General features: G+C 73.2%; 49 protein-coding genes and 1 pseudogene (2 of these 50 cut by a window edge). 29 read left to right on the forward strand and 21 right to left on the reverse strand.

Translation table 11 applies throughout. The features are described from left to right. From ACGF7U_RS07430 to ACGF7U_RS07450, 5 genes and pseudogenes are all read left to right on the forward strand, one after another. On the forward strand, positions 1–472 hold the 3' portion of the coding sequence (locus tag ACGF7U_RS07430; RefSeq protein ID WP_393103932.1) for a Tn3 family transposase. The gene continues 2,063 nt to the left of window position 1, outside the view; the window shows 472 of its 2,535 coding nt (coding positions 2,064–2,535); its start codon lies beyond the left edge, outside the window; it ends in the stop codon at positions 470–472. Positions 473–577: 105 nt separating this feature from the next. Then, positions 578–748, forward strand: a pseudogene (locus ACGF7U_RS07435) (integrase core domain-containing protein); the annotation flags it as partial. Between the two features lie 128 nt (positions 749–876). After that, the gene (argG, locus tag ACGF7U_RS07440) at positions 877–2,328 is read left to right on the forward strand and encodes an argininosuccinate synthase (protein ID WP_393103935.1); all 1,452 of its coding nucleotides are present in this window, start codon (positions 877–879) and stop codon (positions 2,326–2,328) included. A gap of 63 nt (positions 2,329–2,391) precedes the next feature. After that, a complete protein-coding gene (locus ACGF7U_RS07445; protein WP_393103938.1) occupies positions 2,392–3,594 on the forward strand; it encodes an epoxide hydrolase family protein in 1,203 nt (400 codons plus the stop codon). Then, positions 3,591–5,423 carry a PucR family transcriptional regulator gene (locus ACGF7U_RS07450; RefSeq protein ID WP_393104169.1) on the forward strand — a complete coding sequence of 611 codons (1,833 nt, stop codon included), beginning with the start codon at positions 3,591–3,593 and terminating at the stop codon, positions 5,421–5,423. Before ACGF7U_RS07445 ends, ACGF7U_RS07450 begins: the two co-directional genes overlap by 4 nt. Positions 5,424–5,508: 85 nt before the next feature. Here ACGF7U_RS07450 and ACGF7U_RS07455 read toward each other — a convergent pair whose 3' ends face one another. Next, complete coding sequence (locus ACGF7U_RS07455) at positions 5,509–6,858, reverse strand: hypothetical protein (RefSeq protein WP_393103940.1); 1,350 nt, start codon at positions 6,856–6,858, stop codon at positions 5,509–5,511. Positions 6,859–6,949: 91 nt separating this feature from the next. Here ACGF7U_RS07455 and murD point away from each other — a divergent pair, with 91 nt between their 5' ends. Next, entirely contained in the window at positions 6,950–8,299 is a 1,350-nt protein-coding gene (gene murD, locus ACGF7U_RS07460) for a UDP-N-acetylmuramoyl-L-alanine--D-glutamate ligase (RefSeq protein ID WP_393103942.1), read from the forward strand. A 25-nt stretch (positions 8,300–8,324) separates the two neighbouring features. On the opposite strand, the gene ACGF7U_RS07465 is transcribed toward murD, so the two are convergent. Both ACGF7U_RS07465 and ACGF7U_RS07470 read right to left on the reverse strand, forming a co-directional pair. Then, entirely contained in the window at positions 8,325–10,919 is a 2,595-nt protein-coding gene (locus ACGF7U_RS07465) for an MXAN_6230/SCO0854 family RING domain-containing protein (protein WP_393103944.1), read from the reverse strand. Positions 10,920–11,125: 206 nt separating this feature from the next. After that, positions 11,126–12,103 (reverse strand): hypothetical protein, encoded by a 978-nt coding sequence (locus tag ACGF7U_RS07470; RefSeq protein WP_393103946.1) that lies wholly within the window; start codon positions 12,101–12,103, stop codon positions 11,126–11,128. Between the two features lie 101 nt (positions 12,104–12,204). Here ACGF7U_RS07470 and ACGF7U_RS07475 point away from each other — a divergent pair, with 101 nt between their 5' ends. After that, a complete protein-coding gene (locus ACGF7U_RS07475) occupies positions 12,205–13,074 on the forward strand; it encodes a hypothetical protein (RefSeq protein ID WP_393103948.1) in 870 nt (289 codons plus the stop codon). A gap of 31 nt (positions 13,075–13,105) precedes the next feature. Then, on the forward strand, positions 13,106–14,164 hold the full coding sequence (locus ACGF7U_RS07480; RefSeq protein WP_393103950.1) for a hypothetical protein: 1,059 nt from the start codon (positions 13,106–13,108) through the stop codon (positions 14,162–14,164). Positions 14,165–14,167: 3 nt separating this feature from the next. Here the strand turns inward: ACGF7U_RS07480 and ACGF7U_RS07485 are convergent, their stop codons facing one another. Then, a complete protein-coding gene (locus ACGF7U_RS07485; protein ID WP_393103952.1) occupies positions 14,168–15,067 on the reverse strand; it encodes a glutamate cyclase domain-containing protein in 900 nt (299 codons plus the stop codon). Positions 15,068–15,336: 269 nt separating this feature from the next. Here ACGF7U_RS07485 and ACGF7U_RS07490 point away from each other — a divergent pair, with 269 nt between their 5' ends. Together ACGF7U_RS07490 and ACGF7U_RS07495 are read left to right on the forward strand one after the other, a co-directional pair. After that, positions 15,337–16,644, forward strand: a complete 1,308-nt coding sequence (locus ACGF7U_RS07490; RefSeq protein ID WP_393103954.1) for an aspartate aminotransferase family protein — start codon at positions 15,337–15,339, stop codon at positions 16,642–16,644. A gap of 56 nt (positions 16,645–16,700) precedes the next feature. Next, a complete protein-coding gene (locus ACGF7U_RS07495; RefSeq protein WP_393104171.1) occupies positions 16,701–18,182 on the forward strand; it encodes a CoA-acylating methylmalonate-semialdehyde dehydrogenase in 1,482 nt (493 codons plus the stop codon). On the opposite strand, the gene ACGF7U_RS07500 is transcribed toward ACGF7U_RS07495, so the two are convergent. Next, positions 18,154–19,611, reverse strand: coding sequence for an acyltransferase (locus tag ACGF7U_RS07500; protein WP_393103956.1), 1,458 nt, complete (start codon positions 19,609–19,611; stop codon positions 18,154–18,156). The genes ACGF7U_RS07495 and ACGF7U_RS07500 overlap by 29 nt on opposite strands. 195 nt (positions 19,612–19,806) lie before the next feature. Here ACGF7U_RS07500 and ngcE (ACGF7U_RS07505) point away from each other — a divergent pair, with 195 nt between their 5' ends. The 3 genes from ngcE (ACGF7U_RS07505) to ACGF7U_RS07515 all read left to right on the forward strand — a co-directional run bounded on the left by ngcE (ACGF7U_RS07505) (position 19,807) and on the right by ACGF7U_RS07515 (position 23,103). Continuing rightward, positions 19,807–21,225, forward strand: coding sequence for an N-acetylglucosamine/diacetylchitobiose ABC transporter substrate-binding protein (gene ngcE, locus ACGF7U_RS07505; protein ID WP_393103958.1), 1,419 nt, complete (start codon positions 19,807–19,809; stop codon positions 21,223–21,225). 64 nt (positions 21,226–21,289) lie between these two features. Next, positions 21,290–22,198, forward strand: coding sequence for a carbohydrate ABC transporter permease (locus ACGF7U_RS07510; protein ID WP_091105418.1), 909 nt, complete (start codon positions 21,290–21,292; stop codon positions 22,196–22,198). Then, on the forward strand, positions 22,195–23,103 hold the full coding sequence (locus tag ACGF7U_RS07515) for a carbohydrate ABC transporter permease (protein WP_393103961.1): 909 nt from the start codon (positions 22,195–22,197) through the stop codon (positions 23,101–23,103). The genes ACGF7U_RS07510 and ACGF7U_RS07515 overlap by 4 nt, the downstream gene beginning before the upstream one ends. A 255-nt stretch (positions 23,104–23,358) precedes the next feature. Here ACGF7U_RS07515 and ACGF7U_RS07520 read toward each other — a convergent pair whose 3' ends face one another. Beyond that, positions 23,359–24,345: an N-acetylglucosamine kinase gene (locus ACGF7U_RS07520; protein ID WP_393103963.1), complete on the reverse strand. Its 987-nt coding sequence runs from the start codon at positions 24,343–24,345 to the stop codon at positions 23,359–23,361. A gap of 191 nt (positions 24,346–24,536) precedes the next feature. Here ACGF7U_RS07520 and ACGF7U_RS07525 point away from each other — a divergent pair, with 191 nt between their 5' ends. The 7 genes from ACGF7U_RS07525 (at position 24,537) to ACGF7U_RS07555 (ending at position 32,357) form a co-directional block, all read left to right on the forward strand. Next, positions 24,537–25,499, forward strand: a complete 963-nt coding sequence (locus tag ACGF7U_RS07525) for a MurR/RpiR family transcriptional regulator (RefSeq protein ID WP_393103965.1) — start codon at positions 24,537–24,539, stop codon at positions 25,497–25,499. Continuing rightward, a complete protein-coding gene (locus ACGF7U_RS07530) occupies positions 25,496–26,245 on the forward strand; it encodes a sugar isomerase domain-containing protein (RefSeq protein WP_393103967.1) in 750 nt (249 codons plus the stop codon). The genes ACGF7U_RS07525 and ACGF7U_RS07530 overlap by 4 nt, the downstream gene beginning before the upstream one ends. A gap of 26 nt (positions 26,246–26,271) precedes the next feature. After that, positions 26,272–27,708, forward strand: a complete 1,437-nt coding sequence (gene ngcE, locus ACGF7U_RS07535) for an N-acetylglucosamine/diacetylchitobiose ABC transporter substrate-binding protein (RefSeq protein ID WP_393103969.1) — start codon at positions 26,272–26,274, stop codon at positions 27,706–27,708. Positions 27,709–27,728: 20 nt separating this feature from the next. Continuing rightward, a complete protein-coding gene (locus tag ACGF7U_RS07540) occupies positions 27,729–28,637 on the forward strand; it encodes a carbohydrate ABC transporter permease (protein ID WP_091108206.1) in 909 nt (302 codons plus the stop codon). Next, positions 28,637–29,560: a carbohydrate ABC transporter permease gene (locus ACGF7U_RS07545; RefSeq protein ID WP_393103972.1), complete on the forward strand. Its 924-nt coding sequence runs from the start codon at positions 28,637–28,639 to the stop codon at positions 29,558–29,560. The genes ACGF7U_RS07540 and ACGF7U_RS07545 overlap by 1 nt, the downstream gene beginning before the upstream one ends. 192 nt (positions 29,561–29,752) lie before the next feature. Continuing rightward, positions 29,753–31,477 (forward strand): bifunctional 3'-5' exonuclease/DNA polymerase, encoded by a 1,725-nt coding sequence (locus ACGF7U_RS07550; protein WP_393103974.1) that lies wholly within the window; start codon positions 29,753–29,755, stop codon positions 31,475–31,477. Positions 31,478–31,763: 286 nt separating this feature from the next. Then, on the forward strand, positions 31,764–32,357 hold the full coding sequence (locus ACGF7U_RS07555; RefSeq protein ID WP_393103976.1) for an NTP transferase domain-containing protein: 594 nt from the start codon (positions 31,764–31,766) through the stop codon (positions 32,355–32,357). A 145-nt stretch (positions 32,358–32,502) separates the two neighbouring features. Here ACGF7U_RS07555 and ACGF7U_RS07560 read toward each other — a convergent pair whose 3' ends face one another. The 5 genes from ACGF7U_RS07560 to ACGF7U_RS07580 all read right to left on the reverse strand — a co-directional run bounded on the left by ACGF7U_RS07560 (position 32,503) and on the right by ACGF7U_RS07580 (position 36,472). Further along, a complete protein-coding gene (locus tag ACGF7U_RS07560; RefSeq protein WP_393103978.1) occupies positions 32,503–33,300 on the reverse strand; it encodes a 2-keto-4-pentenoate hydratase in 798 nt (265 codons plus the stop codon). Continuing rightward, positions 33,301–34,305, reverse strand: a complete 1,005-nt coding sequence (gene dmpG, locus ACGF7U_RS07565; protein ID WP_393103980.1) for a 4-hydroxy-2-oxovalerate aldolase — start codon at positions 34,303–34,305, stop codon at positions 33,301–33,303. It abuts the gene before it with no gap. Then, positions 34,302–35,177, reverse strand: coding sequence for an acetaldehyde dehydrogenase (acetylating) (locus tag ACGF7U_RS07570; RefSeq protein ID WP_393103982.1), 876 nt, complete (start codon positions 35,175–35,177; stop codon positions 34,302–34,304). The genes dmpG and ACGF7U_RS07570 overlap by 4 nt, the downstream gene beginning before the upstream one ends. Positions 35,178–35,243: 66 nt before the next feature. Beyond that, positions 35,244–35,720 (reverse strand): RidA family protein, encoded by a 477-nt coding sequence (locus ACGF7U_RS07575; RefSeq protein WP_393104173.1) that lies wholly within the window; start codon positions 35,718–35,720, stop codon positions 35,244–35,246. A gap of 29 nt (positions 35,721–35,749) precedes the next feature. Next, positions 35,750–36,472 carry an aspartate/glutamate racemase family protein gene (locus ACGF7U_RS07580; protein WP_393103984.1) on the reverse strand — a complete coding sequence of 241 codons (723 nt, stop codon included), beginning with the start codon at positions 36,470–36,472 and terminating at the stop codon, positions 35,750–35,752. A gap of 110 nt (positions 36,473–36,582) precedes the next feature. On the opposite strand from ACGF7U_RS07580, the gene ACGF7U_RS07585 reads away from it, so the two are divergent. Beyond that, positions 36,583–37,503, forward strand: coding sequence for a LysR family transcriptional regulator (locus ACGF7U_RS07585; protein ID WP_393103986.1), 921 nt, complete (start codon positions 36,583–36,585; stop codon positions 37,501–37,503). A gap of 605 nt (positions 37,504–38,108) precedes the next feature. Here the strand turns inward: ACGF7U_RS07585 and ACGF7U_RS07590 are convergent. From ACGF7U_RS07590 to ACGF7U_RS07610, 5 genes are all read right to left on the reverse strand, one after another. Beyond that, the gene (locus tag ACGF7U_RS07590; RefSeq protein WP_393103988.1) at positions 38,109–38,516 is read right to left on the reverse strand and encodes a hypothetical protein; all 408 of its coding nucleotides are present in this window, start codon (positions 38,514–38,516) and stop codon (positions 38,109–38,111) included. A 75-nt stretch (positions 38,517–38,591) separates the two neighbouring features. Continuing rightward, a complete protein-coding gene (locus ACGF7U_RS07595; RefSeq protein WP_393103990.1) occupies positions 38,592–39,791 on the reverse strand; it encodes an MFS transporter in 1,200 nt (399 codons plus the stop codon). 292 nt (positions 39,792–40,083) lie between these two features. Next, positions 40,084–40,893 (reverse strand): metal-dependent hydrolase, encoded by an 810-nt coding sequence (locus tag ACGF7U_RS07600; protein ID WP_393103992.1) that lies wholly within the window; start codon positions 40,891–40,893, stop codon positions 40,084–40,086. 229 nt (positions 40,894–41,122) lie between these two features. Beyond that, positions 41,123–42,454, reverse strand: a complete 1,332-nt coding sequence (locus ACGF7U_RS07605) for a glycosyltransferase family 4 protein (RefSeq protein ID WP_393103994.1) — start codon at positions 42,452–42,454, stop codon at positions 41,123–41,125. Positions 42,455–42,596: 142 nt separating this feature from the next. Continuing rightward, on the reverse strand, positions 42,597–44,540 hold the full coding sequence (locus tag ACGF7U_RS07610) for an amylo-alpha-1,6-glucosidase (protein ID WP_393103996.1): 1,944 nt from the start codon (positions 44,538–44,540) through the stop codon (positions 42,597–42,599). A 42-nt stretch (positions 44,541–44,582) separates the two neighbouring features. Between ACGF7U_RS07610 and ACGF7U_RS07615 the strand changes: the two genes are divergently transcribed. From ACGF7U_RS07615 to ACGF7U_RS07635, 5 genes are all read left to right on the forward strand, one after another. Continuing rightward, complete coding sequence (locus ACGF7U_RS07615) at positions 44,583–47,288, forward strand: glucosidase (protein WP_393103998.1); 2,706 nt, start codon at positions 44,583–44,585, stop codon at positions 47,286–47,288. Between the two features lie 111 nt (positions 47,289–47,399). Next, the gene (locus tag ACGF7U_RS07620; protein WP_393104000.1) at positions 47,400–47,966 is read left to right on the forward strand and encodes a TetR/AcrR family transcriptional regulator; all 567 of its coding nucleotides are present in this window, start codon (positions 47,400–47,402) and stop codon (positions 47,964–47,966) included. A 154-nt stretch (positions 47,967–48,120) separates the two neighbouring features. Further along, positions 48,121–48,828 (forward strand): HAD family hydrolase, encoded by a 708-nt coding sequence (locus tag ACGF7U_RS07625; protein ID WP_393104002.1) that lies wholly within the window; start codon positions 48,121–48,123, stop codon positions 48,826–48,828. 652 nt (positions 48,829–49,480) lie between these two features. Next, a complete protein-coding gene (locus ACGF7U_RS07630; RefSeq protein WP_393104004.1) occupies positions 49,481–50,284 on the forward strand; it encodes a L,D-transpeptidase in 804 nt (267 codons plus the stop codon). A gap of 1 nt (position 50,285) precedes the next feature. After that, positions 50,286–50,762 carry a hypothetical protein gene (locus ACGF7U_RS07635; RefSeq protein ID WP_393104006.1) on the forward strand — a complete coding sequence of 159 codons (477 nt, stop codon included), beginning with the start codon at positions 50,286–50,288 and terminating at the stop codon, positions 50,760–50,762. 163 nt (positions 50,763–50,925) lie between these two features. Here the strand turns inward: ACGF7U_RS07635 and ACGF7U_RS07640 are convergent, their stop codons facing one another. Beyond that, entirely contained in the window at positions 50,926–52,116 is a 1,191-nt protein-coding gene (locus ACGF7U_RS07640) for an MFS transporter (protein ID WP_393104008.1), read from the reverse strand. A gap of 76 nt (positions 52,117–52,192) precedes the next feature. Here ACGF7U_RS07640 and ACGF7U_RS07645 point away from each other — a divergent pair, with 76 nt between their 5' ends. Continuing rightward, the gene (locus ACGF7U_RS07645; protein ID WP_393104010.1) at positions 52,193–52,582 is read left to right on the forward strand and encodes a MerR family transcriptional regulator; all 390 of its coding nucleotides are present in this window, start codon (positions 52,193–52,195) and stop codon (positions 52,580–52,582) included. Positions 52,583–52,649: 67 nt separating this feature from the next. On the opposite strand, the gene ACGF7U_RS07650 is transcribed toward ACGF7U_RS07645, so the two are convergent. The 4 genes from ACGF7U_RS07650 to ACGF7U_RS07665 form a co-directional block, all read right to left on the reverse strand. After that, on the reverse strand, positions 52,650–52,925 hold the full coding sequence (locus ACGF7U_RS07650; RefSeq protein ID WP_393104012.1) for a hypothetical protein: 276 nt from the start codon (positions 52,923–52,925) through the stop codon (positions 52,650–52,652). Positions 52,926–52,972: 47 nt separating this feature from the next. Beyond that, on the reverse strand, positions 52,973–53,404 hold the full coding sequence (locus tag ACGF7U_RS07655; protein WP_393104014.1) for a hypothetical protein: 432 nt from the start codon (positions 53,402–53,404) through the stop codon (positions 52,973–52,975). Positions 53,405–53,590: 186 nt separating this feature from the next. Beyond that, positions 53,591–54,295 (reverse strand): VOC family protein, encoded by a 705-nt coding sequence (locus ACGF7U_RS07660; protein WP_393104016.1) that lies wholly within the window; start codon positions 54,293–54,295, stop codon positions 53,591–53,593. Between the two features lie 56 nt (positions 54,296–54,351). Next, positions 54,352–54,930, reverse strand: coding sequence for a DsbA family protein (locus ACGF7U_RS07665; protein WP_393104018.1), 579 nt, complete (start codon positions 54,928–54,930; stop codon positions 54,352–54,354). Positions 54,931–55,162: 232 nt separating this feature from the next. Here ACGF7U_RS07665 and ACGF7U_RS07670 point away from each other — a divergent pair, with 232 nt between their 5' ends. Both ACGF7U_RS07670 and ACGF7U_RS07675 read left to right on the forward strand, forming a co-directional pair. After that, on the forward strand, positions 55,163–56,452 hold the full coding sequence (locus ACGF7U_RS07670; RefSeq protein WP_393104020.1) for an ABC transporter substrate-binding protein: 1,290 nt from the start codon (positions 55,163–55,165) through the stop codon (positions 56,450–56,452). A gap of 46 nt (positions 56,453–56,498) precedes the next feature. After that, positions 56,499–57,481 carry the 5' portion of a carbohydrate ABC transporter permease gene (locus ACGF7U_RS07675; RefSeq protein ID WP_393104022.1) on the forward strand. The gene runs 16 nt beyond the window's last position, so only the first 983 of its 999 coding nucleotides appear in the window; its start codon is at positions 56,499–56,501; the stop codon falls past the right edge of the window.

The following is a 57,481-nucleotide window of genomic DNA, read 5'->3' on the forward strand; positions in this document are numbered from 1 at the left end:
CGAGTGGGTCAGAGCGAGGGACCCGCAGGGCGTGCACGAGCCCGGACTGTCACGCGAGATCGCGATCTTGCACGCGCGGCGGAACGAGGCGGACCAGGCGCGGCGGTTTGTCGAGCTGAGCCCAGGCCACCTGCGAACACAGGTCGCTTCGCAAATCGAGCGCATTCTGAGGGAGGCCGAGCAGCGGGACAAGGTGCCTGCGGAGCCCGAGCCTCCGACCCCGCAGGAGATCGCTGCTCTTGCCAAGGCTCACGAGAGGTTCCTGCGGACGCCCCGCGGCCAACGCTCGAACGCGAACGCCGAGCTGGTCCGCCAGGCCGCCCATTCCCGCCACATCTCAGCCGTCCTCGATCTGCTTGAGCAGGCGCCGCTGGAGACCTACCTCGGCCTCGGCTCGCACGACAAGCACTACCTGACACTGTGCGCCCTGCGGACCGTCGCCACCGGCTCCGACAAGGAGATTCGAAGGTGACCACTGGCGGACGCAGTCCGGCGGCCAGGGACGCGTGCCCGGCCGGTACACAAGGCGTGCTGATACGCCCAGCCACCCACCAGTAGGAACCCACGCCGCTTCCACCGCACCGCCACCGAGGAATGGGCCCACGCCCGCCCGTACTCATCCGAATCAGCCCGCCGAGCGGCGATATCCGCCTGGGTCCACGCCTACAATCACCACCGCGCTGACACCGCACTCGGCGGTCACCCACCAGCCAGCCGTGTCCCTAACCTCTCTGGTAGGAACACCTAGCTCGGGCGCCCGGTGGGTTCGGCGAGCCAGGGCGGCCCGGCCAGCTCGGCGCACGTCTGCCGTCTGGTCATCCGCCTCTGCCGGCGCGGCGTTTGCATGGACATGCGACCTGGCGCATAATCTTACCTGTGTCCAAGGTTCTCACCTCCCTGCCCCTCGGTGAACGTGTCGGCATCGCCTTCTCCGGCGGCCTCGACACCTCGGTCGCGGTCGCGTGGATGCGCGACAAGGGCGCCGTGCCCTGCGCCTACACCGCCGACATCGGCCAGTACGACGAGCCCGACATCGCCTCGGTGCCCGGCCGTGCGCTCAGCTACGGCGCCGAGGTCGCCCGACTGGTCGACTGCCGCGCCGCCCTGGTCGAGGAGGGCCTGGCGGCGTTGACCTGCGGGGCGTTCCACATCCGCTCCGGCGGGCGGGCGTACTTCAACACCACCCCGCTGGGCCGGGCCGTGACCGGGACCCTGCTGGTGCGGGCGATGATCTCCGACGACGTGCAGATCTGGGGCGACGGCTCGACCTTCAAGGGCAACGACATCGAGCGGTTCTACCGGTACGGCCTGCTGGCCAACCCGCAGCTGCGCATCTACAAGCCGTGGCTCGACACCGACTTCGTCACCGAACTGGGTGGGCGTAGGGAGATGTCGGAGTGGCTGCTCGAACGCGGCCTGCCCTACCGGGACAGCACCGAGAAGGCGTACTCCACCGACGCCAACATCTGGGGCGCCACCCACGAGGCAAAGACGCTAGAACACCTGGACACCGGCATCGAGACGGTCGAGCCGATCATGGGCGTCAAGTTCTGGGACCCGTCGGTGGAGATCCCGACCGAGGACGTCACGATCGGCTTCGACCAGGGGCGTCCGGTGACGATCAACGGCAAGGAGTTCGGCAGCGCGGTCGACCTGGTGCTGGAGGCCAACGCCATCGGCGGCCGGCACGGCCTGGGCATGTCGGACCAGATCGAGAACCGGATCATCGAGGCCAAGAGCCGGGGCATCTACGAGGCGCCCGGCATGGCGCTGCTGCACGCCGCGTACGAACGGCTGGTCAACGCCATCCACAACGAGGACACCCTGGCGAACTACCACAACGAGGGCCGCCGCCTCGGCCGGCTGATGTACGAGGGGCGCTGGCTGGACCCGCAGGCGCTGATGCTGCGCGAGTCGTTGCAGCGCTGGGTCGGCACGGCGGTTACCGGCGAGGTGACGTTGCGGCTGCGCCGGGGCGAGGACTACTCGATCCTGGACACCAACGGCCCGGCGTTCAGCTACCACCCCGACAAGCTGTCGATGGAGCGCACCGAGGACTCGGCGTTCGGCCCGTCGGACCGGATCGGCCAGCTCACCATGCGCAACCTGGACATCGCCGACTCGCGGGCGAAGCTGGAGCAGTACGCCACCCTCGGCATGGTCGGCGGCGCGGCCCCCCAGCGGATGGTCGGCGCCGCGCAGGCGGCCTCGACCGGGCTGATCGGTGCGATGCCGCAGGGCGGCGCGGAGGCGATCGCCTCCCGGGGCATCCCGTCCGCCGACGACGAGGCACTCGACCGCGCCGCGATGGAGCTCGGTGTCGACTGAGCGACGCCTCGGGAAGGGGGCGGGGGAGCCGTCTGTGACCGGCCGGCCGTACGATTCGTGATCGTGACGACTCCCGCAGACGCGAGCCTCCGTCCCTTCCGGGTCGACGTCCCGCAGCGCGACCTCGACGACCTGCACGAGCGGCTCGACCGCACCAGGTGGCCCGACGAGCTGCCCGGGGTGGGCTGGGAGTACGGCGTCCCCCGGGACTACCTCATGGAGCTGACGCGCTACTGGCGGCACGAGTACGACTGGCGGGCCGCCGAGACGCAGCTCAACGAGTGGCCGCAGTTCGTCACCACGATCGACGGCGCCGACGTCCACTTCGCGCACGTGCGGTCCCCGGAGCCCGACGCGACCCCGCTGCTCGTCACGCACGGCTGGCCCGGCTCGATCGTCGAGTTCACCCGGATCGCCGGGCCGCTGACGGATCCGCGGGCGCACGGCGGTGACCCGTCCGACGCTTTCCACCTGGTCATGCCGAGCATCCCGGGGTTCGGCTTCTCCGGCCCGACGCGGGAGACCGGCTGGGAGTTCCGGCGGGTGGCGGCCGCCTTCGCCGAGCTGATGCGCCGCCTCGGCTACCAGCGGTACGGAGTGCAGGGCGGTGACTGGGGCTCGCTCATCTCCCGCGAACTCGGCCGCACCCGCACCGACCAGGTCATCGGCGTACACCTGAACCTGCTGCCGCGCTCGGCCGCGACGGAGGAGCCCGACGCGGAGCTGCTCGCCTCCCTGAGCCCGGCGGAGCGGGAGCGGACGCTGGCCTCGTGGCGGCGCACGCAGGAGTGGGACCGCGACAGCGGCGGCTACGCGGCCATCCAGTCCACGCGGCCGCAGACGCTCGCCTACGGCCTGACCGACTCGCCGGTCGGCCAGCTGGCCTGGATCGCCGAGAAGTTCAAGGAGTGGACGGACTCGTCGGCCCGCCCGGAGGACGCCGTCGACCGCGACCACCTGCTCACCAACGTCATGCTTTACTGGCTCACCGGAACGGCCGGCTCGTCCGCCCGCATCTACTACGAGCGGGCGCACTCGGACTACTTCGGCTCGCCGCCGGAGCCGTCGGCCGCGCCGACCGCGCTGGCCGTCTTCCCGCGGGACAACTTCATCCCGCTGCGGCACATCGCCGAGCGGACGAACAACATCGTGCGGTGGACCGAGTTCGACCGGGGCGGGCACTTCGCCGCGATGGAGGCCCCCGAGCTGCTGGTCGGTGACATCCGGGCGTTCTTCCGGCAGCTCCGCGCGGAAACGTCCGACTGATCGAGCGGTCGAGAATCGGGGTCACGGACGGTAGCGTGTCGCCCGTGTTCCCTACCGTCCGTGAGGTCCTCGCGCTGGATCCCGTCCGCCACGGCGCCCCGCGCCTGGTCGCCGGGGACGTGGGGCTGGACCGTCCGGTGCGGTGGGTGCACGTGGCGGAGGTGCCCGACATCGCCACCCTGCTCGGCGGCGGCGAGCTGGTGCTCACCACCGGCATCGGGCTGCCGGCCGACGACGACGGGCTGCGCGCCTTCATCGGCGACCTGGCCGACGTCGGGGTCTCCGGCCTGGTCGTCGAGCTGGGCCGCCGGTACGTCAGCGGGGTCCCCCGGGTGATGGCGGCCGTCGCCGAGCGTCGTGGGCTGCCGCTGGTCGAGCTGCGGCGGGCCACCCCGTTCGTGCGGATCACCGAGGCGGTGCACGCCCTGATCGTCGACGCCCAGCTCACCGAGCTGCGGGCGACGGAGGAGATCCACCAGCGCTTCACCGAGCTGTCGGTGGAGGGCGCCGGCCCCGGCGAGGTGGTCCGGCAGGCCGCCGAGCTGTCCGGCTGCCCCGTGGTGCTGGAGAACCTCTCCCGGCAGGTGCTCGCGTACGACCCGGCGGGGGAGAGCGCGGAGCTGCTGCTGGACGGCTGGGAACAGCACTCCCGCCGGATCCGGCCGGCCGGGCGGACCGCGTACGACGCGGACAGCGGATGGCTGGTGACCACCGTCGGCGCCCGGGGCCACGACTGGGGCCGGCTGCTGCTGCGGTGGCCGGGCGGGGGCGACCTGGCCGCCGGCCGGCGCGTGCTCGACGCGGCGGCCGGGGACGGGGCGGCCGTGGCGGGCACCCCGCCCACCCGGCTGACCATCCTGGTCGAGCGGGCCGCCTCCACCCTGGCCCTGGGCCGGCTGATCCGGCGCGACGCGGAGGGCCTGGAACGGCAGATCCACCGGACGCTGCTCACCGCCCTGCTCGACCACTCCCGGCCGGTGGACGAGGTGGCCCTGCGCGCCCGGGCGCTGGGCGTGGTGCTGGAGCGGCGGCACCTCGTCGGGGTGATGGTCCGGCACCGGGCCGACGACCCGGCGGGGGAGGGCGGCCCGGCCGCCGAGGCCGGACACCCGGGCGATCCGGGCGGGGGCGGCCCCGAGGCGGGCCCGGCGCGGCTGCGGGACCTCGCCGAGGCCGTCGGGCAGGCGCTGCACGAGGCGAAGCTGACCGGGCTCACCAGCGCCGTCGACGACCACGCCGTCGGCGTGCTGCTCGCCCTGCCGGACCCGGCGGCGGAGGAGCGGGCCCTGGCCGCGTTCGCCACCGCGCTGCGCCGGGGCCGCCCCGACGCCCCGTCCCGGCCGGACGCCCGGTGTAACGGCTCCGCCCGGCCGCCGGGCGGCGGCGTGCTCGTGGCGGCCGGCTCCGGGGTGGGCAGCCTGCGGGAGGCGCGGCGGTCGCTGATCGAGGCCCGGCAGATCGCCGACGCGGCCCGGCGGGACCGGCGGGACCTGCCGATCTTCCGGCTGCCGCACGTTGGACTGGCCGGGCTGCTGCACCTGCTGCGCGACGAGCCCCGGTTGCAGACCTTCGTCGAGCGGGAACTCGGCGCGCTGCTCACGTACGACGCGCAGCATCCCCGCGAGCAACTGCTCGGCACCCTGCGGGCGTACCTGGAGCAGGGGCGGAACAAGTCGGCGGCGGCCGCCGCGGCGCACCTGTCCCGGCCGGCCTTCTACGAGCGGCTGGCCCGGATCGGCCGCGTCCTCGACGTCGACCTCGACTCGGTGGAAGCCTGCCTCTCTCTCCACGTCGCCCTGCTGGCCCTCGACGCCATCCGCACCCCCTGACCCCGGAGCACCCCGCCGGGCTTCGCCCCCGGCCGTCAGGCTGGTCGGGGGAACCGCCGCGCCGCCGAGCGCGCCATCCGCGCCCTCAGACGAGGGTGGTCAGGGCCTTCGCGTAGGTCGCGGGGACGTGGTTCGGGCCGCCCGGGGTGAAGACGTCGGAGTTGGCCGCGGCGGACCAGGCCGTGGCCGGGACCGCGTCGACGAGGGCGCGGACGACCGGGGCGTCGCGCCACTGCTCCTGCTCGGCGAGCAGGCTCAGCGCCACCACCGACTCCTCCACCTCGCCGACGCACTCGAACGGCTTGTGCCCGTCCACGCCGAGCAGCTCCCGGTAGCCGGGGACCTGCGCGGGGTCGGCGAGCAGGTCGCCGCCGAAGATGTGGGTGATCCGCTCGCGGGACATGAACGGCGCCATGGCCAGGAAGACGAACCGGCACTTCGGGCAGTCGCGGCACCAGCGCTCGCTGGCGTCGCGCAGCTTGAACGCGGCGTTGCAGCTCGTGACCACGTCGTCGTAGCGGTCGATCTCGGCGAACAGCCGGGCGATGTGCAGCTCCGACAGCGAGCGCAGCAGCGAGAAGTACGGCTCGGTGAGGCCGGCGTGCTCGGCCAGCGCCGCCCGCAGCAGCCCCTCCGCCGCCACGCCCTTGGACCACTGGTGGTTGATCTCGTGACCGTTCCACACCAGGTTCGGGTCCGACGCCGACCGCTCGTTGGACATCACCACCGGGCCCAGCCCGTGCAGCACCGCCGTGGCGACCGCGATCAGCGAGTTGATCGCCGTGACCGGGATGTGGCCGTTGAGCGCCCCCGCGGCGTTCAGCTCGAACAGCACCGGGTCGATCCGCCGCCGGGCGGCGAGCGGGGTGAGCCCGGACGCCTCGTTCACCGAGACGATCACGTGGTTGGGGTTGACCGAGAACGGCACCGGGTCGAACCCGGCCCGACGCAGCGCCTCCAGGCTGACGATGGAGTCCTTGCCGCCACCCACCGCCGAGAGCGGGCGCCGGTCGGAGTCGTCGTACACCCGGGGCGGAGCGACCGTGCCGGCCGGCACCTCCGGGCGCAGCTCCAGCACGTGCGGCAGCCGATTGCGGTACGCGTACTCCGCGAGGCCCTTGGTGTAGACGGCGGTGACCAGCTCGGCGGCGGCCGCGCCCAGCGGAGCCGGCAGCACCACGCGCGGCGGCGCGGCGGCCTTGTAGTAGCTGACCCCGGCGACCACGTGCAGCAGCTCCAGGACCCGGCCGAGGGTGGCGACGGTCTCGTCCGACGGTGGCGCGTCGGGCAGCGGGAGGGTGATCACCTCGGTGAACCGCTGCTCACCGTCGGGGCCGGTGAGGGCGTAGTCGAAGAGGACCTCCCCGGTGGAGAGATCGATCGAGTAGGACGGGAAGGTGAAGGCGTCCATCCGCCGGAGCTGCTCGTTGGGCACACGCCATACTAGGCCCTGGTTCGTCCGGCCGTGTCCGGCTGCGCCGGACCCCGGCCCTGCCACGCCCGCCGAGACCCCCTGAGGAGAGCCTGTGCGCCTGTCTGACCTGCGCGGACGTACCGTCGCCGTCTGGGGCGCCGGCCGGGAGGGCCGGGCCGCGGTGACCGCGATCGCCGCCCACGGCCCCGCCGACCTGGTCGCCGTCGACGACAGCGCCAACTTCCTCAGCCTGCCGTGGGAGGGGCCGCTGGCCGAGGCGGCGCCGCTGGTCACCGGCGAGGACGGCTTCGCCCGGCTGGCCGCCGCCGAGGTGGTGGTCCGCTCGCCCGGCGTGCCGCAGACCCACCCGTGGCTGGTGGAGCTGCGCCGGCGCGGGGCGACCGTGACGCAGGGCACGGCCCTGTGGATGGCCGACCACGCCGAGCGCACGATCGGCGTCACCGGCAGCAAGGGCAAGAGCACCACCTCCAGCCTGATCAGCCACCTGCTCGGCGCCGTGGACCGGCCGAACGTCTTCGGCGGCAACATCGGCGTGCCCACGCTGGACCTGCCCGAGGCGGAGCTGTACGTGCTGGAGCTCTCCAGCTACCAGTGCAGCGACCTGACCGACTCGCCGCGGGTGGCGGTGGTCACCGCCCTCTTCCCCGAGCACCTCGACGCGCACGGCGGGGAGGCCGAGTACTACCGGGACAAGCTCAACCTCCTCGCGCACGGGCCGCGCACGGTGGTGGTCAACGGCGCCGATCCGCGACTCGCCCTCGAACTGGGCGACCGCGCCGCCGTACGCGCCGGCCTGCCGGACACCGCCCACGTCGCGAGCGGCCCGGACGGCGCGCCCTGGTTCCACCTCGGCGACCAGCCGCTCTTCCCCCGCGCGGTGCTGCCCCTGGTCGGGCGGCACAACGAGGGCAACCTCTGCGTCGCCCTCGCGGTGCTCGACGCGCTCGGCGTCGACGTGGTGGCCCGCAGGGACACCCTGGCCGTGGCGGTCGCCGGGTTCCAGGGGCTGGCGCACCGGCTCACCGAGATCGCCGACCCGTCCGGCCTGACCTTCGTCGACGACACCCTCGCCACCAGCCCGTACGCGGCGATGCACGCGATCGACGCGTACGAGGGACGGCCGTTGACGGTGATCGTCGGCGGCACCGACCGGGGCCTGGACTACACGCCGCTGCGCGAGCACCTCGCGGAGCGCGAGATCACCGTGCTCGGCATCCCCGACAGCGGCGCCCGGATCGTCGAGGCGCTCGCCGGGCTGCCCAAGGTGCGCGCCGAGGTGGTCGACGACCTGGTCGCCGCCGTGCGGCTGGCCCGCGAGCTGACCCCGGCCGACGGGGTGGTGCTGCTCTCGCCGGCCGCGCCCAGCTACGGGCGGTTCCGCAACTTCGAGCACCGCTCCGAGGTCTTCGCCCAGGCCGTCCGCGACACCGCGACCGGCTGACCGCCGGCCGGGGCGGTCCCGGCGGTCAGCCGCCGGGCGCGAGGCCGGCGATCAGGTCGGCGGCGTCCAGCAGCCGCACCCGGTCGCCGTCCAGGTCGGCGCGGTACAGCGCGTACGCCTGCGCCCCCTCCGCCAGCGGCAGGTCACCGCGCACCAGCGCGGCGAACGCCGGCGCGGCGGTCGGGACGTCGCGCAGGTCGGTGGGGCCCAGCGCGGCCAGCCGGCCCGCGAACGCCGCGTCGCCCTCGCCAGGCTCGCGCCGGTAGGCCGAGGTCGCGCCGTCGCGGTGCCGGACCACGACCGTCCCGGCCCGGGCGGCGGCGTGCCAGCACGCCAGCTCCCAGAGGCTCACCCGCCGTCCGGCCGCGAAGTGTCCGTCGGCCGCGGCGCTGAGCCGGGCGAGCGTACGCGAGTACCGGGCCACCGAGTGGTGGCTGCCGGTGCCGGTCATCGTGGCGTCGATCCAGCGCAGCGTCCCGAGGTGCAGGTCGACGACGAGCGGGGTGGCCGCCTTGACCTGGCCGGTGAGGTCGAAGCGCTGCTCGACGGCCTTCGGCTCGAACGGCCCGCCCCGCCCGGGGTCGCCCAGGAGACCGGCGAACGCGTCGGTCATCGCGTCGAACGGCACGTTGTTGTAGCTGAACACCACCATCGCGACGTACCGGATCCCGCGCCCGCGCAGCGCCGCCACGTCGAGGTCGACGAACTCGCTCGCCCCCAGCGGCGCCGGCGCGGAGGTCAGGTCGCCGGAGTGCACGGCGGCGTCGTGGAAGCGCAGCCGGGTGTAGTCGCACCAGCCGGCGAACCGGCCGTCGTCCGCGATCATCGCGACGGAGAGGTCGAGGTCGACGCGGGTGCCGGTCGGCTCGGTCCAGTGCAGGAAGAGCCGGACCCGCCGCCCCGGCGGCAACGGCTGGCTGCTGCCCCGCGGCAGGCGGACCAGGGCGGCCGAGGCGGTGCGCTCGGTGAACGGGGCGGTGAGGTCGGCCAGTCCGGCGTCGAGGACGGCGACGTCGACGCCGGGCAGCAGCCCGGCGCGTCGGCGCAGCTCGCCGGTGAGCACGTCGTCCAGCGCGCCACCCAGGTCGGCCCGCAACCGCGGCCGCCGGTCCGGCTCCGCCCAGAGCCGGGCCCGCCCGCCGCGCGGGAAGTACAGCCGGGACACCGCCGGCCACGTCGCGGCGCGGACCGCGCCCACGGCGGCCACCAGCACCCCCGGCGCGACGGCGCCCGCGACGGCCGCCACCGTGTCGAGCAGGTGTCGCGGGTCGTCGACGCGTGCGGCCAGCGCCACCACCCGGCGCAGCAGCTCGCCGGGGCGCCGGGCCAGCAGCCGGACGGCGGTCGGCGCGTCCCCGGCCCGCAGCGCCTCCTCCACCCGGGCGCCCCAGGACGCGGCGCGCAGCCGGCCGCCCTCGATCCGCAGCAGCGGCGCGTGCGCGGTGGCCGCCGCCCGCAGCAGCCGGCCCAGCGCGGTGGCTTCGTCGACCGGCGTGCCGCGCAGCACCGCGAACGCGGCCGCCGCGCGCGGGTGCCGGTCGGGCCGCTCGAACGGGTGCAGCGGCTCCGCCGCGTGCAGCCAGCGGGACCGGTGGCGCAGCAGATCGTCCACCAGGGACCGTGGGTCGAGGGCGTCCAGGCGGGCGAGCAGCGCCCGGCGCAGCGGACGGGGCAGGGACCGGTGCCGCTTCGGCGGCCCGACCAGCCCCGGGTCGCCGCCGTGCAGGGCGTACAGCAGGCGCAGCGCGTCGGTCGCGGAGGTGACGTGGCGGTCGAGCAGCTCCGTCGTCCGCGCCGCGGTGAGCGGCCCGGCGAGCAGCCGGGCCAGCACCAGCGCCCGGGTCTCCCGGACCGGGATGTCCGGCAGCCAGGCCGGGTCGGCGGTGCCGACCCGGTCGAGCAGGACCGCCAGGTCGGCCCGGTCCACCGGGGACAGCGGCGTGCGCCGGGCCAGCAGCGCCGCGAGCGCCTCGTGGGCGGCCCGCTCGACGTCCCCGGCGAGCTCCAGCACCGCGGCGCGCCGGGGCATGGGCAGGGCCGGACCACGGTGCGGTCGGGCGGCCGGGCTGAGGAACGGCCCGTCCCCGGTCAGCCGGCGGTGGCACAGCGGGCAGCCCGTGTAACCGTCGTCCCAGCAGGCCGCGCAGACCAGGTGCGCGCACGGCGACACCGGCCCGACCGTGCCCACCCGCCCGCACAGCACGCACGGCTGGGCCGGCTCCTGGAGCAGCAGCGTGAACACCCGGCGTACGTAGAGCTCGTCGGTGTCGGCCGGCACCCGACGTGGGAAGTCCCGGAACAGGGGCACGTGCGGCGTGTGCGCGCCGACCGCCGACTCCAGCACCGCCAGCAGCGCCAGGCCGGTGACGGCGAGCCGGTCGGCGGGCAGCCCGGCCAGCGCGCCGCGCAGCCGCGGCCCGACCTGCCAGCCCAGCGCCAGCACGTCGGCCTCCAGCGCCCGCAGCCCGGTGTCGACGGCCGCCGGCCGCCGGCCGGCCCGCTTGGCCTTGCGACCGCCGCCGAGCAGGCCCGCCGCGACGAGCCCCGAGCGCCGCACCAGAGTGACCGCGAGCGGGTGCGCCGCCGCGCCGGCCGCCGGAACCGTGAGCTGGGTCGTCACCGCCATCCTCCCCGAGAGACGCAGCACGGCGAGGGCGGAGATCGGGCGCGCTAGCAGGTCACCAAGACAGGATGAGAAGGAAGCACGCCCAGGAGCCGCCCTCGCCGTAGCGCGAAGGCTACCGGCCGGCCCGTGGCCGCCGCAGCCCGGTTTCCGCGCGCCGTCCGTCGGTCCCGCTACCGCCACCGCCGGGCGGCCGGCCCGGTTCAGGCCGGGACGAGGGCGGCGTGCAGGGCGCGCATCGACCGGATCGCGGAGCGGATCTCCTGGAGGTAGCGACCGGGGGTGAGCGTCGGCTCGGGCAGCCCGGCCAGGTCGGGCAGGGCGGGATCGACGCCGACGGTCTCGATCGCGCAGCCGTACGGCACGGCCAGGGTGCGCAGCGCGTCGCAGTGCTGGAACGGCACGTAGATCGGGGCGGTCACCACCAGCACCGCGTCGCCGGGGGAGAGCCGGACGTGCTCGGCCCAGAACCGCTGGGTGTCGGCGGTGTGCGCGCGGCGCCGGTCGGGCTCGCTCGACGGGGCCGCGAGCACCCGCACCGGCGGGCCGCCCGCCGGCCGGTAGGTCCGCGACGACCAGGAGTGGTGCGGGTGGCCGGCGTCGCGACCGTCCTCCTCCACCGGGGCGGACACCCCGAACTCGCGCCGCACCGCCGCGTCCAGCGCCGCCACCTCGGTGGCGCAGGGCGGGACGCCGGCCGCCGCCAGCGCCGCGCACTCCGCCCCGGACAGCGGGCGGAAGCTGCCGAGCACGGCCACCTCGCCGGCGATCCGGGTGCCGGCGCGCAGCAGGTGCGCCGCGTACGCGACCCGGCGCTGGCAGGCGTTCGACAACCCGCCCAGCACCAGCAGGTGGGCGTACCCGGGCCGGCCCGGCGCGACGGGGCGGACCAGGCCGAGCGCGGCGGCGGCGTCGAGCACCAGGCCGGCGGTGGCCGGATCCAGGGCGGGTTCCCGGGCGTCGGGGCGTTCCCGGCCGCCCCGGAAGTCCCAGTGCCGGGCGGAGAAGTCGTCGAGGGCGGCCAGCACCGCCGTCAGGTCCCCGGCCGGCCAGTCGCCGCCGAAGTGCCCCACCAGGGCGCGCAGCGGCGCCGAGCCCACCCAGGCGCGTACGCCGGCCGCGATCTGCCCGGCGTCCGTCCCCGCGGCGCCGCTCGGCAGCGCCACCTCCCCGATCCGCACCGCCGGATCGTACCGGCGCGACGGGTCGGACCGGATGGGGACGGCGCGCCATTGTGGAGCGGCAATACGCTGGGCGGCATCACCGACACCGGAGGTTGCCCATGGCAGGTGACGTGCTCCGCAGGCGCCCCCGGGGGCGGGCCGGTTCGGCCAGCGGGCTGGTCCGGCTGCTCGCGCACACCGACCCGGTGGCGCTCATCGGCATCGCGGTGTCGATCTCGCTGTCGGTCACGCTCGACCTCACCAACGCCGCCACCGGCGTGGAGTCGCTGCTGGCCGGGCTGATGGGCATCACCATCTCGCTGCTGGTGGACTCGCTGGCCCGCGCGGAGCGCCGGTTCCACCTGCGTACGCTGCTGGAGGGTCCGCCGTGGCTGGTGCACGCGGTCCCGCCGCTGGTCACCGCCGTCCGGGAGGCGGCGGAGGCGTATCCGGGCAGCCGGGTCGCGGAGGAGGCCCGCCGCCGCTTCGAGCGGTTCCGGGCCGAGACCGAGCAGCTGCGGGCGGGCCGCATCGTCCGGTCCGGCGAGGACTACGAGGACCTGATGGCCGGCCTGCGGGACTGCGTCCGGTTCATGGACGCGGTGACCCACGTGATGCCCCGGGCCAGCGGCGAGCTGAGCTGGTGGCACAGCGACATCGGCCGGGCCTACTGGGTGGCCAACGTGGAGGCGCTGGAGCGGGGGGTGCGGATTACCCGGATCTTCGTCCACGCGGGAATCTCCGACGAGCTGTCCGAGCTGGTGGAGACGCAGCGGCGGGCCGGGGTGCGGGTCGGCCTGCTGCGGTGGGGCGCCATCCGTCCCGACCTGCACGTCAATCTGGCACTCTGGGACGGAACAAGCGCCTGGGAGCCGACGATGAGCGCGCACGGTGAGATCAGTCTGAACCAGTTCTCCGTCAACCCAGGCGACCTGGAGCGGCTGCGTACCGCCTTCGCCGCGTGCGCCCGGGAGGCGACCTACCGATGAGCGGCGCCGACGCACCGGAAACGGGCCGACCATGACGTGGAGTGCCGTCCTGCTCGTGACGGCGGTGGTCTGGGCGGTCAGCCTGATCCGCTCCGTCCGGCTGCGGGCCTTCGTCTACAGCCTGCCGCTGCCGATGACCCTCGCCCTGGTGACGACCGGCTACCCGGTGGACGGCGCCCAGTTGCTGGGCGTGCTCGGTCTCAACCTCTTCTTCGTCACCGTCGCGGTGACCCATCACCGGTGGCGCTGGCCGATCCTCCTCGCCGACCTGGCCGGCGTCGCCGCGTACGTGGGGCTGAGCGCGGGGCTGCTGGCGGTTCCGGTGCCGTTCGGGCCGGCGCTGGCCGGTTCCGTGCTGCTGTGGGTGGCGGCGATGGCGGTGCTGCGTCGCCACGCGCGGCGCGCCGCCGGTGACGCCGACAGCGCCGCGGTCGGTGCCGCCGACAGCCCCGCCGGCCGGGCCGGCACGGGGCCGGCGGTCCGGGCGGAGCCGGTCGATCCCCGGCGGGACAGCCTGCCCGCCCCGGCCAAGCTGGTGGTGATCTTCGTCGGCGCGGTGCTCACCGGGCTGCTCGGCCAGTTGCTGCGCGGGATGGTGGTGACCTTCCCCTACTCCGGGGTGCTGGTCGCCGTCGAGGCCCGCCGTCAACTGGTCGAGTTCAGCCGGCACTTCGCCCGCAACAGCCTGGCCCTGGTCGGCTTCCTCGCCTGTCACCACTATCTCCAGGACGTGTCGTCGGCCGCCGCGCTGGCCGGCGGGTGGGCCACCTTCGCCGTGCTCGCCCTCGCGCTGAACCTGACGCTGCGGCGGCCCCGCCGGCCCGGTCTCCCGCCGGGCGGCCACGGGCCCCGGGCGGCGCCGGGCGGATCCGCCGTGGACGGTGTCGGGGACGACGCCGCGCCCGGCCCGGGCGAGGAGCGGCCGGGCGGCGGAGCGCCGGCGGACGGCCCCGCCGGGGCCGGGAACGGCCGGGCGGCCACCACCGCCGGGCGCAACGAGCGGGACCTCCGGCGCCCGCTGCCGGGCGCCAACCGGCCGGGCCACCACCGGGACCTGCCGGTGCCCGACGACCTCGGCCGGGGGCGCTGACGCTCACCCCGACCGGGCGACCAGCTCCGCGATCCGGGCCAGCGGTTCGGCGTACGCGGGCCAGTCCAGGCCGTCCACGCTCAGCTCGGCGCGCCGCCGCACGCCGTCCACGGCGCCCGCGTGCAGCACGATCGCGGTCAGCACGTCGTACGACCACTCGGGTCGCAACAGCTCCCGCAGGGCCGGCACGTCCGGGCGCAGCACCGCCAGCGCGCCCACCAGGGCGGCGGCCGCCCAGTTCGAGGTGCCGCCGACGAGCAGCGCGTCGCAGCCGACGACGCACCGGATCCGCTCGCCGCGATCCACCGCCCGCCCGACCAGCTCCGCCGGCAGCCGGCCCATGCCCAACTCGTTGCCGCCGTCGCCGATGCCGACCCGGAAACCCGACCCGGCGGTGTAGAGCCGGTCGAGGGGGGCGGTGTGCGCGCCGATGTCCTCCCCGCGCATGTTGCGGGGGCGACCGTCGGCGCTCGGGCCGACCCGCTCGCAGGCGATCAGGTGCGACAGCCTCGCGTACCGCTGTGCGGCGTCGTCCGCCCAGGCGTCGTACCCCTTCAGCGGCGCCACCTCCAGCGGCACCTCCGGCGCGGCGGCGGCCAGCGCCGCGGTGACCACCGGCGCGCACGGGTCGTCGGTGACCAGCCGGGCCCGGCCGCCCAGCGCTCGCAGCGCGGCGGCGAGCTGCACCGACCCGATCGGCCCGTCGGTCTCCGCCGCGGGCGGGTCGGCGGCCGGGATGAAGAAGCCGGTGAGCACGGCCGCGTCGGGCGCGGGGTGCCCGGCGATCGACCGGGCGGCGGCGAGCAGCCCGCCGGCCGAGGCCACCGCCAGCTTGGCGCTGCCCCGGCCCACCTCGGTCGCGGCCACCTGTTCCAGCTCGGCGATCGTCTCCTCCACCCGCACGGGCGCACCTCCTCGTCGATCGGGACCGACCCAGGGTATGTCCGTCGGTCGATCCGCGCGCGCCGCCGGACCGGGTGCGGAATAAGTTGTGGGAGCGCGTCCATCCCACCGATATCCGTTGAGGCGGCTTGGTCGGCTCCGGAAACCGCAGGCGGTGGTTGACGGGCTGTCAGGCGGCTGGCGTCGCTGCGCTACACAGTGACAGTTGTCCCTGTCGTCCGGCGGTGGCAGCGTGCGGTTACCGCCAACGCCGCTGAGAGGGTGCGACGATGACCGCCGACGATCTGCTGGCCCGGCACCGGGCCGTGCTCCCGTCCTGGATGCCGCTCTACTACGACGAGCCGATCGAGCTGGTCTCCGGCTCGGGCCGTCGGGTCACCGACGCCCGGGGCCGCACCTACCTGGACTTCTTCGGCGGGGTGCTGACCTCGATGATCGGTTACGACATCCCGGAGATCCGCGAGGCGGTCGAGCGGCAGATCCGCACCGGCATCGTGCACAGCTCCACGCTCTACCTCATCCGGCAGCAGGTCGAGCTGGCCGAGAAGGTCGCCCGGCTCTCCGGCATCCCGGACGCGCGGGTGTTCTTCGCCAACTCGGGCACCGAGGCGAACGAGGCGGCGCTGCTGTTCGCCACCAACCACCGCCGCTCGGCGCAGATCCTCGCGGTGCGCAACAGCTACCACGGCCGGTCGTACGCGACGATGGGCGTGACCGGCAACCGCGGCTGGTCGGCCAGCGCGCTCAACCCGCTCCAGGTGGCCTGGCTGCACTCCGGGGAGCGGCTGCGCGGCCTGCTCGCCCGGCTCGACGAGTCGCAGTGGGTCGACGCGGCGGTGGAGGACCTGCGCGAGGTGCTCGCCACCCAGACGGCGGGCGACGTCGCCTGTCTGATCGCCGAGCCGATCCAGGGCGTGGGTGGCTTCGTGCACCCGCCGGACGGGCTCTTCGCCGCGTGGAAGAAGGTGCTCGACGAGCACGGCATCCTGTTCGTCTCCGACGAGGTGCAGACCGGCTGGGGGCGCACCGGCGAGCACTTCTGGGGTTACCAGGCGCACGGGGTCACCCCCGACCTGCTCACCTTCGCCAAGGGCATCGGCAACGGCTTCGCCCTGGCCGGCGTCGTCGGCCGGGCGGACGTGCTGGAGTCGGTGCCGGCGATCAGCTTCTGCACCTTCGGCGGCAACCCGGTCTCCACCGCCGCCGGCAACGCCGTGCTGGACTACCTGCTCGACAACGACCTGCAGGCCAACGCGGCCCGCACCGGCGCGATCCTCGCCGACGGCCTGCGCGCCGCCGTGGGCGGCCTCGACCGCGTCGCGGAGGTACGCGGCAAGGGGCTGATGATCGGCGTCGAGCTCGTCCGCCCGGGCACGACGGAGCCGGATCCGGCGCTGACCGTCCGCGTCCTCGAGGCGTGCAGGGCCGGCGGGCTGCTGATCGGCAAGGGCGGCCTGCACGGCAACGTGCTGCGGATGGGTCCGCCGCTCACACTGACCGAGGACGAGGCCCGCGAGGGCCTGGCGATCCTCATCGACGCGATCCGCTCCTGCGCCGCCGCCGAGGTCCCGGCGTGAGCGCGGCGACCGGCCGACCCGGCACGGACACGGCGACCGCCGGCGACCCGGCCACGGTGGCGCACTTCGTCGACGGGAAACGGTTCGGCGGCTCCTCGCCGCGGCACGGGGACGTCTTCGACCCGGCCACCGGCCGGCGTACCGCCCGGGTGGCGCTGGCCTCGGCGGCGGACGTCGCGGTCGCCGTGGCGGCCGCCGAGCGCGCCGCCCGGTCCTGGCGGGACGCGTCGCTGGCGAGGCGGACGGCGGTCCTCTTCGCCTTCCGTGAGCTGGTCAACGCCCGGCGGGACCGGCTCGCCGAGGTGATCACCGCCGAGCACGGCAAGGTGCTCGCCGACGCCGCGGGCGAGGTGCAGCGCGGCCTGGAGGTGATCGAGTACGCCTGCGGCATCCCCTCGGCGCTGCGCGGCGGGTTCAGCGAGAACGTCTCCACGGAGGTCGACTCGTACAGCCTTCGCCAGCCGCTCGGCGTGGTCGCGGTGATCTCCCCGTTCAACTTCCCGGTGATGGTGCCGCTGTGGTTCGTGCCGGTCGCGGTCGCCTGCGGCAACGCGGTGGTGCTCAAGCCGAGCGAGAAGGACCCGAGCGCCGCGCTGCTGCTCGCCGAGTGGTTCGCCGAGGCCGGCCTGCCCGACGGGGTGCTGAACGTGGTCAACGGCGACAAGGAGGCCGTGGACGCGCTGCTGGACCACCCGGGGGTGCGGGCGGTCTCCTTCGTCGGCTCCACCCCGATCGCCCGCTACGTCTACCAGCGCGGCACCGCCGCCGGCAAGCGGGTGCAGGCGCTCGGCGGGGCGAAGAACCACATGGTGGTGCTCCCGGACGCCGACCTGGACCTGGCCGCCGACGCGGCGGTCAACGCCGGGTTCGGCTCGGCGGGGGAGCGGTGCATGGCGATCTCGGCGCTGGTCGCGGTGGAGCCGGTCGGCGACGACCTGGTCGCCCGGATCGCCGCGCGGATGACCCGGCTGCGCACCGGCGACGGCCGGCGTGGCTGCGACATGGGGCCGCTGGTCACCGCCGCGCACGCCGAGCGGGTCCGCTCGTACGTGGAGGCCGGGGTGGCCGCCGGCGCGGTGCCGGTGGTCGACGGCCGCGACGTCGAGCCCGACGGCGACCCGGCCGGGTTCTGGCTCGGCCCGACGCTGTTCGACCGGGTGACCCCGGAGATGTCCGTCTACACCGACGAGATCTTCGGCCCGGTGCTCAGCGTGCTCCGGGTCGGCTCGTACGACGAGGCGGTGGAACTGGTCAACGTCAACCCGTACGGCAACGGCACGGCGATCTTCACCAACGACGGCGGCGCGGCCCGGCGCTACCAGCACGAGGTGGAGGTCGGCATGGTCGGCATCAACGTGCCGATCCCGGTGCCGATGGCCTACTACTCCTTCGGCGGCTGGCGCTCCTCGCTCTTCGGCGACCTGCACGCGCACGGCGAGGACGGGGTGCGCTTCTTCACCCGGGGCAAGGTCGTCACCAGCCGCTGGCTGGACCCCCGACACGGCGGGGTCAACCTCGGCTTCCCCACCCAGACCTGAGTAGCCGCAGGACGCCGGCCCCGGCCAGGTACGCCACCAGCGCCGAGGCCGGCACCCCCAGCGGTTCGGGCGCCGACCTCGGTGTCTCGGCGTTGACCACCAGGGCGTACACCATGGCGGCGAAACCGGCGGCGGCGAGCGCGCCGCGCGCGGTGGCCCGCCACCGGTGGCCGTCGGCCCGCCCGTCTCCCCGCGGGCGACCCGGCGGTGCCGCGCTGCCGTCGGCCCGCCCGCCGTGCCGGGACCGGCCTCTCGGGCCGGTCCGGGCCTCGACGGGGCCGAAGGCGGCGACCAGGGCGGCCAGCACCACGGTCAGCATCAGCACCCACGGCACCCGCCAGGCCAGCCAGGCGGCCGAGCCCACCGGCGGGGTCGGCAGCAGCCCCGCCGCGTCCAGCGCGCCGACCAGCAGGATCGCGGCGGTGAGGTGCCAGAGGAAGACGGTGAGCACGACCGCGTTCACCGCGATCACCGCCTGCCAGGGGCGGGAGCGGCGCAGCCACCGTTCCGCCGGGTCGCGCAGCAGCAGGATCAGCCCGAGCTGGGCCGTGGTCAGGGTCAGCAGCGCCAGGCTGGGGGGCGCGGCGTTGTCGAGGCGCTCGCCGGGCACGTTGAGCATGCTGACCGGGTACGGCCCGGCGGTCAGCAGCACCGTCGCGGTGAGCCCGCCCAGCAGCGCCGCCCCACCCGCCCGCCGGGACAGCGGCAGCCGGCGGGTGCGGACGCCGCGCAACGCGGGCGCGTTGTGGCGGCCGGGCGGCTCGGTCGCCGGCTCCGCGCGGGCGTCGCGCCAGGCGAAGCCGAGCTGGTGGACGGCCAGCCAGCCGAAGACGTAGTTCGGCAGCGCCAGCTCGGCCGGCCCGAGCGCGCGCCCCAGGTCGCCCGCGGCGACCAGGGCCGCCAGCGCGAGCGGAACGAGCAGCCCGAAGCGCCGGTGCAGGGCGTACATCGCCGGGGCCAGCGGCACCACCACCAGGTAGGCGGCGAGGAACCACAGCGGGATGGTGGCGAACCAGCCGACGGTACGCACCAGCGTCGCCTCGACGCCGGCCAGCGAGGCTACGGCGGCGCCGGCGGCGATCACCAGGAGCAGGGCGGTCGTGGGGCGCAGCAGCCGCGCGCCCCGGTCCAGCAGCCAGGAGACGGCGTCGCCGCCGGCGGCTCGGCGGGAGGCCAGCGAGGCGGCGTTGGCGTAGCCGCCGACCAGGAAGAACACCGGCATCACCTGGGCCACCCAGGTCAGCGGGTACGCCCAGGGCAGGTCGGGCAGTGCCGACCGGGCCGTCGGCCGGCCGGTAGGGTCCTCGCTGATCGCGGCGACCGCCCAGTGGCCGAGAACGACCATGACGATCGCGAGCGCCCGGAGCAGATCGACGTAGCGCTCCCGACCTGCCGGGGTGCGCGCGGCGAGCTGCCGCAGACGGCGCATGGCCCCGAGGGTATGTCAGGCAGGATCTGGCCGGTGGTGATAACGGTTCGGTCCGCGGTCTTGAAGTCCGCGGGTTCCTGCCGTAGAAATTCTTCAGCAACATCTAACAAACTGAAGACAACTTCCCCCTGCGCCTCGTGCGGCGGCCGCCATCCCCCAGCCGGCGACCGCCCGGACCCGATCCGAGGAGAGACCATGAACAGGCGTGACATCCTGCGGCGCAGCGCCGCCGCCGGCCTGCTGGCCACCCCTGCCGCCGCCCTGCTCGCCGGCTGCGCCACCGGAGGTGGCGACGACGACAAGGGCGACGCCGGCACCTACCAGGGCACCAAGAGCGAGCAGAACCCGCTCGGGGTCAAGGAGGACGCGCCCCTCGAGGTGGTGATCTTCAACGGCGGCTTCGGCGAGGAGTACGCGAAGGCCCACGAGGCCATGTACACCGAGAAGTACCCGAAGGCGAAGATCAACCACTCGGCGACGCAGGAGATCGCCAAGACGCTCCAGCCGCGCTTCGTCGACGGCACCCCGCCGGACGTGGTCAACAACTCCGGCAAGGACCAGATCGACTTCAACAGCCTGGTCTCCCAGAACGCGATCGCCGACCTGGGCGAGCTGCTCGCCGCCCCGAGCCTCGATGTCCCCGGCAAGACGGTCAAGGACACGCTGCTGCCGGGCGCCGTCGAGGTCGGCTCGTACGACGGCAAGTTCATGGTGCTGAACTACACCTACACCGCCTACGGCATCTGGCACTCCACGAAGCTCTTCGCCGACCGGGGCTGGCAGTATGCCAAGACCTGGGACGAGCACATCGCGCTGTGCAAGAAGATCAAGGCGGCCGGCATCGCCCCGTGGACGTACGCGGGCAAGCACCCCCGCTACATGAGCTGGCCGGTGATCGCCACGGCCATCAAGTTCGGCGGACCATCCGTCGCCACGGCGATCGACAACCTGGAGCCCAACGCGTGGAAGTCCGACGCGATGAAGGCCGCGGCAGACGCATGGCACCAGATCGTCAAGGACGGCTACATCCTCGCCGGTTCGCCGGGCCTCGACCACGTCCAGTCGCAGACCGCGTGGTGCCAGGGCAAGGCCGCCTTCATCTCCTGCGGCTCCTGGCTGGAGAGCGAGCAGAAGAAGGTCACGCCCGAGGGCTTCAACATGACGATCCAGCCGACGCCCAGCCTGGGCAGCGGCGACAAGCTGCCGTTCGAGGCGATCCGCGGCACCGCCGGAGAACCGTTCATGCTCCCGGCCAAGGCGAAAAACCTCGCCGGCGGCCTGGAGTACTTCCGGATCATGCTCTCGAAGAAGGGCGCACAGGACTTCACCAAGAAGGTCTCCAGCCTGACCGTGGTGGCCGGGTCGACCGAGGGCGTCGAGCTGCCGTTCGGCCTCAGCACCGTGAGCAAGGCGCTGGACGCCTCCGGCAGCAACGGCTTCAACTGGGTCTACAACAACTACTACCGGAAGCTGGAGCGTGAGCTCGTCGACGCCGCGTGCGGCGAGTTCTTTAGCGGTCGGATCGGCCCGGCCGAGTTCCTCGACATGTGCCAGAAGGGCGCCGACTCGATCGCCCAGGACAGCTCGATCAAGAAGTACAAGCGGGCCGCGTGACGTCCGGCCGGTGGGGGCGAGGTAGCCCCCACCGGCCCGCGGCTGGGGGAGAAGGTCCTTTCTCGTGAAACATGGCAAGTACCCGCTGATCATCACGTTCCTGGTGCCGCCGCTGCTGCTCTACGGCATCTTCGTGCTCTCGCCGTACCTGCAGGCATTCCAGATCTCGACCACCGACTGGCTCGGCTACTCGCCCGAGGCCAACTCCGTCGGCCTGGCCAACTTCGAGCGGCTGCTGGACGACGATCGGGTGTGGAACGCCCTCAAGAACAACGCGTGGCTGCTCCTGGTGGTGCCGGTGGTGACCATCGTGCTCGGCCTCTTCTTCGCCACGATGCTCAGCATGGGTGGTCGCAAGGGCCGGGCGGGGGTGACGGGCGTACGCGGCACGTCCGTCTACCGGATGGTCTACTTCTTCCCGCAGGTGCTCTCCGTGGTCATCATCGCCCTGCTGTGGAAAGAGGTCTACCACCCCAACAGCGGCCTGCTCAACGGTGCTCTCGGCGCCGTCGGGCTGCCCACGCCGGCCTGGCTGGGGGATCCCCGGTTCGCCTTCTGGTGCGCGATGGCGGTGATGATCTGGAGCAACGTCGGCTTCTACGTGGTGCTCTTCGGCGCGGCGATGTCGGCGATTCCGCGCGACATCTACGAGGCGGTGATGCTCGACGGCGCGTCACGGTGGACCACCCTGCGCAAGATCACCATTCCGCTGCTCTGGGACACCGTGCAGGTGGCCTGGATCTACCTCGCGATCGCCGCCCTGGACGGGTTCATCCTGATCCAGCAGATGACCAACGGCGGCCCCAACTTCTCCTCCGATGTCATCGGCCTGCGCATGTACGAAACCGCGTTCGGTAGCGAGAGCAAATTCGGTTATGCCTCGGCGATCGGCGTGGTGCTCTTGTTCCTGACCCTCTCGGTGGCGGTGCTGGCGCTGCGAGCCGCCCGGCGTGATCGGATCGAGTACTCGTGACAACCCTCGACAGGACCGCGTCCGACGGCAGCGCCGTGGCGGACCGGCCGGTACCGCAGGACCGCAAGCTCCGCCGCGATCTCGGCATCGCCAACGTCTTTTCGCACTGGTTCCTGCTGCTCTGGGGCGCGGTGACCGCGCTGCCGCTGCTCTGGATGTTCCTCAGCTCGTTCAAGAGCGACGGGGAGATCCTCTCCGACCCGTGGGGGCTGCCCGGCGCGCTGCGGTTCGAGAACTGGGGGCGGGCCTGGACCGAGGCGCACATCGGCCAGTACTTCCTGAACAGCGCGATCGTGGTGACCGGATCGCTCACCCTGACCATGCTGATGGGTGCCACGGCGGCGTACGTCTTCGCCCGTTACGAGTTCCGGGGCCGGCAGTTCCTCTACTACCTGTTCGTCGGCGGGATGATGTTCCCGGTCTTCCTGGCCCTCGTGCCGCTGTTCTTCGTGGTGCGCAACGCCGGTCTCTTCGGCACCTGGACCGGGCTGGTGCTGGTGTACGCCGCCTACTCGTTGCCGTTCACCGTCTTCTTCCTCACCGCCTTCTTCCGGACCTTGCCGACCGCGGTCGCGGAGGCGGCGCTCATGGACGGGTGCGGTCACTTCCGGCTCTTCTTCCGGGTGATGCTGCCGATGGCCCGACCGGGTCTGATCAGCATCGCGATCTTCAACTTCCTCAGTCACTGGAACCAGTTCATCCTGCCCCAGGTGCTGATGCAGGGCGACGATTCGAAGTGGGTGCTCGCGCAGGGGCTCGCCGCGCTGGCGGTCAGCCAGGGCTACGAGGGCGACTACAGTGGACTCTTCGCGGGCCTGACCATCGCCACGCTGCCGGTGCTGGTCGTGTACATCCTCTTCCAGCGGCAGATCCAGTCCGGCCTGACCGCTGGCCAGCTCAAGTGAGCCCGTCCGTTTCTGACCGTTTCTGACCCCGCCTGGGGCGGTCGCGCGCCGTCAGCAGCGGCGCGTGGGGCGACCTGCCAGCGAGGCGTTGTCCAGCTGGCGCGGGCGAAGCGGCCGGCCACCACGGTGCGTGCGCTGTCGAGCTGATGTCGTAGCCGACTCAGCTCGACAGCGCCGTGCCGGACCCTCTTCGGCGCCGGTCGGAGGTCAGGCCGCAGGGGGCAGCAGCCGGAACTCTCCGGCGTCCCTCGGCGGTCAGGCCGCGGGGACCAGCAGGGCGTGCAGCGCCTGCGGGTCGGTCACCTCGGGCAGGTCGCGGGCGGCGAGCCAGGCCGCCGCGGCCGCGCCGTCGCCGGCCGAGCGCAGCGGCGCGTCCGGCCACCGCCGGGCGACCTCGGTGCGGACCGCCGCCGCCAGCGGGGTGTCGCCGGTCAGCAGGCCGCCGCCGAGCACGATCGGGGCGGCGTCGCCGGCCGGGCGGATGCGCGCGGTGCTCTCCGCCAGGTGCGCCGCGGCCTCGTCGACCAGCCCGCCGGCGACCGGCTCGCCGTCCACCGCGGCGGCGATCACCAGGGGCGCGAGTCGGGCCAGCTCCACCGGGGGCCGCCGGGTCACCGCCTGGACCAGCGCGTCGACGGTGTCCCGGGCGCGGGCCGCCACCTCGGCGGAGCCGAGCAGGTCGACGAGCACCGCCGTCGCCAGCCGCCCGGGGGCCCGGCCCCGGTCCAGGTCGGCCAGGAGCCGGCGCACCGCCTCCCGGCCCAGCCAGAATCCCGAGCCGGCGTCGCCGAGCAGCCAGCCGTGACCGTCGGCGACCCGGTCCAGCCGCAGCTCGCGGACCTCGGCGGCGATCGCGCCGGTGCCGGCGATGAGCACCGTGCCGTCGGGGCTCGCGGTGCCGGAGGCGTAGGCGACCAGCGCGTCGCCGTGCACGGCGTACGGGCAGCGCAGGCCGGCGTCGCGCCAGGCCCGGTCGAAGGCGCCCCGACCGACGGGGTCGGCGAGCAGCCGGCCCGCCCCGGCCAGCCCGATGGTGCCGGCCCGCACCCGGGCGGGGTCGATGTCGGCGAGCGCCTCGCGTAGGGCGGCCAGGAGTTCTCCGGCGGCCCGCTCGGCGCCGTGGCTGGTGGGGTTGCCGCCACCGGCCCGGCCGCTGCCGAGCCGCCGCCCGTCCAGGCTCAGGGCGGTCGCCCGGGTGGACGTACCCCCGACGTCGAGACCGACCACGACGGTGTCGGACATCCGCACCCACCTCCCTGATCAACGCCGCGTTCATGCTGGTCGGCCCGGCGGCGCGGGGCAAGGGCCGGGCCCCGTCGAGGGCTGTGCGCCAGGTAACAGTTTGAAAACTTCGCCCACGGCCTTGACACGGAGGGGTCTTCAGTAAGAACTTTTACCACTAACAGTTAACAGTCTTTTCGGAAAGGCGTCCCATGGTTGATCACGAGGTGGACACCTCCGCGGGGACCGCGGTGGGCGACGCCGACGCGGTCGACCGGCGGGCGGCGCTCGGGGTCGCCTCCGACGGCGTGCTGGCGCGGGTCAGGGCCGGCACGGGCGAGCTGACCGGGGCGCTGCGCCGGGTCGCCGAGCACGTGCTCAGCGACCCGGAGGCGGCCGCCCGGGCGACCATCGTGGAGCTGGCCGAGCGCAGCGGCACCTCGCCGGCCACGATCACCCGGTTCTGCCGCGCGATGGGCTTCGAGGGCTACGCCGACCTGCGGCTGGGCATCGCCGCCGAGACCGGCCGGGCCCGCTCGGCGGGCTGGACCGTCGACATCGGACGCGAGATCCAGCCGAGCGACCCCCTCCCGCGGGTGCTCGACCAGATCATGGCCGCGGACACCCGCGCCATGCACGACACCGCCGCGCTGCTCGACCTCGCCGAGGTCGAACGCGCCGCCGTCGCCATCGCCCGGGCGTCGCGGGTGAACATCTTCGGCGCGAGCGGCAGCGCCCTGGTGGGCGAGGAGATGCAGTTCAGCCTGCACCGCATCGGCGTGGCGGCCTGGGCCTGGAACGACGTGCACGAGGGCCTGGCCAGCGCGGCCCTGCTGCGCCAGGGCGACGTGGCGCTCGGCATCTCGCACACCGGCCAGACCCGGGAGACCATCGAGATGCTCGCCGAGGCGGGCAGCCGGGGCGCGACCACCGTGGCGCTGACCGGCTTCCCGCGCTCGCCGCTGGCCGAGCTGGCCGACATCGTGCTGCTCACCGCCAGCCAGGCCACCACGTTCCGCCCCGACGCGCTGTCGGCCCGGCACCCGCAGCTCGTCGTGCTCGACCTGCTCTACATCGCCGTCGCCCAGCGCACCCACGACCGCGCCCACGCGGCCTTCCGGCGCACCGCCCAGGCCGTCGACGGGCACAAGGCCGCGAAGAGGGCCACCGCATGATCAGCGCACAGGGGTACGCCGAGGCGGTCCGTCCGGTGCTCGACCGGCTGGTCGACGCCAGCGCCGACGGGATCGACGCCGCCGCCGACCTGATCGCGGCCAGCCTGCGCGCCGGCGGCGTGCTCCAGGCGTTCGGCGCGGGTCACTCCGAGGCGTTCGCCGCGGAGCTGGTCGCCCGGGCGGGTGGACTGGTGCCCGCCAACCGGCTCGCCATCCACGACCTCGTGCTGCACGGCGACGCCCCGCGCGACGTGCTTGCCGATCCGAAGCTGGAGCGCGACCCCGCCATCGCCCACGAGATCTACGCGCTGGCGGCCCCGCAGCCGCAGGACGTGTTCGTGGTGGCGTCCCAGTCCGGCATCAACGGCTCGGTGGTCGAGCTGGCGGCGCTGGTCACCGACCGCGGTCACCCGCTGATCGCGGTCACCTCGGTCGAGCACACCGCACGGGTCGCCCCGCGACACCCGTCCGGCCGGCGGCTCGCCGATCTCGCCGACGTCGTGCTGGACAACGGCGCGCCGTACGGCGACGCACTGCTGCCGCTCGAGGGCGGCGGCGCGGTCTGTGCGGTCTCGTCGGTCACCTCCGCGCTGCTGGCGCAGTTGCTGACCGCCGAGGTCGTACGACGGTTCCACCAGGCCGGAGAGGTGCCCCCTATCTACCTCTCCGCCAACGTCCCCGGCGGGGACGAGCACAACCACGCCCTCGAGTCGCGGTACGCCGGGCGCCTCCGGCGGACCGCCTGACCCGAACACCCCAAGGAGAGACGACGATGTCGATTACCCCCGAGAACCCGGCGGATCTGAGCCGCCGGACGGTGCTGCGCCGGGCGGCCGCCGCGGGCCTGCTCGCCACCCCCGCCGTCGGCCTGCTGAGCGCCTGCGCGACCAGCGGCGGCGAGGAGAAGAACGAGCAGGTGGCCGGCGGCACCAAGAGCGCCACCAACCCGCTCGGCGTTGCCGAGGACGCCCCGGTCGAGGTGATCATCTTCAACGGCGGCTACGGCGAGAAGTACGCCACCGACGTGCACCAGCCGCTGTACAAGAAGGCGTTCCCGAAGGCCGAGATCAAGCACCAGTCCACCCAGGCCGTCTCCACGGTGCTCCAGCCGCGGTTCGCCTCGGGCAACCCGCCGGAGTTCGTCAACAACTCCGGCGAGAAGCTGATGGACTTCGGCGCCCTGGTCGCCGACGGCCAGCTCCAGGACCTCACCGAGCTGTGGGACGCCCCGTCGGTCGACGACCCGAACAAGAAGGTCCGCGACACCGTGGTGCCGGGCACCGTCGAGGCCGGGTCGTTCAACGGCAAGCCGTACGTCCTCTACTACGTCTCCACCGTCTTCGGCATCTGGTACTCCGGCAAGCTGTTCAAGGACAACGGTTGGGCGCCGGCGAAGAACTGGGACGAGTTCACCGCGCTGCTCGACAAGATCAAGGCCAAGGGCATCACGCCGTACGGCTACGCCGGCGCGAACGCGGCCTACTACCAGTGGAACGTGATCCTCACCCACGCCGCGAAGATCGGCGGCACGGACGTGCTGAAGAACATCGACAACCTGGAGGACGGCGCCTGGCAGCAGGACGCGGTCAAGCAGGCCGCCGAGGCGTGGGCCGAGATCGGCGCCAAGTACGTCGACAAGAGCTTCGAGGGGCTCAAGCACACCGACGTGCAGCTGCGGCAGAACCAGTACAAGCTGGCGCTCTACCCCAGCGGCGACTGGCTGGAGGGCGAGCAGAAGAAGGACACGCCGCCCGGCTTCGAGTACCAGATGATGCCGGTGCCGAGCCTGTCCGCGTCGGACAAGCTGCCGGTGACGGCGCTGCGGGCGACCGCCGGTGAGGGTTACTTCGTCTCGGCCAAGAGCAAGAACCCCAAGGGCGGCATGGAGTACATGCGCCAGATGCTGTCGGTGGCCGGCGCGAAGGGCTTCACCGAGGTGGTCAAGGCCCCGACCGTGGTCACCGCCGGCTCGGACGGCTTCGCCTTCCCGCCGGGCGTGGCCAGCTCGCAGAGCGCGCTCAAGGCCGCCGGCCAGGACGTGTTCAACCTGTACTTCGACGGCTGGTACAAGGAGCTCGACACGGAGGCGCGCACCGCCACCAACGAGCTGATGTTCGGCCGGATCAAGGCGGACGCCTTCGTGGAGCGGATCCAGAAGCGCGCCGACGCGATCAAGAAGGACAGCTCCGTCGCCAAGTTCAAGCGCTGATCGATCGGAGCGTAGGGGTCATGCGGCACGGCAAGTATCCGTTCGTGATCGGGTTCCTCTTCGTCCCGGTCACGCTGTACGTGGTCTTCGTCATCGCGCCGTACGCGCAGGCGTTCCAGATCTCGATGACCAACTGGCGAGGGCTCTCCGCCCCGCAGTGGGTGGGCTTCGACAACTACCGGAGGTTGTTCGACGACGACAGCTTCTGGAAGGCGGTCCAGCACCACGGCGTACTGCTGCTTGCCCTGCCGCTGATCACCATCGCCATCGCGCTGCTCTTCTCGTTCCTGCTCAACGTGGGCGGGAAGAGCAGCGGCGGGCAGCGTCAGGGGGTCTGGGGGGCGAAGTTCTACCGGGTGGTGTTCTTCTTCCCCCAGGTCCTGGCGGTGGCCATCATCGCGGTGCTGTTCCAGATGGTCTACCGGCCGAACGAGTCCGGTCTGATCAACGGCGTGCTGATGAAGCTCGGCTTCGACCCGGTGCTCTTCCTGGTCCGGCCGAACCTGGCGCTCTGGTCGATCATCGCGGTGCTGGTCTGGCAGGCCGTCGGCTTCTACGTGGTCCTCTTCTCCGCCGGCATGGCCTCCATCCCCGGCGAGATCTACGAGGCCGCCGAGATGGACGGGGCGAGCCGGGTGACGCTCTTCTTCCGGGTCACCCTGCCGCTGCTGTGGGACACCCTCCAGGTCGCCTGGGTCTATCTCGGCATCGCCGCGTTCGACGCGTTCGCCATCGTGGCGGTGCTCTCGGTCGACAGCGGCGGCCCGGACGGCGCGACCACGGTGCTGGCCATGGAGATCTACCGCAACGCCTTCGTCTACTCGAAGTACGGTTACGCCTCCGCCATGGGCGTGGCGCTGTTCTTCCTCACCATCACCTTCGCGGCGCTGACGCTGCGGCTCACCAAGCGGGAAAGCGTGGAGTACTGATGAACCCGCAGACGACGCTGCCGCCGACACCGGCGGCGCTACCGCCGAAGACCGTCACGCCGGGCACCTCGGGCGGGCGCCGGGGCCGACGCTCGGAGGTGCGGCTGCTCGCCGGCCTCGGGCACGTGGCCCTCGCCGTCTGGGCGGTGATCGTGATCGTGCCGATCCTCTGGACCTTCCTCGCCTCGTTCAAGAACACCACGGAGATCTTCAGCAGTCCGTGGACGCTCCCGGCGGAGCTGCGCTTCGAGAACTACGCCCGGGCGTGGAACAAGGCCAACGTCGGCCGCTACTTCCTCAACAGCGTGATCGTGGTGTCGTGCAGCACGCTCGGCACCATGCTGTTCGGCTCGATGGCCGCGTACGTGCTGGCGCGCTACAAGTTCTGGGGCAACCGGGCGATCTACTACCTGTTCGTCTCGGGGCTGGCCTTCCCGGTCTTCCTGGCCCTGGTGCCGCTCTTCTTCGTGGTGAAGAACCTGGGACTGCTGGACACCCACACCGGGGTCGTCCTGGTCTACATCGCCTACTCGCTGCCGTTCACGGTCTTCTTCCTGGCCGCGTTCTTCAAGACGTTGCCGGCGTCGGTGGCCGAGGCGGGGATGATCGACGGCTGCTCGCACACCCGGCTGTTCTTCCAGGTGATGCTGCCGATGGCGAAGCCCGGCCTGATCAGCGTCGGGATCTTCAACATCATCGGGCAGTGGGCGCAGTACCAGCTCCCGCTGGTGCTGCTCTCCAACGCCAAGGAGAAATGGGTGCTCACCCAGGGCATCGCGGACATCTCGGTCAACGCCGGCTACGAGGCCGACTGGTCCGGCCTCTTCGCGGCGCTGACCATCGCCATCCTCCCCATGATCGTCGTTTACGCGGTCTTCCAGCGGCAGATCCAGTCGGGCCTCACCTCCGGCGCGGTGAAGTAACCCGGACGCCCCGCGCGGTGTCGTCGCGCACGCCGTCCGGAAGGTGGCGGCCGTCCCACGGGGGGACGGCCGCCACTTCTGTCCACGGGGCGGCACGTGGGCACTCCCGGCAGGCGGGTCGCACCGTGCGGACAGGGCCGCCGACGGCGGGCTACCGGCGCCCCGCACCGCGCCAGCGTGGGCGCGGGCGGGGTGTCACAGGGGCGAGGCAGAATCACGTCCGTGCTGGTGGCGGTGGTCTCGGACGAGCGGGGCGGGGGAGTGCTGTGCCCGCTGCGGCCCGACGGGCTGCCCGCCGGGCCCGCCGAGCCGGTCGCCGACCTGGCCGCCGCCGTCGCGGCCCGCGAGGCCGCCGACCGGCCGCGCTGGGTGTGGGCGTCCGGCGCGACGGTCTACCCCGCGCTGCTGCGCGCCGGGGTGCGGGTGGAGCGCTGCCACGACGCGGAGCTGACCGAGGCGCTGTTGCTCGGGCACGCCGGCCGCTGGGGCGAGCCCCGCGCGCTCGCCGCGGCCTGGGCCCGGCTCACCGGCGCGCCGGTGCCGGCCGACCCGCCACCGCGCCCGGCCGCGCCCCCCGGCCACGGCCAGGACGCGCTCTTCGACGCCCTGCCCGGCCCGCCGGGGCCCGGCATCGAGGCCCTGACCCGGGTGTACGCGGACCAGCTCGCCCGGATCGCCGCGACCGAGCACCCCGGCCGGTTCCGGTTGCTGGTCGCCGCCGAGTCGGCCGGCGCGCTCATCGCGGTGGAGATGGGCGCGGCCGGGCTGCCCTGGCGGGCCGACGTGCACGACGAGATCCTCGCCGAGCTGCTCGGCGAGCCGTCCCCGGTCGGTGGCCCGCCCCGCCGGCTGGCCGAGCTGGCGGCCCGGATCGCCGCCGCGTTCGGCGTACGCCAGTTGCACGCCGACTCCCCGGCGGAGCTGTTGCGGGCGTTCGCGCGGGCCGGCGTGGACCTGCCCAACACGCGGGCCTGGGTGCTGCGTGGGGTGGACCACCCGGCGGTGCCGCTGGTCCTGGAATACAAGGAGCTCTACCGGATCTGGACGGCGCACGGCTGGGCCTGGCGCGACGCCTGGGTGCGCGACGGTCGGTTCCAGCCGGAGTACGTGCCGGGTGGGGTGGTCTCCGGTCGCTGGGCCACCCGGGGCGGCGGCGCGTTGCAGATCCCGAAGGTGATCCGGCGGGCGGTGGTCGCCGACCCGGGCTGGCGGTTCGTGGTCGCCGACGCCGGCCAGTTGGAGCCGAGGGTGCTCGCCGCGGTCTCCGGCGACGCCCGGCTGGCGGCGGCCGGTGGGGCCGGCGACCTCTACGCCGCCCTCGCCCAGGACGCCTTCGGCGGTGACCGGGCCCGGGCCAAGGTGGCCCTGCTCGGGGCCATGTACGGGCAGACCGGCGGGTCGGCGGTGCCGGCGCTGGCGGTGCTGCGCCGCAGCTACCCGACCGCCTTCGGCTACGTGGAGGCCGCCGCGCGCACGGGCGAGGCCGGCGGGCTGGTGCGTTCCTGGTTGGGCCGCACCTGTCCGCCGGGCACGGCGGGGTTCGGCGACGGCGAGGAGGCCGACCCCGACAGCGGCGGCGACCGGCAGTCGCCGCGCGCCCGGGCGGCCCGCTCGCGGGGGCGGTTCACCCGCAACTTCGTCATCCAGGCCACCGCCGCCGAGTGGGCCTCGACCCTGCTGGCGACGCTCCGCGCCGAGTTGGCCGGCACCCGCGCCGAGCTGGCCGGCACCCGCGCCGAGCTGGTCTTCTTCCAGCACGACGAGGTGATCGTGCACTGCCCGGCGGAGCAGGCCGGCGCGGTCGCCGAGGCGGTCACCCGCGCCGGCGAGCGGGCCGCCGCGCTGCTCTTCGGCGACACCCCGGTCCGCTTCCCGCTGGATCTGTCCGTCGTGGGCTGTTACGCCGACGCGGCGTGACGGGCCTCGGTCAGGAGACGGCGGATCCGGGGTTGGTGGCGTTCCACGCCTGACGGGATTCGGCGATCGCGTCCTCGTGCGTCCGCGACCAGTCGGTCAGCCGCCGGACGAGGTGGGTCGGGCTCTGTAGCCGATCGGTAACAGTTGCACTATTTTCCCTTTTCGCCCCGCTACCCGCCGCGCCCCGTGCTCGTTGCTCCCGATGTCCGTACGACGGAGCGGGCCGTGCCCTCGCGACACGGCCCGCTCCACGGTGGAGGGGGCCCAGCTGAACCGGATCGCAGGAATGATCATCGCCGCGGGCGGGGGACGCCGCATCGGTGGCCCGGAGGCCCTGCTGCACCAGGGGGAGAAGCCCCTGGTGAACCGGATGATCGACACGATGACCGAGGCGGGCTGCGAGCGGATCGTGGTCGTGCTGGGCGCGGCGGCCGACCAGGTCCGCGAGACGGCCGACCTGAGCGGCGTCACGGTGGTGATCAACCGGGCGTGGGGCACCGGCGTCGGCTCGTCCATCCGGGCCGGCCTGGCCGCGCTCGACGACGAGGGGATCGAGGCGGTCGTGGTGGTGCCGGTCGACATGCCCGGCCTGACCGCCACCGCCGTTCGCCGGGTGACCGCGCTGCCGTACCCCGACGTGCTGGTCTGCGCCACGTACGACGGGCTGCGCGGTTACCCGATGCTGTTCGGGCGCCGGCACTGGTCCGGCATCGCCACCCTGGCCAGCGCGGACGTCGGCGCCCGGCCCTACCTGCTGGCGCACAAGGACCAGATCGTCGACATCTCCTGCGACTCGGTCGCCGACGGCAGCCGGGTCGACACCCCGGAGCTGATGGCGCTCTACGGCCTGACCGTCCCGCCCCAGCGCGTCGGCGTCTAGTCGCCGCCGTATGGCCAGGACAGCACCGCCGTCAGGTTCGCTTGACTCTGACTTCCTCCCGCGTCAATCGCACCGGGGACTCCGCCTGGGCCGGTCGTCGTCCTCCCGGCCCACCCGCCAGTCGGTCGTCAGCAGAACGGTGCGGTCAGGACGGGCCGTGCTCGGCCAGCACTGCCGTCACCGTCCCTATCCCGGGGAAGTCCGCCGTGATGATGTCGCCCGGCGCGATCGTGATGGCCCTGGTGATGGAGCCGGACAGCACGATCTGGTCCGGCTCCAGCGACACCCCCAGCGCACCGACGGCGTTCGCCAGCCAGGCCAGAGCATTGATCGGGGCGCCCAGGACCGCGGCTCCCATACCGGTCTCCGTGACCGTGCCGTTCCTGAGCAGCGCGCAGTTCGCGGATGGCAGGTCGACGTCGGCTGGATCGATCGGCGTGCTTCCAAGGACCACCGCCCCGGATGACGCGTTGTCGGCGATCGTGTCGACGATCGAGACTTTCCAGTCCTGGATTCGAGAATCGACGATCTCGAGTGCCGGCAACAGGCAACGCACTGCTCTCCTGGCGTCGTCGACCGTCACTCCGGGCCCTCGGAGAGGGGCGCCGAGGACGAAGGCGATCTCCGGCTCGATCCGGGGTTGTAGGAAGGTGCCGGCGGGGATGGGCCGGTGCTGCGGGTGGAACATGCTCGCGGTCAGATGGCCGTAGTCCGGCTCGTGGACGCCCATCTGCCGCTGGATCGCCGCCGAGACCAAGCCGATCTTGTGGCCGCACACCCGGTCGCCGGCCTCGGTCCAGATGCGCACCTGCTCCTGCTGGATCTGGTAGGCGTCGTCGATCGTCGCCCCGGGGTAGGTCGTGCTCAGGGGCGGAATCGGTGTGCCCGACCGGTAGGCACCGAGCAACGCGGCGGCCGCCTCGCGGACCTCGGAAGACCTCACCTACGCCCTCCGTGCCCGGCTCGAAAGCTCCGCCGCGACATCGATGATCATGTCCTCCTGGCCGCCGATGACCTCGCGCCGCCCCAACTCGAGGAGGAGCTCGCGAATGGGCACGCCGTACTTGACCGCGGCGCGCTTCGCCGGGTGGAAGAAGGTGGAGTAGAGACCGGCGTAACCGAGCAGGAGTGCGGTCTCGTCGACGATCTGGGGCTCGGTCATCAGCGGTGCGATGATGCGTTCGGCGACCTCGATGAGCGCGAACACGTCGACCCCCGGGTCGTGGCCGGCACGTTCCAGCGCTGCCGCGAGCACCTCCGTCTGGGCGTTGCCCGCGCTGGCCCCCAGACCTCGGAGTGACCCGTCGATGTAGGTCGCGCCGTTCTCGACCGCGGCGAGGGCGTTGCCGATGCCCACCCCAAGGTTGTTGTGGGCGTGGAACCCGATGTCGGCGCTGACCGCGTCGCGCAGCGCGGCGACGCGAGCCCCGGCGGACCCGGGTACGAGCGCCCCGGCGGAGTCGACCACGTAGATCACCTGCGCGCCGTAGGACTCCAGGGCGGCAGCCTGCTCGGCGAGTGCTGCGGGTTCGAGCTTGTGGCTCATCATCAGGAAGCTCATCACGCGCATACCCCGCTCGCGGGCGTGCCGGATCGGCTGCTCGGCGCAGTCGGCCTCCGTGCAGTGCGTGGCGACCCGCACCGTGGTCGCCCCCGCCTTGTGCACGGCGTCCAGGGCCGCGAGCGTCGAGATTCCCGGCACGTACAGCACGGCGATGTCGGCGGTGTCGACCGCGGCGACGGCGGCCTGTACGTACTCGACATCCGTCGCGGCGGCGATGCCGTACTGGATCGAGGAGGCGCCGATGCCGATGCCGTGGGCGACCTCGATGACCCGGACACGTGCCCGGTCGAGACCTTCCGCCACCGCGGCGACCTGCTCCGGCGTGAACTGGTGCGACACGCTACTCATGCCGTCGCGCAGGCTCGTGTCAACAAGAGTGATCATCGTGCGACCCCAAATCTCTTTTCCGCGATCCGCTCGGCGACGGCGACCGCAGCGGCGGTGATGATGTCGAGATTGCCGGCATAGGGGGGCAGGAAGTCGCCGGCGCCCTCCACCTGCACCATGACGGTGACGAGATCGCCGTCGACCTCGATGAGCCGCAGCCGGTAACCTGGCACGTAGCGCCGGACCTTCTCCACCATGTCTCGCACGGCCTGCTCGATCCGGCCGGCGTCGCTGCGGCGAACCCTCGCGTACACGGTGTCGCGCATGACCATGGGCGGCTCGGCCGGATTGATCAGCGAGATCGCCTTGGCCTCGTCCACTCCGGCGACTGAGACCAGAGCCTGTCCGGTCTTCTCACTGAACTCGCTGAGATTCCACCGCGTGCCCGGCCCGGCGCTGGCGCTCGCGATGGTTGCGACGATCTCGCCGTACGAGGCGTCGGCGACCTGGTTGATCGCGTGCAGAAGGGGGATCGTGGCCTGTCCGGCGCAGCTGACCATGTTGACGTTCGGTGCCTCTAAATGATCATCGAGGTTGACGGCGGGTACGACCCAGGGGCCGACCGACGCGGGTGTCAGGTCGATCGCGGTGATCCCCGCTGCCGCGTAGCGCGGCGCGGCTGCGGCATGCACCTTCGCCGAGGTCGCCTCGAAAACCAGCGGAGGCCGGTCCGACCGGCCGAGCAGCCAGTCGATGCCCTCCGCGGACACCTCGACGCCGAGGTCCTTCGCCCGCCGCAGACCCTCGCTGCCAGGGGCAATGCCGATCATGAAGCGCGGATCGACGAGCTCGGACCGGCGTAGTTTGTAGAGCAGATCCGTACCGATGTTGCCTGAACCGACGATCGCCGCCGGGAGTTTTCCGGGCATACGGGACTCCTTGTGATCGAGGGGTGTCGCCCCTCCCTCGGGGCGGGGCTCCGGAGATTCGCGGACTCAGCCGCGGGCCGGCTGGTGAAGCTCGACCAAGAGCTCCAGTTCGACGGGTGCGTTCAGCGGCAGCGACATCACCCCGACCGCCGAGCGGGCGTGCCGCCCGGCGTCGCCGAAGATTTCGCAGAGCAGGTCCGACGCCCCGTCGCCCACCTCTGGGTGCCGGGTGAAATCGGCCGTCGACGCGACGAACACCAGGGCCTTGACCACGCGGGCCACCGCCGTCAGGTCACCGGCCTCCGCCTTCAGCGCCGCCAGCGAGTTGAGCGCGCACTGGCGTGCGCACGCGTACCCGAGTTCCACGCTGACCGTGTCGCCGAGCCGCCCGGCCGCGATCAGCCGCCCCTCACGCAGTGGCACCTGGCCCGACACGTGGACGTGGGCACCGCTGCGTACGGCTGGCACATAGGTCGCGACCGGTGGGACGACCTGCGGCAACGTCAGCCCCAACGCGTCGAGGCGCCGTTCGGGGTGCGGCATGGCGGGATCCGGCTCGTAGCGTCCCGGGCTCATCGAGGGCCGCCGTGCCAGTCGGGCATTGCCCGCTCGCCCACAGCGACCTCATAGGCCGCGCGGGCCAGCAGCCGAGTGGAATCCAACGTCGGCAGGCAGGACACGTCGGGCGTGATCAGCATCGGGATCTCGGTGCAGACAAGGGCGACCGCGTCGCAGCCCCGATCGGCCAGCCGTTCGATGACGCGAAGGTATTCCTGGCGCGAACCGTCGCTGATCACGCCGTTCACCAGTTCCGTGAAGATGACTTCGTTGACGAGGTCGCGGTCGTCCGCGTCCGGCAGCTCCGCGGCGATCCCGCGAGCGGCGAACGCTCGCGGGTACAGCTCGGCGTCCATCGTGTATCTGGTGCCGAGCACGCCGACACGGGTGCGCCCCTCGGCGGCGGCCTGCTCCGCGACGACCTCGGCGATGTGCAGGCCCGGCAGCGGAAGCTCAGCTCCCGGCACTTCCAGGGCCAGGTGTGCGGTGTTGTCCGGACAGACAAAGAAATCCGCGCCGGCTCGGGCGAGCCGGCGCGCGCTGGTGGCCAGGGTGTCCCGGACAGCAGCGTGATCCCCCGCGTCCCAGGCGGGCATGCTGTATCCGAAGGCGATGTAGTCCAGGGTGACGTCGGGATGCTCGTTGCGGCCGGTCCTGCGGAAACCCTCCTCACAGAAGGTGAGGAAGCACAGGGCGGCCCCTCCCGTGCTGTGGGCGAGAACTCCAAGGTGTTTCACGACGCCCTCCGGCGTTCGGGGAATCGGGGTGGCTTCATTCTTTACCGACTCATCCTCGATGCCTACTCTGCAGCATGGACTGATATACGGTCCATGCCTTGGAGGTATGGATGGAGCTACGTCTGCTGGGTTATGTGGTGGCGATCGCCGAGGAAGGATCCATCAGCGGAGCCGCGCGCCGCCTGCATCTGACCCAGCCGACCTTGAGTCGGCAGCTGGGTGAGCTGGAGCGACGCCTGGGGGCCGAACTGTTCGATCGCACCGGCCGCGGACTCGTTCCCACCGCGGCCGGCGAAGCGCTGCTTCGGCGGGCGGTGCGCATGCTGGCCGACGCCGAAGCCGCTCTGGACGACGTAAGGCTGGCTGCCGCGGGTAAGACTGGCCGCTTGACGGTAGGGTTCGCAGGATCAGGCATCAACGGCGTGCTGGGAGACGCTCTCGGACGACTACGAGTGGAACTCCCGGACGTCGACCTGTGCTTGGTGGAGCTGTTCGACGACGCCGAGATGTCGGCCGGCATCCTGGGCGGCAGCCTCGATGTGACGGTGCAGCGGCTGCCGGCCCGCGACGCCCGTCTGGCCACCCGCGTCTGGGCGCGCGAGCCGCTGGCCCTCTTCCTGCCGGCCGGGCACCCTCTCGCCAGGACCCCCGAGCCGGCGCCGGTGTCCGTTCTCGATGAGGTCCCCTTGGTGCTGTGGCCGCGGGAGTCCGCGCCCCATGCGCACGACGAGATCATCTCGTTGTGCCACCACGCCGGGATCGTGCCGCGCGTCGCCGCACGGGGCCGGACCGTGCAGACGATTCTCGCGCTGGTCGCAGCCGGCTTCGGCGCGGCCGTGATGGCCGACTCCTATCGGGTGCTGCATCGGGAGGGCGTGACGCCTCGACCCCTCGCGGGCACCGCCACCACCTTGCACCTGGTCTGGCGAGCCGAGGAGATCAGCCCGCTCCTTACCCGTTTCATCACCGCCCTGAACGCCGTCAATGTTCGGCATCGCGCCGCAAGATCCGATATTTCCGCGCGCAACTGAACGCCCCGATTCTGGTGGAGATCTCCCGATAGATGACGGCGAGTTGCGAAGTCGTTCGGCGATCGGGCTGCGCGGTGATGTCAGGTTGTTGCGAGTGCGAAGGACGGTTGTCGGGATCCGACCGACAGGCTCGTCAGGACCGGGCAACCGGCCGAAAGGGCCGCCGGGTCGTGGGCGTCGAGCCTGGCCGCAATCGCGGCGAGCAGACGCGTCAACAACCTCCTGCCCCGCAACATCTAGTGGCCCGTCCTTCGAATGTTGAACGGGTGATCCCGGAGGGCTGAATTCGTTTCGGATGTGGCTGGGAACGCCCCGTGGGCCGGCATCCGTCGACGAGCGGAAGCACCGCACACGTGGGACGCTTTCGAGCTGATGTCGTAGACGATTCACCGCCGTGCAGCGCACGGCGCGGCCTGGACACCATCGCCTGATGTCGCCAACGATTCAGCTCGAAAGCGTCCGTACGGCCCGTCGCCTGCGGACCGGCTCGGTAGCCACCACCGCTTCAGGACGCACGGAACACCCGTTCGAGGCTGCGTGGCGAGGCACGAGGTTGCCCTGTCGATGTGCGGCGGCCCCGGCCCCGGCCCCGGCCGCCGACCGGATCAGTGGGTGACGCGGACCGTGTCGTTGATCCGTGGGTACTCACACGTCTCCGGGCCACACAGTTCGAGGATCGTCTTGACCAGCGCCTTGCCGGGCCGGAAGAGGGTGCCGTCGGGCTGCGCCGCCACCCGCGCCGTCACGTCATAGGGCTGGCCCGAGCAGGGAAGCGGCGCCCAGCCGGACCCGTTGGCCGCGCCGTTGCCCGACCGCTGCTCGAAGACCAGTTCGAAGACGCCGGTCATGCCGGCCGGGCACACCACGGTGAGGGTGACGTCCACGGCGGCACCTCCGTCGACCAGGGTCGCGGACTTGGCATCGAGGGTGCCCGCCGCGCTCGCCGGAGTCGGCGCCAGCACCGCGAACAGTGGAAGGATGAGCAGCGCGAGGGTGGTCAGACTACGACGCACGCGGTTCTCCTCTGTGGTGTCGGTCGTTCACCTGCGCCAACCAAGGACCTCCCGACACGCCCAGCCATCGACTCGTCACCGACTGCTGGGCGGCGTCGCCATCAGCCGGGCCCGGGGCCTGCCCGCCGCCGAGACGCCCCACAGCACCAGTGCCGCGAGCAGCGCCGCGCCGGGCGCCACGGCCAACCCGTACCGGAGATCGGCCGACACCAGCGCGCCGGCGAGCGCGGAGCCGGCGGCGCTGCCGATCACGAACGCCGTGGCCACCCAGGCGAACGCCTCGGCCACCGTCCCCGGCTGCGCCAGCCGCTCGGCGGCGAGGAAGACGGCGGTGAGCACGGGCGGCAGCGCCAGCCCGCTGACCACCAGCAGGCCGGCCATCGGCAGTGGGCCGGGGGCGAGCAGCAGCGGCAGGTACCCGACGGTGAGAACGCCGGCCAGCAGCGGCAGCCGACCCGGGCCGCCGGGCCGCGCCCGGGTGTAGAGCAGTCCGCCGGCCAGCGCGCCCGCCGCCTGTGCCGCGAGCAGCCAGCCGCTGAGCCGCCGGTCGCCGACCGCCTCCGCGTAGCCGGTCACCGCCACCGCGATGCTGCCGACCGCCGCCCCGACGCCGACCACCCCGGCCACCATGGCCGTGAAGCGGGGCACCCGCAGCGGGCCGGCCCAGTGCCGCGCCGCCGGCACCCCGCGCCACGCCCGGACGGCGGGTGCCGTCGCGTACGCCGCGGTGCCGGCGAGCTGCGCCAGCGCGGCGGCGACCAGTCCGGCCGACGGCCCGCCCAGGGTCACCGCGAGCACGGTGACCAGCGGACCCACCACGAAGATGACCTCCTGCACGGCGATGTCGAGGGTGTACGCCGTCGGCACGGCGGTCGCCGGGAGCATGCCGGGCCAGAGGGTGCGCAGGCAGGCCTCCAACGGCGGCGTGCCGAGCCCGGCCACCGCCGCGCCGAGCATCGCCCCGGTCAGGTGCCCGTCGGTCAGCGCCACCGCGCCGAACCCGAGGCCGGAGAGCACGGCCGAACCCCAGAGCACCGGCGGCTGCCGCCAGCGGTCCACCGCCCGGGCGAGCAGCGGCGTTCCCACCGCCATGCCGGCGGTGTACGCGGCGACGAGCAGCCCGGCGGTGGCCAGACTCAGGGACTGCCGGGCGAACAACAACAGCGCCAGCGGCCCGCTGGCGGTGGGCAGCCGGCCGACCTGGCTGCTGACGAGGACGCGCAGGACCTGGGGTGCGCGCAGCACCATCAGGATCCCGGGATTGTCGACGGACATGAGGCATCGCTCCCGGTGTGCTTCGGGTTGGGGAAGAGGCGAGGGAACCGGGAGCGGTTCAGGGAGCGAAGTCGGCCCGTTCGTGGTCGTTGCCGTAGAGCGGCAGGGCGGGCGTGATCCACCGCGCGTACGCGGCAGCGACGGCCTCCACCGGGATCACCCGCCGACGATAACCCATCGGCCGGTCGCCACACCGCCCCGACCGATCACTCCCGCCGGAGGCGCCAGCGCCCTCGGCGGGCCGACCGGCGTCGCCGACGAGTCTCCACCCGCGACGCCCGGGCCGGCCGGGTCAGCCCTCGATGTTGAAGCGCTGCAACACCGACGGGGCGACCAGCCCGAGCGCCGCGAGCACCGAGATCGCCGTCAGCACGGCCCGGACGACGACCACCTCGGTCTTGCTGCCGGCGCGCAGGGCGATCTTGTTGGGCAGGCCGACCGGCATCCACATCCGGCGCTTGATCGGGATCGGCCAGAGGATCGGCACCCCGGCCCTGGTGATCATGTCGCCGAGGATGTGCACGAAGCAGCCGACCCCGACGGCGGTGCCGATCAGCGGGTAGCCCCGGCCGCCGGGCAGGTTGGCGAAGGTGAACCAGGCCGCCGCGGCCGACGCGAGGGTCACGATGACCCAGCCGGCCCGCTCCGCCCACTTGTCGAACAGCCCGCGCAGGGCCAGCCCGAACATGAAGAAGAGGATCCCGATCACCGCCCACTTGCCGTACGCGGCGCAGAGCGCGGTGGTGCCCCAGCCGACCAGCAGGGTGAACGGGATGGTGTGGGTCAGCGTCCGGTGGCCGTTGTTGCGGCGCGGGTCCTTGCTGAGCTTCGTGGCGTAGTAGACCCCGAGCGAGATCTTCTCCATCACCTCGGCGATGAAGAGCGAGAACACCCCGAAGGTGCGGGCGACGGTCGCGCCGCCCTGGTTGCGGGTCACCTTGCCGGAGAGGTCGAGGTCGGGGAAGAGCGCCCCACCGGCGCAGACCGCGGTGCCGACGGCGAGTTCCAGCGGGGTCTGGTGGTAGTTGGCGAAGTGGTCCAGCGCCCAGGACCCGGCCAGCCACGCCGCCGCGCCGGACAACGCGTGGGACGGTCCCATCATGTCGGCTCACCCTCCCCAGGGATCTTGAGCGCCAAACTACGCCACTGTAGTTCGCCGCCGTGGCGCAGGGGCATCACCCGGACGGTCCACAGAGGGCGGTGCGAGGGAGGGGGCGTGCGGCCCCGCCGGGGCCACCAGGAAGTATCGCCGGCCGGTGGGCCGGCGGGTGGCGTTCTGTCGGCCACGCGACGGTGTGCCGAGGGGTGGCGCGGCGCGCCGTAGCCCCGATTCAGCAGGCGGCGCCGCCGACCGCGAGGAGGTTCCCCTCGGGGATGGTGATCTTCCGGCGGGTCCCGCCGAGCCGGGCGGCGGCCCGGCGGGCCTGCGCCGGGTCGTGGTCGCGGCGGGCGGTGGCGTACGTGCCGGCGGTCCGGGCCGCGATCGTGGCCCAGCCGTACCGCCGGCCGACCATCGTGCGGGCCCGCCGGGCCACCCGCCGGGCGAAGACCTCGTCGCCGAGGAGCTGGTCGACCGCGCCGGCGAGGGCGTCCGGGTCGCTGTGCGGGAAGGTCACGCCCGTCACGCCCGGCTCGACGATCTCCGCGAGGCCGCCGGTGCGGGCCACGGCCAGCGGCGCGCCGGCCGCCGCCGCCTCCAGCGCCACCATGCCGAACGGCTCGTAGAGGCTGGGCACCACCGTCGCGTCGGTGGCGCCGAGCACCGCCGGGAGCTGGGTGGCGTCCATGAAGCCGGCGAAGCGTACGGTCTGCCCGAGCGCGAGCCGGCGGGCCTCCTCCTCCAGTTCGGCGCGGTAGGGGCCGTCGCCCGCGATCACCACCCGCAGCCCGGGGTGCCGCTCGCGCAGGTACGGCACGGCGTGCACGAGGTGCTGCACGCCCTTCTCGTAGACGAGCCGGCCGGCGTAGCCGACGAGGGGACCGTCGCCGGCGAACCGGGCCCGGGCCGAGGCGACCGCCCGGGGTCGCGCCCGCCAGGCGCGGTCGTCGACCCCGTTGGGCACCACGTCGATCTGGTCGGCCGGCACGTCGAAGAGCGTGGCGACCTGGTCGCGCATGTATCCGGAGCAGGCGATGACGCGGCCGGACTCGCTGGCGAGCCAGTGTTCGACGCCGTGGATGGTGCGGTTCATCTCCTCGGGCAGCCAGCCCTGGTGTCGGCCGGCCTCGGTGGCGTGGATGGTGCTGACCAGGGGGATGTCGAGGTGTTCGCGCAGGGTCATGGCGGTGTGGGCGACGAGCCAGTCGTGGGCGTGGATGACGTCGTAGGTGCCGGCCTCGGTGGCGCGCAGGGCGGCGCGGGTGAGGGTGTGGTTGAAGGCCATGGTCCAGGCCAGCAGCGAGGAGGTGGCCAGGGGGAAGGTGACGGGGTCCTCGGCGGCGCGGACGATGCGGACGCCGTCGGCGTACTCCTCCAGGGGTGCGCCGTCGGCGTGGCGGGTGACGACGGTGACCTCGTGCCCGGCGGCGGCCAGGGCCACCGACAGGGCGTGCACGTGTCGGCCGAGGCCACCGACCAGCACCGGCGGGTACTCCCAGGAGAGCATCAGCACCCGCTGCGGCCGGGCGGGGTGGATGTCGATCACGTCGGCGTCAGGTGACATGCGGCCCCCTTTGAGTTGTCCCCGAGCGCGCGCGGACCGGCACCGTGGCAGGTGCCCGCCGGACGTCGCGACTGGATCGGGACCCATCCTGCTGGTGGTTGGCTAACCAGCGGAGACGCCGCCGTTGCGGTCGTGTAAAGCGCTACCGACCGGTGCGGCGGGCGCGGAGCACCTCGGCGACCGACCACGCCTGGAACGGGCAACCGGTCGCGCCGTGCGGCGCGAGGCCGTCGGCCGTCTCACTCACCGATCCTAGCCCGAATTCGGTCAGATGGGACTCGATGCCCACGAAAAGGTCGTCGACCGGCATCTTGGCCCGCCGGGCCGCGTCGACGTACGGGCCGAGCAGCCAGGGCCAGACCGTGCCCTGGTGGTAGGCGCCGTCCCGCTCGGCCGGCCCACCCCGGTGCCGACCGACGAACTCGGGCGAGTCGGGGGAGAGGCTGCGCGGGCCCAGCGGGGTGAGCAGCCCGGCGGCGATCCGGCGCAGGGTGGGCTCGTCGGGCTCCAGCGGGGCGTACGGCAGCGACCAGGCCAGCAGCTGGTTGGGGCGGAGCAGGTCGTCGTCGTGGTGCGCGGCCCCACCCAGCGGGTACGCCGGGGCGGGCGCGTCCACCACGTCGTGCAGCCAGCCCGTCGGGGCGGGGAACCGGTCCCGGAACGCGGTGACGGCCCGCTCGTGCAGCCGCCACAGGCCGGTCGCGTCCCGCCCGGCCAGCTCGGTCAGCTCGGCGAGGCCGGCCAGCCCGTTGACCCACAGCGCGTTGACCTCCACCGGCTTGCCGGTGCGTGGCGTGACCGGCACCCCGTACACCCGGGCGTCCATCCAGGTCAGCGCCGTCCCCGGGGTGCCACCCTGGGTGAGCAGGCCGTCGGCCGGGTCGACGGCGATGCCGAACCGGGTGCCGGCCAGGTGCGCGTCGACCACCCCGCGCAGCGCGGGCAGCAGTTCGTCGCCGAGGTCCGTGTCGCCGGTGACGGTGACGTGCCGGCTCACCGCGTGCAGGAACCACAGCGTCGCGTCGACGGTGTTGTACTCCACCCGGCCGGTGTCGGCGGTGTTGGCGAGCATTCCCTCCGACAGCGTCGCCGCGTACGACCGCAGCAGCTCCCGCCCCTCGTCGGCCCGGTTCGTGCAGAGGAACAGCCCCTCGTAGGAGATCATCGTGTCCCGCGACCAGGCGCCGAACCACGGGTAGCCGGCCACCACGTCCGGCCCGGTGCCCGTGCGGACCACGAACGCGTCGGCGGCCAGCGCGAGGGTCGCCTCGACCGGGTCGGCCGGCTTCGCCGCCGCCACGACCAGCCGGTTGCGGGACCGGGCCGCCGCGACCACCTCGGTCGCGGGCGGCGGCTCCTCGGCCAGGTCGCCCGCCCAGGCGAGCACCGACACCGTGTCGCCCGGGCGCCCCAGCTCGCCGGAGAAGCGGCCGGCGTACCAGAGGTCCTCGTCGGGGTGCAGGCCGCGCGCCGCCTCCTCCCGGTGGTGCGCGCCCAGCCACCACTGGCCCTGCGGGGTCCAGTCCGGTCCGGCGAGCCGGAACCCGCTCTCGACCACCGCGCCGCCGGGCGCCGGCTCCACCCGCGGGGCCGGGCCGTCGGCGCGGCGCTCGCCGTGCGCGTCCCGCCAGGTGCAGACGGCCGCCAGGTCGAGCCGCACCGGCCCGCCGGAGACCAGCCGGTGCACCACCGCGACGCCCGGGCGGCCGCGCGTCATCGCCAGCTCCCGTTCGATCACCACGTCGCCGATCCGCCAGCGCCACCGGGGCAGGCCGTCGGTCAGGTCGAACCGCTCCAGCAGCTCGAAGCCGCGCGGGTCGACGTCGCCGGAGGCCCACTCGTGCGCGCCCAGGCGCACCCGGGCGCCCGAGGGGAACAGCACGGCCGGGTCCAGGCTCGCCAGTCCCACCCGTCGGGACGCCGGCGTCTCCCCGGCCACCACCAGCAGACCGTGGTAGCGGCGGGTGCGCAGCCCGCTCACCGTGCCGGTGGCGTACCCGCCGAGACCGTCGGTGACCAGCCACTCCCGGGTCGCCCCGCCGGCCAGCTCCCCGCACACCTGCGGACCTAAACCAATGTCGATCAACTTTCCTCCACCAGCGGCGGCGTGCGACAGACCACGACGAGAATGGCCCGTGTGGTGAAGTCCCCCGGCGGCGTCGAAGATGTGCGAGTGATCACCGACATACCGCCCACCGACGACCGCGCGCCCGACCCCGAACGGCTCCGGCTGGCTCAGGCCGACGCCGGGGAGCAGGACTGGCGCGCATGGGGTCCCTATCTGTCCGAACGGGCGTGGGGGACGGTACGGGAGGACTACAGCGAGCACGGTACGGCCTGGGACTACTTCCCGCACGACCACGCGCGGTCCCGAGCCTACCGGTGGAGCGAGGACGGGATGGCGGGCGTCTGCGACGACCGGCAGACGTTCTGTTTCGCCCTGGCGCTGTGGAACGGCCAGGACCCGATCCTCAAGGAGCGGATGTTCGGCCTCGGCGGCGACGGCGGCAACCACGGCGAGGACGCCAAGGAGTACTGGTGGTACGAGGACTCCACGCCCACCCACTCCTGGATGCGTTGGCGCTACCACTACCCGCAGGCCGCCTTCCCGTACGACGAGCTGGTCGCGGTGAACGCCCTGCGCGGCCGGGACGACACCGAGTACGAGCTGGTCGACACCGGCATCTTCGACGACGACCGGTACTGGGCGGTGACCGTCGACTACGCCAAGGCGAGCCCGACGGACATGTGCATCGTGGTCACGGTCGCCAACCGGGGCGACCGGGCCGCCACCCTGCACGTGCTGCCCACCCTCTGGTTCCGCAACACGTGGGCGTGGGGGCTGCCCGGCGGCGACCGGGTGCCCCGGTTGGTCGGCGACGGTTCGCGGCTGGTGGGGGAGCACCGGGTGCTCGGCCAACTGCTGCTGGAGGGCGACGGCGAGCCCACCCCGCTGCTCTGTGACAACGACAGCAACGCCGAGCGGCTCTGGGGGCTGCCGGGCCGGTCCCGCTACCCGAAGGACGGCATCAACGACCACGTGGTCGACGGGGCAGCCACGGTCAACCCGGCGCGGGAGGGCACCAAGGGCGCGCTGCACTACGTGCTGGACGTGCCGGCCGGCGCGCAGCGACGGATCCGGCTGCGGCTGACCCGCACCGCCCCGCCGCCCGGCGGCACCCCGCCCCCGCCGGCGGACCTCGGCGACGGCTTCGACGCGGTCCTCTGGGCCCGGCGCGCGGAGGCGAACCGGTTCTTCGCGGGGGTGATCCCGGCCGCGGCGACGCCGGACGAGGCCCTGGTCGCCCGGCAGGCGATCGCCGGGCTGATGTGGGGCAAGCAGTTCTACCACTTCGACGTCAGGCGCTGGCTGGACGGCGACCCGGGCTCCGCGCCGCCGTCGGGCCGCCGGCACGGGCGCAACAGCGCCTGGTGGCACATGAACAGCTTCGACGTGATCTCCATGCCGGACCCGTGGGAGTACCCCTGGTACGCGGCGTGGGACCTGGCCTTCCACTGCGTCAGCATCGCCCGGGTCGACCCCGGCTTCGCCAAGGAGCAACTGCTGCTCCTGCTGCGCGAGTGGTACCTGCACCCCAACGGGCAGATCCCGGCGTACGAGTGGGCGTTCGGCGACGTGAACCCGCCGGTGCACGCCTGGGCGGCGCTCAAGGTGTTCGAGATCGACGGCAGCCGGGACCACGACTTCCTGGCCCGGGTGATGCACAAGCTGCTGCTGAACTTCACCTGGTGGGTCAACCGCAAGGACACCCTCGGCGACAACGTCTTCGAGGGGGGCTTCCTCGGGCTGGACAACGTCGGCCCGTTCGACCGCTCGGCGGCGCTGCCGGTGGCCGGGGTGCTGGAGCAGTCCGACGGCACGGCCTGGATGGCGATGTACGCCCTCAACCTGCTCGACATCGCCGTCGTGCTGGCCGAGCACGACCGCACCTGGGTCGACACCGCCACCAAGTTCTTCGAGCACTTCGCCTACATCGCCGCCGCCGCGTACGAGCAGGGGCTGTGGGACGCCGAGGACGCGTTCTTCTACGACGTGCTGCGGCTCGCCGACGGCAGCAAGGTGCCGCTGCGGGTCCGCTCGGTGGTGGGTCTGCTGCCGCTGGCCGCGACCACCCGGCTCACCGCGCGTACCCTGCACCGGCTGCCCGAGCTGGGCGCCCGGCTGCGCTGGTTCCTCACCAACCGCCCCGAGTACGCCGACGTGATCGGGGCCCGGCGGCTCGGCCCCGACGGCCGCCAACACCGGCTGCTGTCCATGGTCGGCCCGGAGCAGATCGTCCGGCTGCTGGCCCGGATGCTCGACCCCGACGAGTTCCTCTCCGAGTACGGCCTGCGCACGCTGTCCCGGGCGCACCTGGACAAGCCGTTCTCGGTGACCCTCGGCGGCCAGGAGTTCAGCGTCGGCTACGAGCCGGCCGAGTCGACCAGCGGCCTTTTCGGGGGCAACTCCAACTGGCGCGGCCCGATCTGGATGCCGACCAACTTCCTGCTGATCAGCGCGCTGCGCGACTACGCGGCCTTCTTCGGCGACGACCTGCAGGTGGAGTACCCGACCCGCTCGGGGGTGAAGCGGACCCTCGACGAGATCGCCGACGACCTCTCCGCGCGGCTGATCTCGTTGTTCACCCGCGACGGCTGGGGCCGACGGCCGATCTACGGCGCGGCCCAGCTCTTCCAGACCCACCCGGACTGGCGGGACCTGATCTGCTTCCCCGAGTATTTCCACGGCGACAACGGCGCCGGCCTGGGCGCCTGGCACCAGACCGGCTGGACGGCGCTGGTCGCCGACCTGATCCTCACGCTGCGCCGCTGACCCCGCCGCCACCGCACCGGCCTCTCCCGCCGGGCGCCCGCCATACCGGCGGAGAGTCGCCAATCCGTCGCGGAACGGCCGAAAGCCGTGACCGTCAGTAGCATCGACCGGGTGTCGCCAGCAGAGGGAGCAGACGCCGCCGAGCGGGACCGCCTGGTCGCGGCCGTCCGCGAGCTGGTCGAGGCCGAGGGGTGGGCGGCGGCGACCCACCGCCGCCTGGCCGAGCGCGCCGGGGTCGACATCGAGGCTCTCTACCGCCGCTTCCCGGACCCGGCCGCGCTCATGTCCGCCGTGGCGGTGCGGGGTTTCGCCGACCTGGCCGCCGCGCTCGCCGCCGCCCGCGCCGGTGCCGGCGACCGCGTGGGCTGGCCGGCCGTGGTGAGCGCCTACCTGGACTTCGCGTACGCCAATCCCGAGGTGTACGACACGATGCTCGCCCACACCGCGGACCTCACCCTCGGTCGCGACCCGGCGCCGGGCGCGCCGCGGGCCGCCTTCGCCGAGCTGCGCGCCGCCGTGGCGCCGCTGGCGGCCGGCCGCGACCCGGACACGCTCGCCGAGCTCGGCTGGGCGCTGCTGCACGGCATGGTGATGCTGACCCGGGGCGGGCGGCTGCGCCCGGACACGCAGGAGCAGCGGGAGGAGATGGCCGTCGCCCGGCTGCTCGCCGGACCGTGACCCCGCCACCGGCTGCCCGCCGGAGTGTGTCCACGCCACCGGCTGCCCCTGCCTGCTGCGGGTGCCGGCTCGCCGGGGCGCCCCGGCGGAACCCGGATGACCCGGCCGGCGGCGCCCAGTACCGTGGCTGCGGCCGTCGACGGGAGGAGCAGCCATGGGGGACACGACGCGCCGGCGCGACGGGCAGGTGCTCGTCTTCGATGCCGACGACACGCTCTGGGAGAACAACGTCCTGTTCGAGCGGGTGATCGACGACTTCCTGGAGTGGCTGGACCACCCGACCCTCGACCGGGCCGAGACCCGGGCCATCCTCGACGACATCGAGCGGGCCAACGCGGTCGCCCACGGTTACGGCAGCAAGGTGTTCCTGCGCAGCCTGGCGGAGTGCCTGGAGCGGTTGCGCCGGCGGCCCGCCACGGAGGCGGAGCGGCGCGAGATCGAGGGCCTCGCGGCGGCGTTGGTCGAGCACCGGGTCGAGCTGATGCCCGGCGTCGCCGAGGCGCTGGACGAGCTGGCTCCCCGGCACGAGCTGCTGCTGCTGACCAAGGGTGACCGTGAGGAGCAGCAGCGCAAGCTCGACGCCTGCGGGCTGCTGCACCACTTCCGGGCCGCGCACATCGTGCGCGAGAAGGACGTCGACACCTACCGGTGGCTGGCCCGGGAGCACGCCCTCGACCCGGCGGTCACCTGGATGGTCGGCAACTCCCCGAAGTCCGACATCCTGCCCGCCCGCGCCGCCGGCATGAACGCCGTGTTCATCCCCAACGACAACACCTGGGTGCTGGAGCAGGACGAGCTGGACCCGACCGACCCGGGCGTGCTGCGGCTGTCCGCCTTCCCCGAACTGCTGCTCCACTTCTGAGCCGGATCACCGCACCCCGGCGGCGGACCGCGTCTCGGGGGGTCCTCGGCCAGGGCGCGCGTGCGACCGCGCCGAGCCCACCACCGCCGACGCCGGAAACCGCATCCGGATCGCGCTGATCCGGCTCGCGGCCGCCCGTTCGTCCGGTCCGCGTCCGCTGGGCCGTACGCTGGTCGCCGGCGACGGCACGGGCACCTCGACGCAGTGGTCGCCTCGACGGGGAACAGCGCTGGCCCACAGGGCCGTGTTACGTCGACATGCCGCTTTTTCACCTTGACATCAATCACGCTCGCCCGGCCCCGGTTCGTCCTTGTCCGGCCCGCGAACGCGCGCCTAACCTGATCCGGCGTTCACGGCTCTTCGGGGTGAGTCGGGGGCGTGCCGAAGTCCGGTAGTTGGGCACCGTGGAGCTGAGTGCAGGCGGCAGGCTCGCCGCGTTGGGCCCGGCGTGGGCGGCGTGCCACGCCCGCGGGCTCACGCGGCGAAGTCCGCTACCACGCCGGACGGCTGGGGGTCAGGGCCGGGGAGTTGCGGACCCGGTCCTGACCCGCCCGGCAGGTGCCATGCCGACCCCGGCCTTACACGAAGGGGCCAGGGGAACCATGCTGCCAGGGAATCGCGGGAACGTGTGCCGGCTGCCAGGACGCGCGGCGTGAACCGGAGAGGTCTGCTGCTTGCCGCCGCGGGCGCGGCGGCGTCCGCCGTCGTCGCCCCCGCGGCGCGCGCCGCCGCGGCCCCCGCGGTCGTGGCGACCCCGGACACCTGGAGCAGCACCACGACCGTGGCCCGCTACCCGAGCGACCGGCGCATGTGGGTGGACCCGAACAACCGCGCCGCGAAGCTGCGGACGCTGCCGGTGGAGTGCCGGCAGGTCATCGTCGTCGGCGGCGCCAGCTACACCACCACCTACGCGACCCTCGAGACGTACGCCAAGGTGCTGGGCCACTGGCGGCGGGTCTCGGCCGTGCTGCCCGCCCGGGTCGGCTCTAAGGGGTTCAGCGACAACCACGTGGAAGGGGTGCCGACCACCCCGACCGGGGTCTACTCCATCGGCCCGACCATGTACGGCATCGCGGCCAACCCGGGCGTGCGCTACCCGTACCACCGCCTGGTCAGCGGCGACTGGTGGAACGAGAACCCGGATTCCCCGCTCTACAACACCTTCCAGCACAGCGCCACCAACCCCGGCGGCTACAGCGAGGCGCTGTGGCGGGAGACGCCCGCGTACACGCACTTCGCGGTCATCACCTACAACATGCCGCCGAACGTGGCGAAGCCCGTGCCGAACGCGGGCAGCGGCATCTTCCTGCACGAGTTCAGCACGAGCGGCGGCAACGCCACCGCCGGCTGCGTCAGCCTCTCGCACGCCGACCTGGTGGCCGTGCTGCGGTGGCTCAACCCGGCGCTGTCCCCGCGCATCGTGATCAGCCCGTACGCGAACCTCGACCGCTACTGAGATGAGCGGTTGGGTCGACGTCTACCAGCGCGACGACGGCCGCCTCTACGTGTCCAGCCACTCCCGCGTCGTGGGCGGCCCGAGGGTGGTGAACGGCTGGTGCGAGGCGGTCGCCGGCGACGTGGCCGACGGCCGGCTCGGCGCGCTGGTGTGCGACGGCCTGCGGGCCGGCGAGCAGCCGTTGCGGGACGTCACGGCGGCCGACGTGCGGGGGTTCCTGCGCCCGCTGCTGGCGTCGGCGCAGGTCCGTTCCGTCGCGGAGTTCGCGCGGGGCACCCGGGCGGTGGGCGTCGAGCGGGACGCCTTCGGCGCCTACGTGGTCGTCGCCACCGAGAACCGGGGCGCCGGCCTCGGGTTCGTGTTCACGGACACCACGATCGTCGTCCCGGCGGAGGCCGTCGCCGACGAGATCGGCAGGGCCGTGCGGCGAGCGCTCGCCTCCTCCTGCGACCTCGGGGGACGACGACACCGCCGTTGACGCCGCCCGGCCGGTGGACGAGGCCGGGCGGCCGGTGGACCGGACGACCCGCGCGGGGTGCTCGGGTCGTCCGGTCCACCGGGCTCGGGCCGGCGAGCCCCAGCGTGGCCAGAGATCCGGATGACGTGCACGGCGACCTCCTGTGCGGCGACTGGAGGGAGAGTCAGGCGGCCACGGGGACCTCGCGTTCGGCGTCCTGTGTGGACGTCCGGGTCCGGGGCAGGACGAGATAGGTCAGGGCCAGTCCGATCAGGCTCAGTGCCGCGCCCGCCAGGCCGGTCCAGCGCAGTGCGCCGGCGGCGACGATCGCGCCGCCGATGACCGAGCCCGCGGCGGCGCCGAGGTTGAAGGCACCCACGTTGACGGTGACGGCAAGGGTGGGAGCGGTGCCCGCGTGGTGCAGGATCAGGCCCTGCAGCGGGGCGATGGTCGCCGTCGCGAGCAGGCCGAGCACCAGCACCGCGACCACGGCGGTGGGCTGCCACACCACGGCGAACGGGACGAGCAGGAGCGTCCCCGTCAGCCCGCCGAAGACCCCGCGCACGGTCGCGCTCATGGACCTGTCGGTCAGCTTCCCGGCGGTGAGGTTGCCGAGGAAACTGCCCGCGCCGTAGGCGAGCAGCAGACCGGAGACCATCGCGGCGGAGAAACCGGAGACGCGGGTCAGCAGCGGGGCGATGTAGGTGAACACGGTGGCGACCCCGGAGAAGCCCACCGCGGTGGTGGCGATCGCGAGCACGACGGGCCGACGCGTCACCACCCGTACCTCGTCACGTGGTCGCGTCGACGGTGCCGCCTGCCGGGGCAGCACGGCGGCCAGGAGCACGGCGCCCGCCAGGGCGAGAGCGGTCAGCGCGACGAACGGAACCCGCCATCCGGCACTCTGCCCGAGCAGCGCCCCCAGGGGCACCCCGAGGAGCGTGGCCACCGTGAAGCCGGAGGCGACGGTAGCGATGGCCGAGCCCGTCTTCTCGGCCGGGACCACCCGGGTCGCCGTCACCAGCGCCAGGGCGAGGAAGGCGGCGTGACTGAGCGAGGACACCACGCGGCCCACCAGGAGCAGACCGAACGACGGTGCCACGGCGCTGATCGCGCTGCCGGCCGCGAACAGCAGCATCAGGCCGACGGCGAGGCCCTTTCGCGGCAGCCGCGCGGTCGCCAGGGCCACCACCGGACCTCCGACCACCACGCCGAGGGCGTACGCGGTCACCGCCTGTCCGGCGGTTCCGATCGGGACGTGCAGGTCGGCTCCCACCTGGGGCAGCAGGCCGGCGATCAGGTACTCGGAGGTACCCACGACGAAGACGCTCGCACACAACGCCACGAGCGTCGCGAAACCCTTGTTCACGTTCACGCCGCAGAGGCTAAAGTCTCACATCGGTATGAGAGTCAAGTCGAGCGGGCATGTCCGCGAGGCGTGGGGAGGCCGTGTGCGTATCGGTGAGCTGTCCCGGCGGACCGGCGTGGCCGTGCACCTGCTGCGCTACTACGAGGAGCAGGGCCTGCTCCATCCGCAGCGGCGCCCCAGCGGTTACCGGGAATACGTCGAGGAGGACGTGGCCGTCGTCCGCCGCATCCGCAGCCTGCTGGCGGCCGGCCTGAGCACCTCGACGATCACCACCGTCCTGCCGTGCCTGCGGGACAACGGCGATCGTCTGGTCCCCACCTGCGCGGACCTGCTCGCCGACCTCCACCAGGAGCGCGACCGCATCGCCCAGGCCATCGCCGACCTCCAGGCCTCGATGGCCGCCCTCAACGACGTCATCGCCGCGGCCCCGGCAGACGTCACCCGCCGCGCGTTGGCCGCACGGCACGCATGAGCGAAGCCGGTCCTCGCCGACGGTCCCCGCGACCTTTCCTCGTCGTGTGGGGGCCCGGCAGCCTGCCTCAGGAGACCTCGCCGCGCACGATCGCCACCGCCACCCGGCAGAACTCGTCCATGTCCGGCTCGAAGCCGGCCGCGATGTCGGGGTGCAGGCCGCCGCGCGTCTCGTCGAGCAGTCGCTGGCAGACCTGCTCGACCGGCTCGCCGGCGTAGCTGGCGCTGACCCGTTCCGTCGCGGCCTGCAGCGCCGAGGTCAGCTGGTCCTCCAGCGGGCCGCGCAGCTTCTGCTGCACGGGATCGAGCCCGCGAGGGTCCAGCGTGACGTGTGGCTCCGACATCGGCGCTCCCTTCGTCGGCGTCCGCGGTACCCCACCGCGGCCGTCGGTCAAACCACGTTCGGTACGGCGGCGACCCGCACCTGGTACGAGAAGTCCTCCGCCGGTTCCTCGACGTACGACAGCCGGCGGATCTGCCGGTCGTCGTCGTAGAGGGCGACGTCCACGAGGACGCCGAGGTGCGCCAGGCCGATGCTGGCCACCCGCTTCTTGTCCTGGAGCACCGCACACACCCCGCCCAGCAGGGTGCTGGCGTCGGAGGTGCGGTGCCCCGGCGGGCAGCGCAGCACGAGGTCCACCTCGATCGGCCCCGACAGCGGGGTCCAGCCGGTGCGCTGGGCCGCCTCGCAGGCCGCCAGGAGCAGGGCGCGGACCCTCGTCGCCTGCCGGTGCCCGGCGGCGAAGATGGACAGCGCCTCGGTCTTGACCGGTGGCAGGCCGCTCACCTCGAACGTCAGGGCGAGAGCGCGGGTGTCCTGCACGACGGCACCTCCTCGTTGGGGACGATCCTGCCCAACCGGTGGCGCGGCAGAGGGAGTTCCCGCGAGAACCAACCGATCGGACGGGGCTGGGGTCGGCCGGAGGCGTGTCGACGGCGGCGGCGAACGCGCTGGCTGCGGAGTTACGGAAACGTTAGTCGACCCGGGGGCCGCTGGGTAGCCCGCCGCTCACCGGCTGGGACGCGGCGCGAAGGCGCAGAACTCGTTGCCCTCCGGGTCGGCCAGGACCCACCAGCCGACGGCGTCGTCCGGCTCGCGCAGCAGCGTCGCGCCGGCCCGGATCAGCGCGGTCGGCTCCGGGTCGGTCAGGTCGACGTCCCAGTGCATCCGGTTCTTGACCGACTTGCGCTCCGGCACCGGGACGAAGACCCACCGGTCCCACGGGAAGCCGCCGGCGTCCACCACGAACCCGACGCCCGTCGCACTGGTGTCGGCCCTGCCGCCGGTCACGCCGGCCCACCAGGCGGACTGGGCGGCGGGGTCGGCCGCGTCGACGATCAGCTCGAACGGGCCGGGCCGGGCGCCCTCCCCGGGCGGGAACGCGCAGAACTGGTTGCCGTCCGGGTCGGCCAGCACCCACCAGTCGACCTCCGCGTCCGGCTCGCGTACCAGCCGGGCGCCGGCCGCCAGCAGTGCCGCCGGGTCGGCCTCGGCCAGGCGTAGGTCCAGGTGTACGCGGGTCTTGGCCGTACGCGGCTCGGGCACCCGGTTGACCCAGATCGACTCCGCGTCGGAGCGGGCCGTGCGGGGGTCGACCCGGGTGTCGCCGTCGTCGAGGTCCACGAGGTCGCCGTCGAGCACCCGGGCCCAGAAGGCTCCCGTCTCGCGGGGGTCTGCGGCGTCCAGACAGAGGTCCTTGAAGCGCGCGATCATCGGCCCATCATGCCGCCGTCGCCCGCCCCGGCCGACCCGCCACCCCGCGTGGGGGGTCAGTGGCGGGCGCGCTTGACCTCGTGGAAGGCGGGCATGCGGATCAGGGGCAGCAGCGAGTCCCAGATGGTCAGGGCGTCGTCGGTGCCGGGCACCTCGGTCAGGATCGGGCCGTGGACGCCCCGGTCGGCGCCGGGCACCATCAGCACGGGCGAGCCGACGTCCGGGCCGGCGGAGGCGTACGCCAGCGCGTGCGACTCGCGTACCGCGTCGTCCCAGCGGTCGTCGTCGAGGGCCGGCGCGGCCTGCTCCAGGCCCGCCGCCTCGACGGCCGCCGCCACGATCCTCGGCGACAGCGGGTTGCCGGCGTCGTGGCTGCGGGCACCGAGTTCGGCGTAGAACCGGGCGGCGTCGTCGTGGCGGCCGTCGGCGCGCAGCGCCTCCACCAGGCGCAGCGCCCGGCTGGACGTGGCCATCGCCTCGGCGAACTGCGGTGGGACGTTGCCCTCGTTGAGGATGGCCAGGCTGAACGCCCGCCACTCGACGTGCAGGGTGCGGGCGTCGGCGACGGCGACCAGCCAGCGGGAGGCGCGCCAGGTCCACGGGCAGGCGGGGTCGAAGAAGAAGGTGGCGTCCATCGGCCGAGCGTACGGGTGCCGGGGTCGCCGCGCACGGCGGTGATCCGGGCCACACCGGGCCCTGTCGGGGCCGTCTCACCAGCGTCAGGTTTCGCCGCTTCGCAGGTCGGGCAGTGTTGGGGCCACGAAACCCCCGGGGCCGCGGATTCGCTGGTCAGCGCCCCTGAGAGTTCCGCCGTGCGCCGGGGCACGGAGCCCTACCCCGGCTTTGGCCGACACGAGGGGAGGGGTGATGAGCGACCCTGACAAGGCCCGACGCCGAAGGCGGCCACGCGTGCGCGCGCTGGCCGCGGCCGCGGCGTTGACGCTGGTGGCGCCGACGGCGGCCGCCTGCGGTTCCGGCGGGGACGGCGGTACGCCCACGATCAACCTGTACTACCCGCCGGAGCAGAACCTGCAGAAGGTCGTCGACGACTGCAACGCGCAGGCGCAGGGGCGCTACAAGATCGCCTATCGGGTGCTGCCGCGGCAGGCGGACGACCAGCGGGTGCAGCTGGTCCGCCGGCTGGCCGCGCAGGACAGCGGGATGGACGTGCTCGGCCTCGACGTCACCTGGACCCAGGAGTTCGCCAGCGCCGACTGGATCCGGGAGTGGACCGGGCAGGACAAGGCCGAGGTGGAGCAGGGCACCCTCGCCGGCCCGCTGGAGACGGCCCGCTATCAGGACAAGCTCTACGGCGCCCCGAAGAACACCAACGTGCAGCTGCTCTGGTACCGCAAGGACCTCGTGCCCGAGCCGCCGAAGACGTGGGACCAGATGATCTCGGTGGCGCAGGAGCTGAAGCAGCAGGGCAAGGCCCACCAGGTGCTCACCATGGGCGCCCAGTACGAGGGCCTCGTGGTCCTCTACAACACCCTCGCCGAGAGCGCCGGCGGCAAGATCCTCAGCGACGACGGCGAGCAGGCCGTGCTGGACGCCGGCGCCGTCCGGGCGCTGGAGCAGCTCCAGCGGTTCGCCACGTCGGGCGTGACGTCGCCGTCGTTCAGCAACGCCACGGAGGACCCCGTCCGGCTGGAGTTCCAGTCCGGCAGCGGCGCGTTCCAGGTGAACTGGCCGTTCGTCTACCCGGCGATGCAGGAGGCCAACCCGGAGCTGGCGAAGCAGGTCGGCTGGGCGCGGATCCCCGGCATCGACGAGAGCACGCCGAGCAAGGTCACCATCGGCGGGGTCAACATGGCCGTCAGCGCGTACTCGAAGCACCCCGAGGAGTCCTTCGAGGCGGCCCGGTGCATCCGCAACGAGAAGAACCAGAAGTTCTCCGCGATCAACGACGGCGTGCCGCCGACCATCGAGAAGGTCTACGACGACCCGGAGATGGCCGAGGCGTACCCGATGCGGGAGACCATCCTCGAGGAGCTCAAGGACCCGGCGGTCCGGCCGCTGACCCCCGCGTACCAGAGCATCTCCACCGTCATGTCGGCGATTCTGTCGCCGCCGTCGGCCATCGACCCGCAGCGGACGGCCGACGAGCTGCGCGACGCCATCGCCGACGCCCTCGAATCGAAGGGGGTCCTGCCGTGAGCGAGCGCGCCCGGCCACTCGACGCCGACGGCCCGGAGGTGGCGGCATGAGCGTCAACGCCACCCCGGCGGGCGCCGACGTGACCGCCGAGGAGACCGCCAGTCGGTCCGGCCGGCACGCCGCCGTGCCGGCCCAGCGGGCCGGCAGTGGCCGCAAGGCCCCGCTGAGCGAGAACAAGAAGGCCGAGCGGCGGCTGGGCTGGCTGCTCTGCGCCCCCGCCGCGCTGGTCATGGTGCTGGTGACGGCCTACCCGATCCTCTACTCGGTCTGGCTGTCGTTGCAGCGCTTCGACCTGCGCTTCCCCGACGAGCGCGAGTTCGTCGGGCTGGAGAACTACGCCACCGTGCTGTCCAACGAGTTCTGGTGGACGGCGTTCGGGGTCACCGCCCTGATCACCGTGGTCACCGTCGCGATCGAGCTGGTCCTCGGCATGGGGCTCGCGCTGATCATGCACCGCACGCTGGTCGGCCGGGGCCTCGTCCGGACCTCCGCGCTGATCCCGTACGGCATCGTCACGGTGGTCGCGGCGTTCTCCTGGCGGTACGCGTGGACGCCCGGAACCGGCTACCTGGCGAACCTGTTCAGCGAGGGCGCGCCGTTGACCGAGCGGGCCAGCTCGCTGGCGATCATCATGCTGGCCGAGATCTGGAAGACCACGCCGTTCATGGCGCTGCTGCTCATGGCCGGCCTGGCGCTGGTGCCGGAGGACCTGCTCAAGGCCGCCTCCACCGACGGCGCCACCGCGTGGCAGCGGTTCACCAAGGTGATGCTGCCGGTGATGAAGCCGGCGATCCTCGTCGCGTTGCTGTTCCGCACCCTGGACGCGTTCCGGGTGTTCGACAACATCTTCGTGCTGACCGCGGGCGGCAACGAGACCTCGTCGGTGTCGATGCTCGCCTACAACAACCTGATCCGGGGCCTGAACCTCGGCATCGGGTCGACGATGTCGGTGCTGATCTTCCTCACCGTGGCGATCATCGCCTTCGTCTTCGTGAAGCTGTTCGGTACCGCTGCCCCGGGCAGCGACGA

Origin of the sequence: Micromonospora sp. NPDC047670, assembly GCF_043204915.1 — a bacterium.
Lineage (GTDB): Bacteria > Actinomycetota > Actinomycetes > Mycobacteriales > Micromonosporaceae > Micromonospora.

Bases quoted from the DNA above. Each gene is read 5' to 3' on its own strand.
- ACGF7U_RS07475 (WP_393103948.1), top strand. From the start codon at position 12,205: ATGGCAGGTGACGTGCTCCGCAGGCGCCCCCGGGGGCGGGCCGGTTCG.
- ACGF7U_RS07480 (WP_393103950.1), top strand. From the start codon at position 13,106: ATGACGTGGAGTGCCGTCCTGCTCGTGACGGCGGTGGTCTGGGCGGTC.
- ACGF7U_RS07490 (WP_393103954.1), top strand. From the start codon at position 15,337: ATGACCGCCGACGATCTGCTGGCCCGGCACCGGGCCGTGCTCCCGTCC.
- ACGF7U_RS07500 (WP_393103956.1), bottom strand. From the start codon at position 19,611: ATGCGCCGTCTGCGGCAGCTCGCCGCGCGCACCCCGGCAGGTCGGGAG.
- ngcE (WP_393103958.1), top strand. From the start codon at position 19,807: ATGAACAGGCGTGACATCCTGCGGCGCAGCGCCGCCGCCGGCCTGCTG.
- ACGF7U_RS07520 (WP_393103963.1), bottom strand. From the start codon at position 24,345: ATGTCCGACACCGTCGTGGTCGGTCTCGACGTCGGGGGTACGTCCACC.
- ACGF7U_RS07525 (WP_393103965.1), top strand. From the start codon at position 24,537: ATGGTTGATCACGAGGTGGACACCTCCGCGGGGACCGCGGTGGGCGAC.
- ACGF7U_RS07530 (WP_393103967.1), top strand. From the start codon at position 25,496: ATGATCAGCGCACAGGGGTACGCCGAGGCGGTCCGTCCGGTGCTCGAC.
- ngcE (WP_393103969.1), top strand. From the start codon at position 26,272: ATGTCGATTACCCCCGAGAACCCGGCGGATCTGAGCCGCCGGACGGTG.
- ACGF7U_RS07540 (WP_091108206.1), top strand. From the start codon at position 27,729: ATGCGGCACGGCAAGTATCCGTTCGTGATCGGGTTCCTCTTCGTCCCG.
- ACGF7U_RS07545 (WP_393103972.1), top strand. From the start codon at position 28,637: ATGAACCCGCAGACGACGCTGCCGCCGACACCGGCGGCGCTACCGCCG.
- ACGF7U_RS07555 (WP_393103976.1), top strand. From the start codon at position 31,764: ATGATCATCGCCGCGGGCGGGGGACGCCGCATCGGTGGCCCGGAGGCC.
- dmpG (WP_393103980.1), bottom strand. From the start codon at position 34,305: ATGATCACTCTTGTTGACACGAGCCTGCGCGACGGCATGAGTAGCGTG.
- ACGF7U_RS07570 (WP_393103982.1), bottom strand. From the start codon at position 35,177: ATGCCCGGAAAACTCCCGGCGGCGATCGTCGGTTCAGGCAACATCGGT.
- ACGF7U_RS07575 (WP_393104173.1), bottom strand. From the start codon at position 35,720: ATGCCGCACCCCGAACGGCGCCTCGACGCGTTGGGGCTGACGTTGCCG.
- ACGF7U_RS07585 (WP_393103986.1), top strand. From the start codon at position 36,583: ATGGAGCTACGTCTGCTGGGTTATGTGGTGGCGATCGCCGAGGAAGGA.
- ACGF7U_RS07595 (WP_393103990.1), bottom strand. From the start codon at position 39,791: ATGTCCGTCGACAATCCCGGGATCCTGATGGTGCTGCGCGCACCCCAG.
- ACGF7U_RS07600 (WP_393103992.1), bottom strand. From the start codon at position 40,893: ATGATGGGACCGTCCCACGCGTTGTCCGGCGCGGCGGCGTGGCTGGCC.
- ACGF7U_RS07605 (WP_393103994.1), bottom strand. From the start codon at position 42,454: ATGTCACCTGACGCCGACGTGATCGACATCCACCCCGCCCGGCCGCAG.
- ACGF7U_RS07615 (WP_393103998.1), top strand. From the start codon at position 44,583: ATGGCCCGTGTGGTGAAGTCCCCCGGCGGCGTCGAAGATGTGCGAGTG.
- ACGF7U_RS07625 (WP_393104002.1), top strand. From the start codon at position 48,121: ATGGGGGACACGACGCGCCGGCGCGACGGGCAGGTGCTCGTCTTCGAT.
- ACGF7U_RS07635 (WP_393104006.1), top strand. From the start codon at position 50,286: ATGAGCGGTTGGGTCGACGTCTACCAGCGCGACGACGGCCGCCTCTAC.
- ACGF7U_RS07650 (WP_393104012.1), bottom strand. From the start codon at position 52,925: ATGTCGGAGCCACACGTCACGCTGGACCCTCGCGGGCTCGATCCCGTG.
- ACGF7U_RS07660 (WP_393104016.1), bottom strand. From the start codon at position 54,295: ATGATCGCGCGCTTCAAGGACCTCTGTCTGGACGCCGCAGACCCCCGC.
- ACGF7U_RS07665 (WP_393104018.1), bottom strand. From the start codon at position 54,930: ATGGACGCCACCTTCTTCTTCGACCCCGCCTGCCCGTGGACCTGGCGC.
- ACGF7U_RS07670 (WP_393104020.1), top strand. From the start codon at position 55,163: ATGAGCGACCCTGACAAGGCCCGACGCCGAAGGCGGCCACGCGTGCGC.